Annotated in this window: 38 protein-coding genes, 5 tRNA genes, 4 rRNA genes, 1 pseudogene and 1 riboswitch (2 of these 49 only partly in view); of the genes and pseudogenes, 10 read left to right on the forward strand and 38 right to left on the reverse strand. The window is 51.7% G+C overall.

Features of this window, described 5'->3' with window-relative positions; translation table 11 throughout:
• The 18 genes and pseudogenes from KDD30_RS13865 to csrD all read right to left on the reverse strand — a co-directional run.
• A protein-coding gene (locus KDD30_RS13865; protein ID WP_211646367.1) for a hypothetical protein crosses the window boundary here: on the reverse strand, nucleotides 1-662 show its 5' end (the start). 727 nt of this gene lie to the left of the window's left edge; the window shows 662 of its 1,389 coding nt (coding positions 1-662); the start codon lies at nucleotides 660-662; the stop codon falls past the left edge of the window.
• 219 nt (nucleotides 663-881) lie between these two features.
• Nucleotides 882-4,070, reverse strand: coding sequence for a DUF6701 domain-containing protein (locus KDD30_RS13870; protein ID WP_211646368.1), 3,189 nt, complete (start codon nucleotides 4,068-4,070; stop codon nucleotides 882-884).
• 193 nt (nucleotides 4,071-4,263) lie between these two features.
• Nucleotides 4,264-4,461, reverse strand: a complete 198-nt coding sequence (locus tag KDD30_RS13875) for a hypothetical protein (RefSeq protein WP_211646369.1) — start codon at nucleotides 4,459-4,461, stop codon at nucleotides 4,264-4,266.
• Nucleotides 4,454-4,891, reverse strand: a complete 438-nt coding sequence (locus KDD30_RS13880; RefSeq protein WP_211646370.1) for a hypothetical protein — start codon at nucleotides 4,889-4,891, stop codon at nucleotides 4,454-4,456. Before KDD30_RS13880 ends, KDD30_RS13875 begins: the two co-directional genes overlap by 8 nt.
• Nucleotides 4,881-5,618 carry a PilW family protein gene (locus KDD30_RS13885; RefSeq protein ID WP_211646371.1) on the reverse strand — a complete coding sequence of 246 codons (738 nt, stop codon included), beginning with the start codon at nucleotides 5,616-5,618 and terminating at the stop codon, nucleotides 4,881-4,883. The genes KDD30_RS13880 and KDD30_RS13885 overlap by 11 nt, the downstream gene beginning before the upstream one ends.
• Nucleotides 5,618-6,229, reverse strand: coding sequence for a prepilin-type N-terminal cleavage/methylation domain-containing protein (locus KDD30_RS13890; RefSeq protein WP_211646372.1), 612 nt, complete (start codon nucleotides 6,227-6,229; stop codon nucleotides 5,618-5,620). Before KDD30_RS13890 ends, KDD30_RS13885 begins: the two co-directional genes overlap by 1 nt.
• On the reverse strand, nucleotides 6,216-6,725 hold the full coding sequence (locus KDD30_RS13895; protein WP_211646373.1) for a prepilin-type N-terminal cleavage/methylation domain-containing protein: 510 nt from the start codon (nucleotides 6,723-6,725) through the stop codon (nucleotides 6,216-6,218). Before KDD30_RS13895 ends, KDD30_RS13890 begins: the two co-directional genes overlap by 14 nt.
• 72 nt (nucleotides 6,726-6,797) lie before the next feature.
• The gene (locus KDD30_RS13900) at nucleotides 6,798-7,280 is read right to left on the reverse strand and encodes a prepilin-type N-terminal cleavage/methylation domain-containing protein (protein WP_211646374.1); all 483 of its coding nucleotides are present in this window, start codon (nucleotides 7,278-7,280) and stop codon (nucleotides 6,798-6,800) included.
• A gap of 9 nt (nucleotides 7,281-7,289) precedes the next feature.
• Nucleotides 7,290-7,892, reverse strand: a complete 603-nt coding sequence (locus tag KDD30_RS13905; protein ID WP_211646375.1) for a Tfp pilus assembly protein FimT/FimU — start codon at nucleotides 7,890-7,892, stop codon at nucleotides 7,290-7,292.
• Between the two features lie 202 nt (nucleotides 7,893-8,094).
• The gene (locus tag KDD30_RS13910; RefSeq protein ID WP_211646376.1) at nucleotides 8,095-9,315 is read right to left on the reverse strand and encodes a type II secretion system F family protein; all 1,221 of its coding nucleotides are present in this window, start codon (nucleotides 9,313-9,315) and stop codon (nucleotides 8,095-8,097) included.
• Nucleotides 9,315-11,060, reverse strand: coding sequence for a GspE/PulE family protein (locus tag KDD30_RS13915; protein WP_211646377.1), 1,746 nt, complete (start codon nucleotides 11,058-11,060; stop codon nucleotides 9,315-9,317). The genes KDD30_RS13910 and KDD30_RS13915 overlap by 1 nt, the downstream gene beginning before the upstream one ends.
• A gap of 4 nt (nucleotides 11,061-11,064) precedes the next feature.
• Nucleotides 11,065-12,258 carry a lipopolysaccharide assembly protein LapB gene (locus tag KDD30_RS13920; protein WP_211646378.1) on the reverse strand — a complete coding sequence of 398 codons (1,194 nt, stop codon included), beginning with the start codon at nucleotides 12,256-12,258 and terminating at the stop codon, nucleotides 11,065-11,067.
• A gap of 2 nt (nucleotides 12,259-12,260) precedes the next feature.
• Nucleotides 12,261-13,103, reverse strand: a complete 843-nt coding sequence (locus KDD30_RS13925) for an ExeA family protein (RefSeq protein WP_211646379.1) — start codon at nucleotides 13,101-13,103, stop codon at nucleotides 12,261-12,263.
• Between the two features lie 4 nt (nucleotides 13,104-13,107).
• Entirely contained in the window at nucleotides 13,108-14,772 is a 1,665-nt protein-coding gene (gene mshL, locus KDD30_RS13930; RefSeq protein ID WP_211650020.1) for a pilus (MSHA type) biogenesis protein MshL, read from the reverse strand.
• An 11-nt stretch (nucleotides 14,773-14,783) separates the two neighbouring features.
• Nucleotides 14,784-15,107: an MSHA biogenesis protein MshK gene (locus tag KDD30_RS13935; RefSeq protein ID WP_249199149.1), complete on the reverse strand. Its 324-nt coding sequence runs from the start codon at nucleotides 15,105-15,107 to the stop codon at nucleotides 14,784-14,786.
• Nucleotides 15,100-15,735, reverse strand: a complete 636-nt coding sequence (gene gspM / locus KDD30_RS13940) for a type II secretion system protein GspM (RefSeq protein WP_211646380.1) — start codon at nucleotides 15,733-15,735, stop codon at nucleotides 15,100-15,102. The genes KDD30_RS13935 and gspM overlap by 8 nt, the downstream gene beginning before the upstream one ends.
• On the reverse strand, nucleotides 15,732-17,192 hold the full coding sequence (locus KDD30_RS13945; RefSeq protein ID WP_211646381.1) for a PilN domain-containing protein: 1,461 nt from the start codon (nucleotides 17,190-17,192) through the stop codon (nucleotides 15,732-15,734). Before KDD30_RS13945 ends, gspM begins: the two co-directional genes overlap by 4 nt.
• Before the next feature lie 161 nt (nucleotides 17,193-17,353).
• Nucleotides 17,354-19,296: pseudogene (gene csrD, locus KDD30_RS13950) on the reverse strand (RNase E specificity factor CsrD).
• 201 nt (nucleotides 19,297-19,497) lie between these two features.
• Here csrD and KDD30_RS13955 point away from each other — a divergent pair.
• Nucleotides 19,498-20,382 (forward strand): LysR family transcriptional regulator, encoded by an 885-nt coding sequence (locus tag KDD30_RS13955; RefSeq protein WP_211646382.1) that lies wholly within the window; start codon nucleotides 19,498-19,500, stop codon nucleotides 20,380-20,382.
• A 51-nt stretch (nucleotides 20,383-20,433) separates the two neighbouring features.
• On the opposite strand, the gene KDD30_RS13960 is transcribed toward KDD30_RS13955, so the two are convergent.
• The 5 genes from KDD30_RS13960 to KDD30_RS13980 form a co-directional block, all read right to left on the reverse strand.
• Entirely contained in the window at nucleotides 20,434-22,245 is a 1,812-nt protein-coding gene (locus KDD30_RS13960) for a reverse transcriptase family protein (RefSeq protein ID WP_211646383.1), read from the reverse strand.
• A gap of 378 nt (nucleotides 22,246-22,623) precedes the next feature.
• Entirely contained in the window at nucleotides 22,624-24,264 is a 1,641-nt protein-coding gene (locus tag KDD30_RS13965) for a hypothetical protein (protein WP_211646384.1), read from the reverse strand.
• 2 nt (nucleotides 24,265-24,266) lie between these two features.
• Complete coding sequence (locus tag KDD30_RS13970; RefSeq protein WP_211646385.1) at nucleotides 24,267-27,245, reverse strand: hypothetical protein; 2,979 nt, start codon at nucleotides 27,243-27,245, stop codon at nucleotides 24,267-24,269.
• 355 nt (nucleotides 27,246-27,600) lie between these two features.
• Nucleotides 27,601-28,080 (reverse strand): GNAT family N-acetyltransferase, encoded by a 480-nt coding sequence (locus tag KDD30_RS13975; RefSeq protein ID WP_211646386.1) that lies wholly within the window; start codon nucleotides 28,078-28,080, stop codon nucleotides 27,601-27,603.
• 271 nt (nucleotides 28,081-28,351) lie between these two features.
• On the reverse strand, nucleotides 28,352-28,891 hold the full coding sequence (locus tag KDD30_RS13980; protein WP_211646387.1) for a single-stranded DNA-binding protein: 540 nt from the start codon (nucleotides 28,889-28,891) through the stop codon (nucleotides 28,352-28,354).
• Between the two features lie 251 nt (nucleotides 28,892-29,142).
• On the opposite strand from KDD30_RS13980, the gene uvrA reads away from it, so the two are divergent.
• Nucleotides 29,143-31,992: an excinuclease ABC subunit UvrA gene (uvrA, locus tag KDD30_RS13985; RefSeq protein WP_211646388.1), complete on the forward strand. Its 2,850-nt coding sequence runs from the start codon at nucleotides 29,143-29,145 to the stop codon at nucleotides 31,990-31,992.
• Between the two features lie 70 nt (nucleotides 31,993-32,062).
• Nucleotides 32,063-33,841 (forward strand): PglL family O-oligosaccharyltransferase, encoded by a 1,779-nt coding sequence (locus KDD30_RS13990; protein ID WP_211646389.1) that lies wholly within the window; start codon nucleotides 32,063-32,065, stop codon nucleotides 33,839-33,841.
• Between the two features lie 51 nt (nucleotides 33,842-33,892).
• On the opposite strand, the gene KDD30_RS13995 is transcribed toward KDD30_RS13990, so the two are convergent.
• Nucleotides 33,893-35,020 carry an alanine--glyoxylate aminotransferase family protein gene (locus KDD30_RS13995; protein ID WP_211646390.1) on the reverse strand — a complete coding sequence of 376 codons (1,128 nt, stop codon included), beginning with the start codon at nucleotides 35,018-35,020 and terminating at the stop codon, nucleotides 33,893-33,895.
• Nucleotides 35,021-35,269: 249 nt separating this feature from the next.
• A riboswitch (Lysine riboswitch) is annotated at nucleotides 35,270-35,450 on the forward strand.
• 102 nt (nucleotides 35,451-35,552) lie between these two features.
• On the opposite strand from KDD30_RS13995, the gene lysC reads away from it, so the two are divergent.
• Complete coding sequence (gene lysC, locus KDD30_RS14000) at nucleotides 35,553-36,932, forward strand: lysine-sensitive aspartokinase 3 (protein WP_256449221.1); 1,380 nt, start codon at nucleotides 35,553-35,555, stop codon at nucleotides 36,930-36,932.
• A 100-nt stretch (nucleotides 36,933-37,032) separates the two neighbouring features.
• On the opposite strand, the gene KDD30_RS14005 is transcribed toward lysC, so the two are convergent.
• A complete protein-coding gene (locus KDD30_RS14005; RefSeq protein WP_211646391.1) occupies nucleotides 37,033-38,430 on the reverse strand; it encodes a PLP-dependent aminotransferase family protein in 1,398 nt (465 codons plus the stop codon).
• Between the two features lie 278 nt (nucleotides 38,431-38,708).
• Here KDD30_RS14005 and dctP point away from each other — a divergent pair, with 278 nt between their 5' ends.
• The 5 genes from dctP to KDD30_RS14030 are packed head-to-tail and all read left to right on the forward strand — an operon-like array spanning nucleotide 38,709 to nucleotide 43,899.
• Nucleotides 38,709-39,782: a TRAP transporter substrate-binding protein DctP gene (gene dctP / locus KDD30_RS14010; protein ID WP_211646392.1), complete on the forward strand. Its 1,074-nt coding sequence runs from the start codon at nucleotides 38,709-38,711 to the stop codon at nucleotides 39,780-39,782.
• A 58-nt stretch (nucleotides 39,783-39,840) separates the two neighbouring features.
• The gene (locus tag KDD30_RS14015) at nucleotides 39,841-40,353 is read left to right on the forward strand and encodes a TRAP transporter small permease subunit (RefSeq protein WP_211646393.1); all 513 of its coding nucleotides are present in this window, start codon (nucleotides 39,841-39,843) and stop codon (nucleotides 40,351-40,353) included.
• The gene (locus KDD30_RS14020; protein ID WP_211646394.1) at nucleotides 40,350-41,672 is read left to right on the forward strand and encodes a TRAP transporter large permease subunit; all 1,323 of its coding nucleotides are present in this window, start codon (nucleotides 40,350-40,352) and stop codon (nucleotides 41,670-41,672) included. Before KDD30_RS14015 ends, KDD30_RS14020 begins: the two co-directional genes overlap by 4 nt.
• A gap of 18 nt (nucleotides 41,673-41,690) precedes the next feature.
• Entirely contained in the window at nucleotides 41,691-42,956 is a 1,266-nt protein-coding gene (locus KDD30_RS14025; protein ID WP_211646395.1) for a hydroxymethylglutaryl-CoA reductase, degradative, read from the forward strand.
• A gap of 43 nt (nucleotides 42,957-42,999) precedes the next feature.
• The gene (locus tag KDD30_RS14030) at nucleotides 43,000-43,899 is read left to right on the forward strand and encodes a hydroxymethylglutaryl-CoA lyase (protein WP_211646396.1); all 900 of its coding nucleotides are present in this window, start codon (nucleotides 43,000-43,002) and stop codon (nucleotides 43,897-43,899) included.
• A gap of 96 nt (nucleotides 43,900-43,995) precedes the next feature.
• Here KDD30_RS14030 and metH read toward each other — a convergent pair whose 3' ends face one another.
• Nucleotides 43,996-47,667, reverse strand: coding sequence for a methionine synthase (metH, locus tag KDD30_RS14035; protein ID WP_211646397.1), 3,672 nt, complete (start codon nucleotides 47,665-47,667; stop codon nucleotides 43,996-43,998).
• 199 nt (nucleotides 47,668-47,866) lie between these two features.
• Between metH and KDD30_RS14040 the strand changes: the two genes are divergently transcribed.
• On the forward strand, nucleotides 47,867-49,204 hold the full coding sequence (locus KDD30_RS14040; RefSeq protein ID WP_211646398.1) for a sodium:proton antiporter: 1,338 nt from the start codon (nucleotides 47,867-47,869) through the stop codon (nucleotides 49,202-49,204).
• Nucleotides 49,205-49,263: 59 nt separating this feature from the next.
• Here KDD30_RS14040 and metA read toward each other — a convergent pair whose 3' ends face one another.
• The 12 genes from metA to rpoA all read right to left on the reverse strand — a co-directional run.
• Nucleotides 49,264-50,208 (reverse strand): homoserine O-succinyltransferase, encoded by a 945-nt coding sequence (metA, locus tag KDD30_RS14045; RefSeq protein WP_211646399.1) that lies wholly within the window; start codon nucleotides 50,206-50,208, stop codon nucleotides 49,264-49,266.
• 214 nt (nucleotides 50,209-50,422) lie between these two features.
• Nucleotides 50,423-50,538 (reverse strand): 5S ribosomal RNA (rrf, locus tag KDD30_RS14050).
• A gap of 7 nt (nucleotides 50,539-50,545) precedes the next feature.
• A tRNA-Thr gene (locus tag KDD30_RS14055) sits at nucleotides 50,546-50,621 on the reverse strand.
• 159 nt (nucleotides 50,622-50,780) lie between these two features.
• A 5S ribosomal RNA gene (gene rrf, locus KDD30_RS14060) occupies nucleotides 50,781-50,896 on the reverse strand.
• Nucleotides 50,897-51,138: 242 nt separating this feature from the next.
• A 23S ribosomal RNA gene (locus tag KDD30_RS14065) occupies nucleotides 51,139-54,024 on the reverse strand.
• A 352-nt stretch (nucleotides 54,025-54,376) separates the two neighbouring features.
• Nucleotides 54,377-54,452, reverse strand: a tRNA-Ala gene (locus KDD30_RS14070).
• A 31-nt stretch (nucleotides 54,453-54,483) separates the two neighbouring features.
• Nucleotides 54,484-54,559: transfer RNA gene (locus tag KDD30_RS14075), tRNA-Val, on the reverse strand.
• A gap of 27 nt (nucleotides 54,560-54,586) precedes the next feature.
• A tRNA-Lys gene (locus KDD30_RS14080) sits at nucleotides 54,587-54,662 on the reverse strand.
• Between the two features lies 1 nt (nucleotide 54,663).
• Nucleotides 54,664-54,739: transfer RNA gene (locus KDD30_RS14085), tRNA-Glu, on the reverse strand.
• A 125-nt stretch (nucleotides 54,740-54,864) separates the two neighbouring features.
• Nucleotides 54,865-56,430: ribosomal RNA gene (locus KDD30_RS14090) — 16S ribosomal RNA — on the reverse strand.
• The 16S, 23S and 5S rRNA genes sit together here with 5 tRNA genes alongside, the layout of an rRNA operon.
• A 715-nt stretch (nucleotides 56,431-57,145) precedes the next feature.
• Nucleotides 57,146-57,532: a 50S ribosomal protein L17 gene (gene rplQ, locus KDD30_RS14095; RefSeq protein ID WP_211646400.1), complete on the reverse strand. Its 387-nt coding sequence runs from the start codon at nucleotides 57,530-57,532 to the stop codon at nucleotides 57,146-57,148.
• Between the two features lie 33 nt (nucleotides 57,533-57,565).
• On the reverse strand, nucleotides 57,566-57,671 hold the 3' portion of the coding sequence (rpoA, locus tag KDD30_RS14100) for a DNA-directed RNA polymerase subunit alpha (RefSeq protein WP_211646401.1). The gene runs 884 nt beyond the window's last position; 106 of the gene's 990 nt are visible here — the last part of the coding sequence; the start codon falls outside the window, past its right edge; it ends in the stop codon at nucleotides 57,566-57,568.

The raw sequence follows: 57,671 nt of genomic DNA on the forward strand, positions 1-57,671 counted from the left end.
AACGTTCGCTCAGACAAAGGGCGCCCACCATCAATTTCTGAACGTTCCAACGCAATGGAAAAGCGGTCTCGCTGTACATTCGCCACCGCCGAGGTTAACCAGAAATTTTCACCATTTCGGACCGTCTGAACCTGATGTATAATCCCGGGGATGTCACTGAAATTTTCAGTTAACCCCAATTGCCTGAAAAGAAGCGTTTCCAGTCCTTTTCTTTGATTTCCCCCATTCGGTAAACTCACTTGCGTCAGGAATCGATCGGTGGTGACCGTTCCAGCCACAAGCACACCGGTATTCCCTAAACGTTGTACGCCCTCTTCAATCACCAGGAAGTCAATTAATAACATCGGTATTTCCTGACCCGTCGCCGGTGCACGACTCCGGGGAGCAGTCTGTTGCGAAAAACGCACATAGGTATTTGTGACAGAAATAATCCGAAGAGAAGAAGGCAGATCCTGCTCATTTCTGAAAGAGACCGTGTCCATCAGGAACACGAGCGGCGGTTGAGAATAAGTCTCTGAAAAATTGATTTGGCAAATCACATTGATGCAGCTTGAACGACCGGACTGCTGGAGCACGTCGTAACGTCCAAACTCTAATGCCTGTGCGGTGTAAGATAATCCGATGAGTACAACGGCAACGAATGTGTCAAGAATCCGGCCCATAACTTGAATCCAGTACGTTGAAAAGAAGCGTGAACTTCCTGGTAAATGACGTCACTGGAATCCTGACCGGATCCGGGCTGATTGATTACGAGATGTAACGAATAGGACGACTTACAGAATGCTTTGAGTCAAATTCATCCCCCAAATCAAACATCAGCGCTGGATTCAAAGCGCTGAAGCGTGAATAACCCTGTTCTCCATCCAAAGCAGACGAAACGTTCAGCGTATCTGACCGCCGCATTGAACGGCATCATCGCCTGCTGGCGTGGGTTCATTATGGGACAGCAGACGGATTGAGATTTTCCTCCCCCGGTAAATGATGCGATCATTCCCGCGGTACAGACCAAAGGTCACGACGGCGGACGGATTCTCATCGCCCTGACCGCGCCAATCGTACAGTAACCAGGGCTGCGAAACCGCGCCGGTATGGGTCCCGGCAGATGAATCTTCAATGGCCGATTCGCCGGAAATGGCAACCGGTCTGTCTGCGACCAGTTTCTGCCAGAAGCGCACCTGCTCCCGGACGGCAGTACCGGTCGCATACAAGTCACCCGATTGGGAGTCCCCGCTGACGACCGTCTTTTCTCCATTGGAGGCTGTGAATGCGGTGCTCTGCGGATGCGTGATCCCCTGACGGAAGTACTGCTGACCATCAAAGCGGGAGTCACTGTCCTCCTGATTCACCACAAACTGACCAGCTTCCCAGTATTCCAGCATCACCGGAATATTGATCGATTCACCTTCCCGGCCCGCACTGTCTTCCAATCGCATCCGGCCGTAACGGGCATGAATATCCCCAGTCAGCGGCGCGCCCAGTTCCGGTGTTGCACCGTTCAGAGGCCGGATTGCCATGCTTTTCTCATTGAAATCACTGCACCCGCGAAATGCACAATCGTCCCGGCTGGCCACCGTGAGTCCCAGTTGTACCCGATACGGCCCATCCGGCAATGTCACTTTAGGTGTTTCCTGATGGATCAATCGCAGGAAGCTCAGATTGTTCTGATCGATCTCTTGCGTTGCCTTCGTCCAGCTCTGATAAGATTCCTGTTCTGACAGCCTGCCACTCAAGTCATTAGCCGAAACGCCTGCGGCTTCCGAGTCAATCGCCTGAAGCACTAAGGTTTCCTGATAATCATGGCTGAGCAAGCCATAGTTCATCGTGGGTGCATTTTGCGCATTTTGCGCAACAACCTTTGCACTGAACGAGAATGGCTGATCCATATAAGTAAAGACGCCATAGGCATCCTCGACCGCACTGTCTGTGATCGTGAAGTGATGCGGATAAAACCGTCCGATCTCGCCAACGCCCTGATCAACAGTCATGCCCAGATAATCCGCATCGGCCTGCAGCCACAGGCTGCCGACTTCACTCCAGCGTAAATCATCAATCACAACGCCCTGTTGCGCCTGCGCTGCTGATGCAAAATCCGTGTTTAATTGGCTGCTGCTCAGCAATCCGCTCGCTGCTTCTTCATGCAAAGGCGAGGCAGGTCTGCCGGGGATGGAAATTTGGAGTGGCGCGGGCAGCCCTGTGACCGAATAATAATTTGGCGTCGTCTGCACCGAACACCAATCAGGATGTGCATCCCGCGTTGTTTCAATATCGGAACGGCCATCCTTGGAGAAGTCCTGGACAGACGCCGCCAAATCATCGGTCCAGATCACTGGCTTGAAGGTCACGGAGAAAGCATCCCCCGCAGCGACAAAACCGGGGCCGGCTGATGCTGTGCCTGAGTGATCCGTGCGGCTTGCCGCGTGAATCTCACACAAGGCAAAAGTGTAAGGGCGGGACCAGACTGTTTGTGTGCCTTCCAATTGTGTCCAGCCCTCCAAATCAAGCTCGTCCAGCGATTGTGCTGCCCCCGTCATACTGCAACCGCCAGCCTGAGTGCAGTTCGGATCAATCAATTTGAGTTGTGCTTGCCCGGCATCTGAATAACGAAGCTGCGTGGTTGCCTGTCCTTCAGAAAAGGTCAGCACTGCATTGGATGTCTGCCAGTTGCCAGCTTTGTCCCGCAACTCAATCTGTTCGGTTCCGCTGTCTGGTAAGGTATAGGCCGTGCTCAACCGAATAGTCCGATCGCCACGATAATCTTTGGCAACCTCCGCCGAGTTGCTGGTAGAGCAGCTCATGGCAGACACAGTGGTAGCCTCTGGCTTGCCCGCTATCATTTTCAGGGCTTGATCCTGAATCCTGAGCTGAAAAGGCACGAAACTGTACTGGCCATCTGCCGTTGGATCTCCGTCAGCAACGAGTTGTCCGCCCACCTGAATCGTTTCGATCACTTCACTTTTCAGCCACAGCCGGGTGATGCCATCCTCGACAGCAAACCGCTGACTTTGACTTGCATCGATGCCGGTGCCCTCTTCAGCTTGTGTAAACCATTCAGCCTGGCCGCTCTGGGTCAGGTTGGTGGTGACATCCAGCTCGCCCTGAAAGCTGGTTGCGAGTGAACCCTCATGATTCAACACCTGAAACTCCACCGGCTGGCGTTCGCACAGTAATCCCATCGACTCTGAAGGATCCACAATAAGTTGATAATTCTGATCCGGTGGGTTGAAACACCGGCTGTTCCCGACAATGCGGGCAGTATTACTCATCTGGAGCTGACAGGCAGTTACCGCACCGATTAATTCCGTTTGGTTCGACAGTGCCACCGGACCCTGTGAATAAATTCTGCCGTTGAATGAACCAGAAGAATTGATATCAACAGAAAAGGCCGGATTAACGGCTGGTGGGCCGTCCGGATAAAAACCCGGTCGCGGGCAATCTTTCTCATTGTTATACGCATAAATAGTCAGGTTATCACTGGGGCTGGTTGTATTCACCAATCCGGCGACATTTATCCGCTCCAGAATATGGAGGACAACCTCACCTTCGATCGTCATCGTCCCCCGAACATCAGCACTTTGAATCCAATATTCACCTGCAGAAAAAGTCAGATGCCCGGCAGGTTCAATCGTCAGGCCAAAGTAGGGGTCTCCATATGAGGATGAGAAATACGTCCCGGGTACAGCACTCTCATTCCCAGTGACGACCTTATCCACAATTTCAGTCGTACCTGCTGTACTCCAGACTAACGTTCTTTTTTGTGCCATTCTGCCATTCAGGGCACAAGTCACCCCATCACACAGTGCTTTCACATTATCCGTTGGAGAGTAGGCTTCCGGGTAATCTGTATCAATAATGGCATTACTGAAGCCAACATAATGGTTATCTGTATTCGAAATCTGAGTGCCTGCATCCGAAGTAAACAGGTTATTTCGGTTTCCAGTCCAGGTCTGAACCGGACCGGGGAACAATTCACAAACATCCGGATTGACTGGTGGTTGCCCACTGTGGCATTCGGGAGAAACATTCTCGCCTTGGACGGTGAAACTGGCTGATTTAATGTCATTTAAATCCAAAAACTTCTCTTGTCTCAACACCCATTGAGCAGAATTGCTTTCCCTGAGGTAATAGTAAAGCTGACCACTTTTCTTACCTCCCTGACGATTATTTTTATTCGCTACATACACAAGACGGACAAAATACACCTCCCCGCCTGCATTTCTTCCTCAACGATCGTGGCATCAAGATTTGACTTATTATTTGTCCAAATCATCTTGGACAATTTATTCCCCCCCCTGAAGATTGCACGGCAAAAACAGATTCATTCAATGTGGCTGGATCAATTTTAAACTCAATGTATAAATCCTGATTACTGTTCAACCTACATTCGGCAGCTGCAGCACTACTGACAGTGCAGAAACCTTGTAATGCAACAAGAAAACAAAGCAGTCGCCAAAATTTACTCATTCACCAATTCCTTTGCCCAAAGTTCCTGAATCCGGGTCACGGCGTGCGGGCCGCTGCCGCATCTGGCGGTGCTGATCAGCAGATAAGTGATCGGGGCGCCTGCCTCTGGTGATGCCGTCTCCTGACAGCTCTGTACCGCACTGCACCCCAACCCGCCGGGCAGTGCGAACGATTGTCCGTCCAGCGCAGCACAACTGGCCTGATTGGATGACTCGACCGCAAACAACCGGGACATCATGTAGTCATTCGCCGAATGAGCCGTGAACCAGGCCCGGGTCGACAGTACTTCCCGGGTGGTCATGTCCTGACTCGATCCACTGACCCGCAACATGGCTGCCGCCATGGCCGACATCACCACAATAACGAAAATCGCGACGATCAACGCACTGCCGCGCTGATGCCGGAATGCTCTGACACCGCTACAAGACATTGATCACCTGCACGCTCTGACTGTAATCGGACGATTCCTGGCTGACGGGGTCCGTCAGGGTCATCTCAAAGTGAATCAGTCCGTTATCGTTTAATCCGCCGCCGGCGGCGGCCGCTTCAAAATGGTTCAGCTTATTGGTCAGCGTCACGGCTGGCCCATTCTCCACACGACGCAACAACAGATTTCCCTGCTGGCAAAAAGACACGGAGGACGAATACAAATAAAGTCGCCTGCCGGGCGAACGGTCGGTCAGCCTTGGCAACACGGTCAGCGTCGCAATGGGTTCAGCCTGCGTCGGGGACTTATTTATCTCCATCACGCGGGCAGTGCCGTTCTGGTACTCGGTGGCACTCGTATAACCCACCGCGACGCGCTGTCCGTCAACCCCCTGATTCCACTTTGCCACCGTCTGAGCATCCGGCTGAACCAGCACATTGATCTGGTCACTGACATCCGGCACCTGCCAATACGTGGCTGCGAGAGAAACCGGATAAAACGACAGACAGCCACTGCTGACTTGCACACTATTGGGGGCCGCATGACGCAGTTCCCGGGTCAGACGTTCGACAACAAACCGGGCTTCAGATTGCAGTCTTTCCCGATCGACCGTATCGGTATAGCCCTGCGCGCCCAGTTGAAGAAAAGCGCCAATTCCCAGTGAAATAAACGCCAGCACCACCAACGCCATGATCAGCTCAATCAGCGTGAACCCTTTCTGAACGTGCATCAGTAGTTGCTCCGTAACGCCATGAAGGCATAGTCGCCGTAGCGGGTCGTTTTCACCAGAACCTCAATGCGTTTCTGCGCAGTCACCCCGCTGGCGGCGCCACTCAAATCCTCTTTTTCGTAACCCACCCGCACTTCCAGCCAGATATGGCGGTAATCACTCACTTCCGCGGCGGAAACGATGACCAGATCCTGCAGAGCACCACGCCGGGACAGACTGCTGCTACCGCATTGTGCTGCACTGCCCCAGCATCCGATGAAGTCATCAACATCATCAGCCGCCGCCACATTCAGTTCGGTGCCGTTCGACTCGCCGGTATCACGGCCCAGGGCATCCGGTTCACTGCAGGTGTATCCTGATTCGCCACAACGGATCACACTGTCGTTGAATGGATCTGAGTGCTCATCAAATTTTCGGGCCAGAATTTCATTCAGCGCCCCCTGGCCGATTGCCGCCGCTCTCGCCTGATACTGCGGCACCGCAGACTGCTCCGCCTGAGGAAACAAAAAGCTCACCAGCGTCACCATGGCAATTGCCATGATCACAATGGCAAGAATGCCTTCTATCAAGGTAAAGCCGCGCTGAAAACGGCTGAGGTTACGGACAGGCATACACATAGCCCTCCCGGTTCAGACACAGGCTTGCCGATTGTGAATTGCGGGAAGTAAAAGTGACCTGGCAGTCATCTGTGCGACAGAGATAATCTCTGCGATTGGTGTTGGTCAGTTGATAAGGACGGCCCAGTAAATCAAAGCGGACAGCGCTAAGCGTCGGACTGGTGATCGTCATGCCGTCGTTCGCTGTCGTCAGCGCGCGACCAGAATACGTTGAGTCGGCACAAGCCGCCGGACCGAAGCGCTCCGGTTGTACGGTCAGCACCAGACAGTCATCCAGCACGCCCTGTGCATCTTGATTGTTCATTGCACGAAGCTGAATCTGACGGGCCAGAGAAATGGCCTGATCGCGGGCAAGGTGCGCATCAAAGCTGCTGCGGCCAAACAATCGGGACGCGGCAGTCAAGCCGAGTATGCCCAGTAAGATAATCACCAGAATCAATTCAATCAGCGAAAAACCGCGCTGTTGGCCTGTTTTGGTCTCGCGTGCCATGCTTTCACCCGAAACGCCCTAATTGATATAAAGAAAAGGGGCAGGAGCCTGCCCCTTTGAAAATTTAACAAATTATTCAACGGCGCAGCCTTCACCTTCAACCACAACGGCGGTCGCTGGCGTATTGGCATCAGTTGCTTCTGTGTAAATTACATAACAGCCTTCTGTCGTACGGCCATCAAAAGTGTAAATAATCTGATTAGCATTGAGAGCTGTTGCTGGAACATCACTGGTGTCAGCAGATGTAATTACATCCCAGTCATCATTTTCAAATGCTGCACCAATACCCGTCTGAGTTGCCTGCGGATAACCGAATACTGTTTGGACACCATCAACATTGACTGGTCCGGCATTGGTTTCTTCACCACGAACGGCTGCTTTACCATATGAAATCCCCGCTGCACCAACTATGGCGCCGCGAAGACCTTGCAGTGCAGAATTACGCGCATCATCCTGCAAGTTTAAAAAACGTGGCGCAGCTGTCACGGCAAGAATACCGAGAATCACAATCACCACCACCAGTTCAATCAGGGTAAAACCACCTTGACGTTTCATAGCTGACTCCTAAATATTTTGAATAAACTTCATATCAACCCGACCCAAAGCCGGCGTATAAGTAAAGACATGGCCGGCGGTTATTGATTTCATACCGGTCCAAAAATCTCTGGCCGAAGCCAGTTGGTAATAACGACAAAGCTGCTGACCGCTGACCACATCAGCTCTGACGAAATATTGATACCGCCCGGATGCCGCTTCGGTTTCATTCACCGTCGCTGGCGGCGGACTTTGTAAAAGATTGTCGATTAAATCCAGACAATCCTGATCAGTTAATTGCTCAAAAGCACGATATCCCTGAAGCGCCAGCGCAAAAGGATAACCGGCGCGGCTTCCCTGTTCAGCCGACGTCAGGCTGAAACGCGTGCCGTCATACTCGACCCAATTCTTTTGCTGCTGGCTGGGTTTACCATCCGCCTCCCATTGCGCCCGAGCTGAAAGAACGGCTGCGGAATAATTCCCGGCCAAGCCCTGTAATGCCGCAATCTTCGCTTCTTCCGCAATCTCGAGATAACGCGGAATCGCAACGAGAGACAGAATACTGACGACCACAATCACCATCACCAGCTCAATCAAGGTGAGGCCTGTTTGCCTGTTCGAACACTCAGTCATAATATGCCAAAAACATGACGAGCTGGTGTCAAAATAATAAATAACATTCTCGCATCATCATTTAAAAATGCCAGTGAAAATAACGGTTAACCGTCATATTTTTAAGAGTACCACCTGATTCCACGCATTATTCTCTGAGGATATATTAACAATACAATCATTAATAAATAATTCAGAGAACACACAAGGCAATATATTGCTCTTACAATCCTCCCCGCGCTAAATCCAGCAGGTTCCACATCGGCAAAAATATACCCAGCGCCAGAATCAGCACCATGCCGGCCACCACCGCGAGTAAAAAGGGTTCAATACGTGCCGTTAAGGTTTTCAGATCATAATCGACTTCCCGATCATAAAAATCTGAGACCTCATGCAATAATTCATCAACCTGTCCCGTTTCTTCCCCGACAGCAATCATCTGCAGCACCAAAGGCGTAAAAATGCCGCTTTGTCTGGCCGTTTGCGTAATACTGCTGCCGCCTTCAATTCCGCTTTTCATGTCAATCAGCCGGTTTTCCAGAAACCGGTTTTCCAATGCTTCCGCAGATAACTGAATCGCCTGATTCAAAGGTACTCCCGCCCGGATCATCAGTGCAAAAGTCCGGGAAAACCGCGACAGTTGCGCCCGATTGACAATATCGCCGACCACAGGAACTTTCAGCCGCCATCGATCCCATTTTTCATGACCTTCCGGGGTCTGCCGCCAGGCTTTCAGCGCCACCCAGACAATCACACTGCCTCCCAGTAATAAGGGCCAGTAATCCATCATAAAATCCGAGGTCCCGATCAGGATCCGGGTCGGGAGCGGCAGCTCCACCCCAAACCGTTGAAACATTGAAGCAAACTGTGGGATCACCTTGGTATTGAGCACAATGGCAGCCAGCACAATCGCGGTCAGCACAAAGGTGGGATAACGCATGGCTGACTTGATCCGCCGCCGCGTTTCCAGTTCCTGCTCGTAATATTGGGCCAGTTGCAGCAGGGCATCTTCCAGCCGACCGGTGTTTTCACCCACATGGATCATGGACACAAAGAGCTCCGAAAACACTCTGGGATGCATTTTCATCGCCTGGGACAATGCCCGGCCATTGGTCAGCTCAACCGTGACAGCATCCAAGGTTGAACGCAGCAACGGGTGGGTCGTACTTTGCTCCAACCCTTTCATCGCCCGCAGTAAAGGCACACCGGCTTTGGTCAGACTGTAGAGCTGCCGACACAAAATGACCAGTGCTTCCAGCGGCACACGCCGTTGCAGCAAACCGCTCAGGCTGAACTGACTCTGCTTCGTGCCCCGGCGAATCTCGATCGGAATGATGCCTTGTCGCATCAGTTGATCCGCAGCCGCTTCTTCAGTGGCTGCTTCCAGCCGGCCTTTTTCAAGCTGGCCCTGAGTGCTGCGTCCCCGATAGTCAAAAACCGGCATCAGTTCTGCTCCAGCACGGACGCCAGCAAGGTGTCATACTCGGCAGCCAGATAATCTCCTTCGCTCAGCATCAGGACTTCTTCCAGACTGGTGCGCCCTTCGGTCGCCAGTGCCATCGCAGATTCAATCAGCGGCTGATAGCCTTCCGTTGCCCGGGCCATCCGGGCAAAACCGACGGTGTCATTTGCACGTAAAGCATCCATCATGGCCGGTGTCATCTCCAGCAGTTCAAACACACCAATCCGGCCTTTATAGCCAGTCAAATTACAACTCTGGCAGCCTCTGCCGTGCTGAAATGAATGGATGGCATGCTCTGGAAAACGGGCTTTGAGCCATTGGACCTGCGCTGCATCCGGCATCACGGATTCTGCACAGTCCTGACAGACCCGTCGTACCAGACGCTGCGCGAGAACCGCACGCACAGCACTGGCCACCAGATAACCCGGCGCATCCATATCGATCATCCGCAGCGCACTGTCGACGGCATCGTTAGTATGGAGCGTTGATAACACCAGGTGCCCGGTCAGTGCAGACCGCAGACCAATTTCGACCGTTTCCTGATCCCGCATCTCCCCCACCAGAATGATATCCGGGTCCTGACGTAAAAAGGTGCGGAGAATGGACGAAAACGTCAGGCCAATTTTGGTATTCACCTGAACCTGGTTCACCCTCGGCAAGCGATATTCCACCGGATCTTCTGCGGTGATCAGTTTCTTGCCTGGCTTATTCAGCTCGCTCAGTGCGCCGTACAATGTCGTCGTCTTCCCCGACCCTGTTGGGCCGGTGACCAGAATCATGCCATGGGGGCGTTTCATCTGGCGGCGGAAACGGGCCAGAATATCGGCAGGCATCCCAATCTCATCCAGACTCAGGATCCCGGCAGACTGATCCAGTAAACGCATCACCACCGATTCACCATGCTGGACCGGCATGGTCGACACCCGAACATCCACGCTGTGCCCGCGCACAGTCATGTTGAAACGGCCATCCTGTGGCAGACGCTTTTCAGAAATATCCAGACCGCTCATCAGCTTCAGGCGCAACACCAGCGCAGCAGCAATGGCCGATTCATTGAGCAGGGTTTCATGCAGCACCCCATCGATCCGCTGTCGGATCCGCAGCACACTGGCATCGGGCTCAATATGAATATCCGATGCGCCCACCTGAATCGCATCTTCAAACAAAGAGTTGATTAGTTTGACGACGGTGACTTCTTCGTTGTCGTAATTCTCAACGTTAAAGCTGAAGTCGCTGTTCGCCTGATGCTCAGCATGCAACTGCTCTGCAAAGCTGGCAATTTCTTTGGTCCGGCGATAATAGCGGTCGAAGGCCGCGACCAACTGACGTTCCGGTGCAATCACCAGCTCGACCCGATACTGGTGCAACTGATTCAGAAGCGCTTCCTGTGCCGCCAGATCCGCCGGATCGCTCATCGCAACCCGAACGGTATCGCCTTTATGGCTGATGACCAGCGCACGTAAACGACGGGCATGCACTTCCGGCAGTATGCCAACCGCATCGCTGTCGACCGCGACCCGGTTCAAATCGATCAACGGAATATCGAGCTGCCGGGACAGGAAAGACAACAATTGCTGCTCGCCGAGAAACCCCAGGCTGATCAGCGTGTCTCCCAGTTTCCGGCCCGTGCTTTGCTGCTGATCCAGCGCCCGATCCAGTTGTTCCTGTTTCACGATCCCTTCTTCAACCAGCAGATCGCCCAAACGTTTCCTTAATCGGAGTTGCATGCGTTCAGCCCTCCTGCGCCTTCAGCGCGTTTAAACGCTGGCGGATAAACTGCTGCGACGGTCCGGACACCTGACCCAGTTTCAGGGCCTGTGTATAGGCTTGGATCGCTTTGCTGATCTCATGATTTCTGTCATGCGCAATGCCGAGCCCCAGCCACCAGCGGCCATCATAGGGTTCAGACTCAATCAGCTTCTGATAGCTGCTCAGTGCCAGCGCCTGCTGATTCAGTTGCTGTGCCAGTGCCCCCCGCAGGGCTAAAAATTCACTGTCGGGCTGGGCAGGCAATTTGCTCAGCACATCCAGCGCCACTTCCGGCTGAGATTCATTCGCCAGTAGTTTTGCCATCGTCAGACGTAAGTCAGGTTGATCCGGCTGTTTCACCAACCCCTGCTGCAAAGTCAGCATGGCGCGCCGGACGTCGCCGCGACCATAATAAATCGCCGACAGACGCTGCCGGGCTTCCGTCCACTGCGGCTGATACTCAAGCACCGACTTCAGCGCATCCATAGCTTTCAGACTGTCGCCTTCCGCCAAGGCTTTCATCGCTTTGTCGTAATCAATCTTCGCCAGTTGCTCCGGCGGCAAGGCCACACTTTCGATCACCAGTTCGGTGTCGTCCGGCTCTGAAACGGTCGAGCGAGATGCATCCGGGCCGTCCTGCACCGCCATCACGGCTTGCGGTGCCGATTGACTCTGAACCGGCTCAGTGGCGACTTGATTTGGCTGTTCTTTGGGTTTCACGACAGGTTTCACGGCCACCTTTGCGACCTGAGGCGGCGCTGGGGTGATCGCCGCACTCAACGTCGCAGGCTGAGACGCTGATGGTGCAGGTATCGCAACCGGCTTCACGGTACGCAACACAGTGACCTGATTCGTCGCGGTTGGTTTGGCGCTCTCCGCGGCTGTCGGTGCAGCTGTTTGCGGCATCGACGACTGCGTGGTTTGAATCGGGGCCTTTTCAGGCGCTTGCGGTTTCTCTGCCGGCGCGATCGGGGTGACCAACGACGTCTGCTGGCTGCGCTGCCCGAACCACCAGCCACTGCCGCCCGCAATCAAAGCGACGATCAGTCCCATAACCACCCACAGCGGCCATTGCGCTTTGGGCAATGGCTTAACCCGGGCAGCTTTCAATTCTGTGGCGTCCGAAGACGCGTTGTTCTGGCTCAAACTATTGAGCATCTGATTGACTTGGCTCATGCTCAACTCCATCCCCATAGCACTGGAAATTGCCAGCGCGGCTGTCGCGCCGCCTGAGTATCCGTAATCGCTGCCCGCACATCCGCTTTCTGAATCACCGCATGTCCGGCACTGCAGGCCACGATCAGGGCCTTGTGACACAGCAGGTTGATCAGCCGCGGAATCCCACCGCTGGCATGCCAGATGTCTTTTTGTCTGGCCAATGGCATCAGACCGTCCGCCCCACCGGCCTGGGTCAGCCGGTGATCGATATAAGACACCGTTTCAGCCAGATCCAAGGGACGCAACACTGCACGAAAAGTAATCCGCTGACGGAACTGTCTGAGCTTCGGGGCGGACAGTCTCACATCCAGCTCGGGCTGCCCCAGCAACACAATGTGCAGTAACTTTTCCTGCTCCGTTTCCAGATTACCCAGCAGCCGCAGTGCTTCCAAAGCGTCATCCGGCAACGCCTGCGCTTCATCCAGCAGCACGACCACAGTCCGTCCGGCACGTTTGTGTTCAATCAGCACCCGGTGCAACGATTCGGTAAGCAGCAGTTGATCGTCCTGGGGATGCAATCCCAGTTCTTTGGCCAGCGCTGCCCGAAGTTCACGGCCACTCATCGCAGGAGTGGGCAGGTAAGCCAGTTCATACTGCGACGGTAACTGCCGGACCAGCATGCGGCACACCAAAGTTTTACCGGTCCCAACTTCACCGGAAATCTGAATAAAACCTTCCCCCATCGACAAAGCTGCAAGTGTCATCTGAATGGCCTCCAGATGCGGCGGTAACGCATAAAACAGCGCCGTATCCGGCGTCAGACGAAATGGCAACTGCGTCAGGGCGAAGTGATCCTGATACATTGGATCAGCCCTGTTCCGGGAACCATTTATCGACCAGAGACCGTGAACGCTCAATTTCCTGCTGCCAGGTTTGATCGCCCACCACAGTGGGTTTGAGCAAAATCACCAGCTCGGTCTTGGTCTGCACTTTATTGATATTGCGGAACAGATACCCCAGTCCCGGAATATCCCCCAACAAAGGCACTTTGGTTTCCTGATCTTTCAGTGATGACTTCATCAGCCCGCCGATCACCACCACATCGCCGCTGCTGGCATGAATCACCGAATCGGACTCTCGCACCGAACTTCGGGCCAGTGGCAGGCTGTAAGTGCCGAAGGTATCGCCGAGGGCAATATCTTTCACTTCTTCCGTGACTTCGACGACAGTGGGATGAACGTGCAGCAATACGCCACCATCATCATCAATCTGCGGCGTCACATCGAGTGAGATCCCCGAGAAAAACGGTGTCAGAACAACTTCCGGAGAAGCCACGCCACCGTCACTGACGGCTTCACCGCCATCCACTTCGGTGACAAAATACTGATCGCCGCCGACTTTGATCACCGCTTTCTGGTTGTTTGCTGCGGTCACGCGCGGGCTGGATAACACATTCAAATCGCCCTGAGTTTCGAGAAAACTCAGCACAGCCGAGAAGTTCCCGTCAGAAATCGTGATATTGGTCTGCCCGTCCAGCAAATTCGCAATCTCATTGCCGCCCGGCAGTAAGGAGGGCCCGGTCCGGCCAAAGTTAATGCCCGTTCCGCCAATCGTCTTGGTAATATTGCTCCAGTTGATGCCCTGCTGATAGCTGTCGCTCAGTGTCACTTCCATGATCTTGGCTTCCAGCACTACCTGACGCTGCAGACGTTTTTTCGAGACGCCCAAAAATTCTCGGACTTCACGCAACTCATTTGGGAAAGCTTTCACGGTCAGCAAACTGGCCTGAGGGGACACCACAATGCTTCGGCCCTGCCCGGTACCAATCATGGCCTGCACGGCCAGTTGCAACTGATTCCAGAAATCGCTGTCTGTACGGGTTTCAATCCGGGTACCGCCTGTCGAATAGGACGAGCGCTCACTGGTGTCATTCCGGCTGCGGCTGTCCTCATCCGTATCCCGACTGCGACTGGAACGATCCGACTGATAGTTATCATCGTTATTCGGGTCACTGATGGAACCCGTGGTCAGGGACGTCAGGGAGATCCCGCGGCGTTGCAGCTGCAGATAATCAACCGGAATCACTTCCGTTCGTAATGTGGCGGGAAAAACCTGAATCATGTTGCCTTTACGCAGGATATGGTAGCCATAGATATCGGAAGCCACATCCAGCACTTCATCCAGCGTGACATCCTGCAGCGTGAGCGTCACCCGGCCACTGACCTGTGGATGAATCACCATGTTAAACGCTGTGCCATGGACCAGACTGCCAAAAAACGCCCGGGCATCGACCTGACGGGCATTCACCCGAAAGCGTCGTTCATAAGCGCTGCTGCGACCATAACCCGGCCGGTTCAGGCTGGGCATGAGATCGGCATTGACGGCCGCAGGCAGATCAGTCAGCGGTCGGCTCTGGGCCTCATTCGCGGCCTGATTCAACGCTTCCTGTACATCAACAGGCTTGTGATGCCCCATGTTCGTCGAACAGGCTGCCAGTAAAGTTGTTGTGATCCCAATGAAGAATAAGCGCATGTCAGTCCACTTCATTCGTTAATTTTGATTTGATCGTGATACAGGGCCAGTCGCCATTCCCGACCGCCACGCTGAAGCACAACGCTGTCATCTTTCACCGACTTCAGGGTGTATCCCTGTATCTGCCCGCCGGGCAGCACCAGTTGATTGTCCAGAATGACACTGCATCTCTGCTGCTCCGGGCAAACAATGCCCTGTAATTCGGGCAATCGCCGGGAAACGGTTTTCTTCTCCGCCGGTGCCTGCCAGCCCAGTGGGGCAGTCGGATCACTCTCCGCCATGACCCCGGGGCTGAGCAACATCAGCAACCCAATGACCCAAATTGTTCTAGCCACCAATAAAATCCTTACTTTCGCCCAACGTGTAGACATCCAGTGTGATATCCGACCATGGATACTCGTCCACCCGGTAATCCAGGCTGCGCCAGTAGTACTTCACTGGCAGCGCTTCGAGCTGCTGGAGGTAAGTCACCAGATCAAAATACCGGCCCCGCAACGTCAGCCTGACCGGATGGATGTAATACCCGGCATCTTCGCCGTTAATCAGTTGTGCCGGAGACAGGGATTCAAGCGAGACCAGCTTCAGCCGTTGCGAATGCTGCAGGACCTGATCCATCAGCGTGGCCATCTGCACCGGGGTCACCAGACTGGCCACCCGCTCTTTCAAGGCTTGGTCCAATTCCCGGTGACTCACTTTCAGCTGGCTGATTTTGACATCCAGCGCCTGATCCGGGTCCTGCCTGAGTTGCCGCTCGATCTGAATCAGTTCACCCGTACTGCGGATCAGTTCGTTCTGGGTGGATTGCAACTGCCGCTCCACCCCAACCAGCATTTTCTCTATCGGTTCAATCAGGAGCTGATAGCCCCCCAGCAGCAAGACCACCCAACCCGTGATCGCCACCAGCCATTGTTCTCTGCGATTGAGCTGCTCAAAGCGCTCCACTAATCTTGACCACTGATTCATGGCTGCGGCTCCTGTTCATCGCGACGCTGGGCCTGCAGTGAAAACGTCACGATATTGTCTTCATTCCGGCCCAGAGACATGACCTCAAAGCGGCGATTGGCCAGTTGCGGATGCAGACTGAAGCTTTGAATCCAGCCCGGCACCGCATTCGGAGTACGAGCGACCCCTTCCAGATCCAGCTTCCCGCCCTGAACATGGATCCGGTTCAATGAGATATCCTGGCTGGCTGCTTGTGCGAGTTGCTTCAACATGCCGGCAAATCCGGCTTGCAAACTTTGATCATGCATGGCAATCGCTTTCAGCGTCGCCTGCTTGGCCACCAGTTGCTGTTCCAGATCCCCGCTCAGTTTCACTTTCAGTTCGCTCGGCATATGACGCGACAGGGCCACTTTTGCTGCGGACAGTGCCTTTTGTTTGTCGTTCAGTAAGCTTTGTTCCTGCGTCAGTCGGGTTTGGGCGCGCACTTCCTGCCATTGCAGCCAGCCCGCAACAGAAGCAACCAGCACAGCACCCACCGCCCAGCCTGCCACCAGATTCGGCAGCGTGAGCCATCGCGACTGGGGTTTCAGACTTTCATGAAACAGATTCAGTAGTGGCGGCTGCTCAAGAGCCGCCCAAGCGATCCTTGCATCAAAAGTCGTCAGAGATTCAGGCGCCTTGGAGACAGGCACAACCGCGACATTCAGCCGCTGCCGGAGCGCTTCGGCGAGCTGGGGGTTATCCTCTTGATCGCAGCTCACCAGCACCTGTGCAATCGGTGCATCCCGTAGTTGCGCACTGAGAAAATCCAGTGAGCGCTGAAGCTCCAGAGCCAGCCCATCCATCTGTAATGACGCGGCATCATCGCCTAAAAGGGGTTGGGAAAATCCACGTAACTGACGCTGAAAGCACATGACCTGCTGTTTAAATGCGGTCAGCTGCAGCCCGGACTTCTGGCGGGCATGCAGCACCAGCTGGCTCTGATTTTCAGCAGTCAGTGCTCCCAAAACCACTTCATCTGTGGTGATAAATTCGGGATGACAGCCCAGCGACAAGCAGATTGATACCAGCTGTTGGGCGAGTTTTCGCTGAGTCACAACAACCTGAAGCCGATCTTTCAAGGGTTCATCAAAACCGTCAGCGACCAGATTGGCCGGGGGTTCTGTCACCAGATCCTTGACCAGAAATGGCAGCGCACTGGCGAATTCCTGACGTGGAATGGCGGGTTTATCGATGACCAGACTCTGATACAGACCGTGTCCGAGGACAAAACGTACAGCGCAACCGGTCAGTTGATGCTTGAGGATCAGTTGCTCAACAGCACGGGGCCAGGCATCCCGTGTGGGCACATCCTGACTGTCCGTGATCCAATCCGTACCCGATTCTGATTGGCAGACTAGTGTGAGTTTTTCTTCAAATACTGCAAAACTGACAACTTTACTGACAGTTTTTCGCTTGATGAGCTTTTTAATCAGCATGTTAATCAACCCGTTTTATTGCACTATTTTCAGGTAAAGATCACACGGAGTGATGGGGGAACTGACCTTTTGATGTCAATTGTTTGACCGATGATACCCTTAGCATTCAACTGAGTATAGAATAATCAACTTTTGTGACGGATTTTTTTGACCGCTTCACATCATCGACGCTTTCCTGCACGAATCTGAGTGAAATCCCGCTCAGACTCAAAAAATCGTCCCTGACCGCCTTTTATGCCGAGCTGCTGCAAAATGGACCACTCACGATCATTCTCGACACCGACGGCAATCACAGTCACATCACTATTGGCACAAGCCCCCAGCATACTGCGGACAAATAACTGGTTTTCCTGACGCTGATCGATATCTCGGATCAGGCTCCGGTGCAGTTTGATATAACTGACGTTGGCGTCTTTGATGTAATGCGTACTGACAATGGTCCGGCCAGCCTGATCGACGCCCAGATGACACCCCAGGCCGGTCAGCATCTTGAGGAAATGTCGAATGGCATCAATGTGACGGGACAGATTCCGCTCCGGCACTTCCACACTCAACCGCTTCAGCACATGTCGGGGGTCTGGAGCAATTCATCCCGGAACCAGCGCAGAAAGGCTTTATCCAGCATCGATTCGACGCTGATGTTCACGGCAAAATTGTCCAGTGTCGGGCCATGCTTCAGCAGATGCAGTGCCTGACGGATCACCTGCTTGTCCATCCGAACCTGGAATCCGACCTGCTCTACTGCCGGTAAAAAACGCGAAGCTTTCAGCAAAGCGCCGTTTTCATCTTTGATTCTCGCCAGCAGTTCCCGATGCAGTAAATGATGACGATCTCCCGCAAACGCCGGCTGCTGATACAACTGCAACCCGTCCTGACTGAAGACCTGCTCCAGCAAGGTCCGCCAACGAACACTGCCCCGCGTGTCTTCTCCCTGTGGATCTTTTTGGAAGACAGACCAGCTGTTCGCGCCCTGTAACTGAGCACTGCGCAGCGCCATATCCGCCTCATCCATGATGCGTCCCCGACGTTCGCCGCTGGCAAAATAAGTCATGCCGATATGGCACCAGTTATCCCGTTGCAACGGTAATGCAGGCGAGAGACGCTCAAGCGCTTTCAGTAACTGACTGGTAAACAGATTCACTTCTTTGCTCGGCTGCTGCAGCAGCATGATGGCAAATTCCGCTTCGAAATAGCGGGACAAGACGCTGTCTGGATAACGCTGAACCATATTGGACAGCACCATCCCAACATCCTGAATCAGTTCATCGGCCACAATCTTGCCCTTCGACAGCAGCAGTTCTTCCCAGTCTGCAATCCGCACCAGAATGACAGCGCCGTGGTTGTCCTGATCCTGCACCACCGACTGCAAGCGGCTGTCGAACAACACCCGGTTTGCTGAGCCGGTCAGTTGATCCAGGAAGGTGTGAGTCCGGATAAAAGTATCGAACCGGCTGCGTTCCTGCCGGGCATCTTTCAGTTCAGAAATCAGTTTATCCAGTGCCAGACTGGCCGTATCCGGCCATTCCTGTTCAGCACCAGTGGCGTGCTCATCCAGCCGTCCCGCCAGCAGCATCCGGCCCCGCTCTTCCAGCAGCTCGGAACCATGCAGCTGTCGTTTCAGCCAGTTCACCCCCCAGACCAGTCCGGCGATGATCATCATGATCGCCAGACTGATTGAAGACATCGCTCCCAAGGAATAAGTCAGTTCAGTGTAGGGCGGGATTGACTGAATCCGAACGGTATATCCGGGATTGAGCGTCAGCGGAAAGGTGGTCTGATACAGGATGTTGGGATCATCAATCTTTTGCAGGCCCTGGAACTGATACACAGATCCGGCTTCATTGCTGACATCCAGCGACACCACATTGCTGGACTTAAGCAATTTCGGTAGCCAGCGGGTCAGCGACTGAGAGCCCTGTGGATCGGCCATTTCCTGATCGATCACTTCCACCATACCGCCAAGATAATGGTGCAGATAGTCCTGCCCCAGCTTCCGGAAGCTGATAGCACCACCAATAAAAATGACAAACATGGCGCAAATGACAATAAGGGTGACAAAAGCGACCAGTCGATTGGTCAGCTTCATCCCTGAGGCTTTTCTCATTCAGTATCCAACTTTACTCAAAAACTATTTCAAAACCGCACGGCACTGTGGTCAACTTCCCCACACTCAGCTGAAAATTTTAAAACGTCTGCGACCACAAAAAAATACCACTGGACGTGAAACACGTCAGTGTGCGGTACGACAGTTTCCTGTTTTGCCATCTTCGGGCGCCGGGCAAAGACTGCATCTTATTGGAGAAACATGGACTGGATCACCTGCACCAAAAGTTTTGTCACCGTTGTGGAACAGGGTTCACTGGCACAGGCCGCGAGCACCCTGAATACCTCCAGTTCCGCATTGTCGAAACGACTGTCATGGCTGGAGAAACAATTGGGGGTGCAATTACTCAAACGGACCACCCGGAATCTGACGGTCACGGATGCAGGGAAAGTTTTCTACCGGCGCAGTGTTCATCTGCTGGATGACTGGCAACAGATTCTGGCAGAAACCACCTCGACCTATGGCGAAGTCCGCGGTGTGCTGCGGATCGGCGCGCCTCTGGCAACCGGCAGCCGGGTACTGGTGCACTATCTGGATGAATTTCTGAAAACCTATCCCAATATTCAGGTCGAACTGCATACAGTCACGCCGGGACAACTGCCGGATCTCAATCTGGACGTGTTTATCAGCCGGGAACTGACCGACTTCAATTCCACCAGCTATATCGCCACCCGGCTCTTCAGTTTTCAGGCGGGATTTTATGCCGCACCCGGTTATCTGGAAGACTGGCCTTTGATTGAAAGCCCGGAGCAACTCACCCAGCACAATTGCCTGTTATTTGGCAGTCACGGTCATGAGCAGGAACATATCTTCGAAAATAACCGCCGGCTGCGACTGCGTGGTAATTTCACCACTCAGAACCCGGAAGCGTTAGTCGCTGCGGCCGTTGCGGGCATGGGATTGATTCTGGTCGGAGAAAATACAGTGAAGCGGGAATTGAGTAATGGTTTGCTGGTGCCGGTATTACCTGAACTGAAACAGCCGCTGAACGCAGCGTATGCTTATTACCCCAAGCTCAATTACAACCACACCAAAACCAAATTATTTATTGATTTCATCAAGCAAAAAGCAGGCGCAACAGGTTGAAACAGCACCAGCCCGAGTCAGACGCACGGGCTGGCTGAACCGATTCAAGCCTTAGCCAAAAAACAGCCAATAAAGGACATAGCCGAGACTCAGAACCCAGAGTTTGGTTTTCCAGGAAGCGGTCACCAACATCCAAAGCAGCGCAAAGGGCAGCGTGAGCATCATCATGACCCACATCATCGGGCTGAATGCCGTAGGATCCGTTTCGGAATCCGTTTCTGATGTCGCCGCCGGGGTGACCACCTGAGGGGACACGCTGTCTGCTTTTGCAGCCTGACGCTGTGCTGCCTTTTGCTGCTGCGTCAACGCCAGCTCCGGCGCCGGTTTTTCATGAGGCTGCCACCAGCGGGATCTCGGCGATTCTCCGCGAGCGACTTTTAACCTGAACAGTCGTTTGTTCAGTTCACCCATTTTGCCCTTGGGCACGCTGAATCCGTACTGACGCTTCAGACGCACCACCTGCTTTTGCAGCGGGATACCTTTTTCCGGATTGACCATCGCAACGAAGTTGGCATACCCGGCCAGGCTCTGAAACAATTCGCCTTTGCCCCATTGCTTTCCAGCCGGGCCATCGAGCTCAACCTGCCGCAGCACGGCCCGAAACTGCTTCAGCGTTTTCCGCTCGACTGACAGGCCATCATTGACCACAACGCCGGTCACTTCCTGACGCTGATGACGCCGCATCACCCGGGTTTTCTCCGGATGAACCACAAAGCCTTCATCCGCAACAATCTGTTTGCATCGCCAGAGTAACGACTGCACTTTGCTGACATCATCGCTGGAAAAGGTCAGATCATCGGCGTAACGGGTATAGGTGAATCCCAATTTATCCGCCATGCCCTGTAAACGGGCATCCATTCTCCGGCACAGCAGATTACTGATTGCCGGACTACAAGGCGATCCCTGTGGCAGCACATGTTCGCCCTGCGCGACATGCCAGATTTTGCCATCCATCTCGACAGCTTGCGTCACCGGCTTGGTGGCGATCAGTGCAAAGGTGGTTGCCAGTTCCTCGCTGTACCCCAACTGGTGAAACATGCCTTTGACGCGCCGATAAGAGATGGTCGGGAAAAAATCTTTCAAATCCAGATTGATCACCACGGCTTTGCCAACATGTGGTCTGGCATTACTGACGATACTTCGCTCCGGCACAAAGCCATGTGCGGCGTCATGCACCGGAATCCGGGTGAGAACTGCATCCAGCAACCAGTACTGTGCACGCTTCATCCGAGGCATGGGCGCCGAAATGATCCGGGTACCGCCCGATTTTTTCGCGACTTCAAAATCCTGATAATGGCTGACCGGAGAAACCTCTTTGCGGTAACACAAAAAACGCAGTTCCGACATCGGGATGGCCATACTGCCCGCCACCTCTGCCACCGACTGAAAGTGCATCAGCTGATAGCGGGACAACCGCAACGGATCCGATGTTTTCCGCGCTAAGCCACCGGAAACACTTTCTCCCAGAAAGGTAAATGCCTCTCTCTGCCGCTGGTACCAGGCCAGCGCCTTTTCAAACCGGGTTTGGTTCCGGGCAATCCGGGTTTGCTCCCGTTTTTCCAGCGCAGCCTTTTTGCGGGCCTTGTGCATGGCGGCCAACGCCTTCTCCGGGTCGCTGTAGAGCCTGTCCAGTTGGGTCAGCGTCCGCAGCCGGGTTATCAGCGCTGTGCGTTTGGCCACAAAGCGTTCCGTCAGGCTGGGTTGATCTTTATCGGATTTCCAGAATCCAAGCCGGATCATTTCACGCAGGATATAGTCATCTTTGCTGGACTGACGAATCCGGTCATAAATCTGCTGACGGGTCAGTTTCGGAGACGGATCCTGCACAGTCTCCGCCGATTGGTGTTTATTTGAATCAGACATGGCGGGATACCACTGGTCGCAACTGAACAGGAGCCCATGCAGTGAAGGGCTGAATGGAAAGTCGGAAGAGAGTTGGCAGCGCAGCCGCTTCCTTCGAAGAGTTCTCAGTACTGGTGCAATCAACTCGATGCCGCACGTTACCTATGTCGCTCGTTGACTTCTGCGAAGTCAAACCGCAATAGCGATATAGGTGACTGTGCGGCCCAGTTAAGATTGGGCCAGTGACGCGTGGGTAGTCTTTCCACCAGAATGGCGATCCACCATTCGCGATGCAAGGTTCCGGAGCCGCGCTGCCATGAAACCGCATTGTATGCATCTGACGTCGCAAGGCAACCGGTAACCGGGCATTCAGTGAGCCGGATTCAGGAAATCGGTTCATCACAGCGCCCCTCCGGCACAATGAAGCCGCAACGCCAGCATGTGCTCGCAGGGCCCCTGACGCAATTGATGCTGGCGCGAGAAGGAACACTCACACTGCGCCTGAATCAGACGCTGATCCGAGTCGATGGTCAGCTGGACCTGGTGCTCCCGGCCATTGTCCATAACACTACCCGACAACTCCGCACCCCGATCGCCACGACGCATCGCTCCCGGTGACACCAAACGGGCCTGAACAAAGTTCGCCGCCTTTCGCTCTCTGTCGTTCCTGAAACGAACCGCTTCCAGATCAACCGGCGTGTTGTAGAGTTGACGGATCCGGTAAACGTCCATTTCGATGTCATAAAGCACCAGACCTAACTGACTGTACTGCGCCAGCGCCGATTTCACGACACTCAGGTCCAGATTGAGCTGGGATGCCAGACGCGGCGCGCTTTCCAGATGGCGGGCTGCCAGCAGGTCATACACCCGTTGACGGGTCAGCGCATCCACCGCTTCTCTCGGTGCCAGCAGATCAAAATTTCCGGATCTGGACCAGTCATTGGCACTCCAGCCAGACAGGCCCAGGGTGAACGACATTGGGCCGAGATGTGCCACATAAAACGAAGGGAAACCATCCCCCATCAGAAACACATCAAACGCGTCCGCCACCGGAAGCAGACGTTCAAGAATCAAGAGACGGCGCCGCCCCCAGATCCGGATCGTCTGCGGGGTTTCGCCCTGATAAATTGAGCGATCGAATTGCAGAACATCATTCCAGGGCTCCATGATCACGCGAATGGGCTGTCCCGGTTGCAGAACAAACTTCATGGCCCGTGGTCCGGTGTCTTCTTTTTTCCGTTTCAGATGCAGACACAGGTTGTGAATGTCCATCGGCTGCAGACGCAGTTTCACCATCGGCAAGGTCATCGCTGAACTCACCTGCAGAAATCCCCGCACCCAGCTTTCAGGCAGATCGATCTTTTTCTCGTCAAACCCGCCTCCACCAGACGTCTGAATCTGAAACCCTTCCGGATCAATTTTCAGAAATGTGGTGCGGTAATCCCGGATCTTCTGAAACGCCTGATATAACCCCTGCGAATAATCAATGTTTGTGGTGCCAAAGGCCTGATCGGTCACATGTTCGAAGACATCATAACGACAACTCAGTTTGCCGTAGCTGGATTCATCTTCCGAGAAGCACTCAAAAAACACCTGATCCGGGTGCACGGTGATCACCGGGTCCAGCACATACCAGGCATCCAGATCCTGCTTGTACAGGTAATCAAAATATTTTGCCTGCGCTTTGTAAAAAGGTCCCATCACCGCATCAGCCTGAGCCTTCATTACTGCCAGCTCTTCCTGAACGGATTGGCGCTCTTTTCGGTGACTCTCGGCGACTTCGCCGAATTCTGCCAGCAGCCGGGATTCCTCGCTGGTCAGCCAGCGCTGATAGTCATCGCGGTTCTTGGGCTGGAATCGCATGTCCGAGATCACCACCTGATGCAGACAGGAAATCGCCTCCCGGAAACGTCGCTTGTCTTTCAGTTCCCCGACAAAGAATGTTGGCGGGCGGGACAAGTCCGGCGCAAAGGTCATTTCCGCATGCTGACGGCCAGAGTCCACCTGAGACTGGCGGGTATAACGATAAGTGACTTCCATGGTTACTCCTTGCGTTCAGCCAGTTGGCGAACCGGACGCGGTCTGATCCGGGCGGGTAAATCCACCGCTTCGTGCGCTTGTGTTAAGTGCATCATGAGCTTGAGATAAGCCGCTTTGTCTTTATGTACAGATGTCAGCGACAACCGTGTCAGCAACGCGCAGACCATGTCGCGGATCTGAGCGGTGCTGGCTGCCTGTTCACTCAGGAACTGCAACACCCGATCTTTGGCCTGACGACCTGCATTGACCCGAGATAAAACCGACAGGAAATAGGGTCGGAGTGCCAGAATCATAGCTTCATTTCCGGCGGCATAGTCCGGCAGCAACGCACTGACAAAGTCTTCCACCAGCGGCGACGGATGCTGGCTCAAATGCAGTAAATAGTGCTGCCCGTCCGCAGCCTCAAAATAACGCTCGAGCAAGCCACGGCCAAACAACTGAACCTCGGTCTCGACGCTGTCGCACACCGCGATAATCTGTTCTGCCGGCCAGTCTTCCCGGTGCATCTGCTGTTCACAAAACGTAAAACCGAACGCTTGTGTATCCGGCCAAGGGCTTTCCAGGACCGGCAGTAATCCGTCGGGATGTGTTCGGAGTGCATCCGGGTCGCGCTCAAAATAGGCCTGCGCCAGCGCCCTGAGCCCAGCCGTCGGACTCGACAGCAGGCGGAACCATTGATCGCCGGACAGCGCACGGGCAGCTCCCGCTTCTAAATAAATGACGGCTTCAGACTGAACCAGCTCTGATCTCGCGGTTGCCAGCAACCAGAGTGCACCCTGATGATTTTGCTGAAGCGCCCGGTCAAACTGCTGTCGGAGAAATTCAGCCAGCTGCTGCTGGAGCCTCTGATCGAGTTTTCGGCGGTTCAGCAACTGCAGCACCTGTTCGAACAGATGCTCCCGTTGATTGGAGCGCGATTGCATCGACACCGTCAGGACGGCCAGAATCGCTTCCTGCGCTGGCGGGGCGCTTTGCGTGAGTAATGCCAGTAATGAGTCCAGCCGTGATGCCAAGTCATCCGGGGTCAGTTTCTTGAGCAATACAATGCTGAACGCACGGATCGCTTCCGATGACGCACTGTGAATGATGTCCAGAACATCAGGTCTGATGTCGCTGTAGCGGATCGGCATCGCGTCCAGACATTTGCAACCCAGCCAGAGTTTTGCCGGACAGCCGGACCGGAGCAAGGGCTCGACCTGTTCCAAGGTCAAGCGTGCAAACGCACTGCCGCAAGTCTGTTGCAACCAGGCAAACACACCGGGTAAATGCTGGTGCTGACTCATATCGGTGGCGAGAAAACAGGACAGGCAATCATCCAGCAGGCGATTCTGATCGAGATAAGCCAATGCGGATCGGGCCGATTCACTGCTGAGCCAGTGATGGAATGGCGCACTGTTCACGCAGAGCAAAGATGCCAGCAATGGGGTGTCACTGCGCAAGTCACGCTTCAGGCTCAGCTGCGCAAGCGCAAACTCATTCACCGCAGCCACATCGCTGCTCAGCAGCGTGAATAGATCTTCGCTCGTCAGCGGTTCACGCGCCACATCCACCGCCAGCCATGCCAGCGCAAACTGCTGCGCTGCGGGATACGGTTTGAGGGCCAGCGCAATCAGCGTGGCTCTGGGCAACGACTGACAGGCTTCGTGACTGTCAGACAAGGCACGGATCGCAAAATCTGAAACCGCCTCGCAGCGGCTATGCGTGGCAATGTTGATCAAAGATGACGGTGCCTGATCCCACAAATGCGGGAAAGCTTCGCCCCGTCCTGCAAACGAAACATCCGGGCATTCACGCCAGATCCCACGTGCATTTTTCTGATAACGGGGATCCTGCGTCCGGATGATGGCATTCAGAATCGGTGACTTCGCAACCGGCAAACCGTGTTCGGTATCGCAGTAACCCAACAGCAGCGATTCAGCCATCACGGTATAATACGCGCTGCCCATGGCGCCCAGTTGCCTGAGTGTCCGCCAGCACCGGGTCATCAGATAGTGGCGTGTTTTCTGAGAGTAAGCCAACCGGGCTTTCTCAGATGCCAGTTCCTTCTGGACATGCATCCGGCCCGCTTCCGGGGTGTAATGATACTGCCAGTCCCGGATGAAAAATGCCTTTCTGTTTTCCACCCGAAGATTCAACACCGCGTAGAAATCGGCATCCAGCCGAAATTCACTCATTTTCAGCAAATAGCGCATCCCTTTGAATGCACCGGGACACAAAGGAATATCCGGCAGCAGCGCCAGCAGGGCCTGTCGCAGAGCCGGATCAAATAAAGCCTGCAGATACGCTTGTTTCAGCAAATCATTGATCGGTTGCTCGGCAGCCGCAGACCGCGACAATGCGCAAAAAGCGCGGACCTGCTCTCGGAGCAAATCCGGCTCCAGCCGTTCGCTCTGCCCCGTGATGGCCAGATAACTCTGTTCTCGCGCTTCAGGTTCCGTCAGGGAGAGGGTCACTTCCAGCGCCAGCCCGGCCAGCACCGGATTACTGTGCCGCAGATAAGGCCGGATCATGGCGATATGCTGAGATGAGCCAATTCGGCCCAGCGTCCATAAAAGACTGTAATCATGGCGCCACACATCATGGCCCAGATAACCGGCAATAATGAATGCCATATCCGGATCTTTCTCCGGCGGCAGACGCCAGATTTGCCGGGCCCTGTGCGCCGGATTTTTCTCCAGCATAATCCGTCGCCCCAGATTCACTGGCCTGTGCTCAGTCGCGCGGGCTGTCCGATCCGGCACCACATTTCCCTGATTCACTTTCGCAACCACCACAGAATCAAACACTTTTTCGGCTCGTGCCAAATCAACAGGCTCCGGTGTTTTCTGGGTTTCTTTCAGGATGGCGCCACGGTAATAGCGACGAACCACCACGGTGTATCTGGCGGCCTGATCACGCTGCAACTCAAACAATGCGACTTCATCATGCTGTTCTGAAGCCGCATCCTGCGCGCGTAATTGTGTTTTTCTGACGAGTTTCATGTTCCGTCTCAAGGCTATCTGCAACTCGTTGACTTTATCACAGCCCAGAACACTTGCTTGGCTGAAGCACACCGACTTCACGAGAACATCACAGTTTTGTCACCGCCAGCCATACCAACTGAATCGGCTTGTGCTGTTTCAGAGACTGCATGGCGGATGAATTCATCCGCCTAATCTATTTCACTTTCTGCGTGCCATAAATATCGAATTATCCGAATTTTCCGAATTTTCTGATTTGATAACGATTGTCGTCTTGAGAATTATGTGAATGATTCAACCAGCAGAGTTTATCTCTCATTTCTTACCGATACATGATTTATACGCTTGCGATTATTGCAGAAGTCTCATGATGGCATTATGAAACATTGACCTTGAAATCAGATGGTACATCAAATATTTTTACCATCTCGATATATTTTATCCCATTTTTTTCTTGCAGCCTTCCAACTTCAGTAAAGCCACTCTTTTTATAAAATCCGATCGCATATTCAGATGAGAAAACTCGAATCATACCAGCCGAGCCTTTTGTTATTTCATTGATTAAGTTTGTTGCTATTCCTCTACCATGGTAATTGCTATTTACATACATGGTATTCAAGATCACGCCACAACGCCTCATGCCAGTCACACCGACAATTTTACCTCTATGCTCTGCAACCATATACTTCTCCAGCCCTTGATGAAATGAATTTTTCACTTTCTCATATACATCAACCTCTGATTGATTGTCTTTGATACCTGAAGTGAATATATACTCATTCATGACAGAAAATATCAAACAGGCTATACCTTTTAGATCCAGGCCAGTTACATTTCGATAGATTATTTCATTCATCTGAATTCCTTTTACAGCTATATATAAAGCATTTCCAACTTTCTATGGAGAATGATTGTCTTATTCTGTACCGACCTTTTTATTCTTCGATATATGCTTATTCAGAACCTTGAACATAAAACCTTCACAGATAAAATAGGAAATCAGAAAGATAAAATGGCAAAAAAAAAAGTTTACAGCAATCGAAATGATCACTATAAACTTCCTAAAAAATTTATCTAGGTTAGGCAATCATATGCCCCCCTCGACAAAATCCACCCTCGAGTGATCCTCAGAACGGGATATCGTCGTCAAAATCCATTGGCGGCTCATTGTACTGCGGCTGAGACTGCTGAGGTGCAGACTGCTGCTGAGGCGCGTAGTTTTGCTGTTGCTTCGGTTGCTGTTGTGGTTGCTGTGGTTGTCCCCAGCCACCCTGCTGCTGCTGACCACCCATTGGCGCGCCCTGACCGCCGCCCTGACGACCACCCAGCATTTGCATCACACCGTTGAAGCCCTGAACAACCACTTCGGTCGTGAAGCGATCCTGACCGTTTTGATCCTGCCACTTACGGGTTTGCAGCTGACCTTCAATGTAAACCTGAGACCCTTTACGCAGATACTCACCAGCCACTTCAGCCAGCTTGCCGAACAGCGCCACACGGTGCCATTCTGTTTTTTCACGCTGTTCGCCGGTGGCTTTATCACGCCAGCTGTCAGAAGTCGCGATGGTGATATTTGCGACTGCACCGCCGTTCGGCATATAACGGATTTCAGGATCTTGTCCTAAGTTACCCACCAGGATCACTTTATTTACGCCACGACTGGCCATAGTTCACTCCAGGTTTTCGCTGTTGAGGCTGCCAATCCTGACACCCTTCTCTGATTCAAAGTTTATACTTAATCGCCGAGTTTAACATGGCGCGCCCCCACAGGCATAGGGTAACATCACGCTTCCCACCGCCTGACCGGACGCACAAAAGACGATCAAAGCACTGTGTTTTTATACAGTCAAGTCTTTTAAGGCCCTCAGGGCTATGCAATAATGCAAATCTATTTATTCAAGCGCTGATAACTGCAATTATGGATAAGATCGAAGTCAGGGGTGCGCGCACCCACAATCTCAAAAATATTAACCTGACGATCCCCCGGGATAAGCTCATCGTGATCACCGGCCTGTCGGGTTCGGGCAAATCATCTCTGGCATTCGATACCCTGTATGCCGAAGGTCAGCGCCGCTATGTTGAATCTCTGTCGGCTTATGCCCGCCAGTTTCTGTCTCTGATGGAAAAACCAGATGTCGACCACATTGAAGGTCTGTCTCCGGCGATCTCCATCGAGCAGAAATCAACCTCGCACAACCCGCGCTCCACCGTGGGGACCATCACAGAAATCTACGACTACCTTCGTTTGCTGTTTGCCCGTGTCGGGGAGCCGCGCTGTCCGACACATGATGTCCCGCTCGCAGCACAGACGATCAGTCAGATGGTCGACAAAGTCCTGACCCTAGCGGAAGGCAGTAAGCTGATGCTGCTCGCACCGATCGTGAAAGAACGGAAAGGCGAGCACCTGAAGACCCTAGCCAACCTGGCGGCACAGGGCTATATCCGTGCCCGGATCGATGGTGAAGTCTGCGATCTGTCCGATCCGCCAACGCTGGAATTACACAAAAAGCACACCATTGAAGTTGTGGTGGATCGATTTAAAGTCCGGGATGATCTGCAGCAGCGTCTGGCCGAGTCTTTCGAGACAGCGCTGGAGCTGTCCGGCGGTACTGTCGTTGTCAGCCCGATGGATGAAGGCGACATGGATGAGCTGATTTTCTCAGCCAACTTTGCCTGCCCTCACTGCGGCTACAGTATGCGTGAACTGGAACCGCGCCTGTTCTCGTTCAACAACCCGGCCGGTGCCTGCGGGACCTGCGATGGCCTCGGCGTTCAGCAATATTTTGACCCATCCCGCGTGGTCCAGAATGATGAGCTCAGCCTGTCTGGCGGTGCCATTCGCGGCTGGGACAAACGCAATTACTACTATTTTCAGATGCTGAGTTCACTGGCTGAACATTACGGATTTGATGTCGAAGCTCCGTTCGGCGATCTCTCCCTGAAAATCCAGAAAGTCCTGTTGCAAGGTTCTGGCACCACGAATATTGAGTTCAAGTACATCAATGATCGGGGCGATGTGACGGTCCGGCGCCATTCGTTTGAGGGGATCCTCAACAATATGGAACGCCGTTATCGTGAAACAGAATCCAACGCAGTCCGGGAAGATCTGGCCAAGTATATTTCTACCAAGCCGTGTGCCAGTTGTCAGGGTTCCCGTCTGCGCGAAGAAGCACGCCATGTCTTTATCGACAGCACCAACCTGCCTGTGGTCAGTGAGATGAGCATCAGTCAGGCGCTTCATTTCTTTACAGAACTGAAGCTGGAAGGCCAGCGCGCGCAGATTGCAGATAAGATCCTCAAGGAAATCAATGACCGTCTGACCTTCCTGGTCAACGTCGGCCTGAATTACCTCAACCTGTCGCGCAGTGCAGAAACGCTTTCTGGCGGCGAAGCACAGCGGATCCGTCTGGCCAGCCAGATTGGTGCCGGTCTCGTCGGCGTCATGTATGTATTGGATGAGCCTTCCATCGGCCTCCACCAGCGCGATAACGAACGCCTGCTCAGTACCCTGACCCGGCTTCGGGATCTGGGCAATACCGTGCTGGTTGTCGAGCACGACGAAGATGCGATTCGCAGCGCTGATTACATCATCGATATCGGCCCGGGTGCAGGCGTGCACGGCGGTCAGGTAATTGCCGAAGGATCGCTCGACGATATTCTCCGATCACCGGATTCGCTGACAGGCCACTATCTGAGCGGCAAAATGCAGATTGAAGTCCCGACAGAACGGATCGCCATAGATCCGAAGAAAGTCGTTCATCTGAAAGGGGCCAGTGGCAACAACCTGAAAAAAGTGGATGTGTCGATCCCTGTGGGTCTGCTGACCTGCGTCACCGGGGTGTCCGGATCCGGTAAATCCACGCTGATCAACGATACCTTCTTCAAGATTGCCCATCATGCGCTGAACGGCGCCACCACCGGCCAGCCTGCACCATATGATGACATTCAGGGCCTGGATCATTTCGACAAAGTCATTGATATCGACCAGAGCCCGATTGGCCGGACACCCCGTTCAAACCCGGCCACGTATACCGGTATTTTCACCCCAATCCGCGAACTCTTCTCCGGCACACAGGAATCCCGCTCCCGGGGTTATAAACCGGGGCGGTTCAGCTTTAACGTCAAAGGCGGCCGCTGCGAAGCCTGTCAGGGCGATGGGGTAATTAAAGTGGAAATGCACTTCCTGCCGGACGTGTATGTGCCTTGCGACAGCTGTAAAGGGAAACGCTACAACCGCGAGACTCTGGAAGTGAAATACAAAGGCAAAAGCATTGATGAAGTGCTGGACATGACGGTTGAGGACGCCCGGACATTCTTTGATCCTGTGCCCGCAATCGCAAGAAAACTGCAAACCCTGATGGATGTCGGCTTATCCTATATCCGACTGGGTCAGGCGGCGACGACGTTGTCCGGCGGTGAGGCCCAGCGGGTGAAACTGGCGCGGGAACTCTCTAAGCGTGATACCGGAAAGACGCTGTATATTCTGGATGAACCAACCACAGGGTTGCATTTCCACGATATCCAGCAGCTGCTCAGCGTACTGCACCGACTGCGGGATCACGGCAATACCATCGTCGTGATCGAGCATAATCTGGATGTCATCAAAACGGCAGACTGGATCATTGATCTGGGGCCGGAAGGTGGCAGTGGCGGCGGTGAAATTATCGCGACCGGTACACCAGAGCAAGTTGCTGAAGTCGCGGGATCGCATACCGCCCGTTTCCTCAAACCACTGCTGCCCGCGTTGTCCGCGGTACAGCAGGCATAATAATAACCTTGTTGGTCAGGCTGTGTGCTCAGCCTGACTGAACTGTTGATTAGCCGAGGGATCGGACAACGTGACTGTCATTCTTTTACGGGGCACCCGACTGGCCGCTGCAACGATCAGCAAGCCGCTGACTCGGCCTTTCTTGCTGACGCTGACGTTTCTGTTTTTGCTGAACATGCATTATTTTCAGCACAATCAGGGTGGTTCAGGGCTGATGTTGCCGTTCAATGTCAGCAGCTGGATCCCATTCAGCTTCGCAATTGCTATCGGTCTGCTGGAAGTCAGCCGACAGAAAATACTGCGTTATTCCCGGCTGACGCTGGTTTTCTTTCTGTGCTGTGTGATGCTCACGCTGCCCGTTTTCTATCCCGAAGCCTCCCCGGCAGGGGCCGCGAACCGGCTCTTCGCACTCTGGGCAGGATGGCTGTTTTTTGTTGCCTTGCAGCAGTTTGCTTTCAGCCAGAAACAACGTCAGCAGATTCTGTGGCTGATTCTGAAAGCCGTCTGGCTGCAGACGGCGCTGGCCTGGTACATGTTTATCTGGATCAGCCCGGAAAACGGAATTGGCTACGATACGGTGGTCAACCGGCCTTACGGTATTTTTCAGCAACCCAATGTGATGGCCAGCTTTCTGGCAACCGGTCTGGTGCTTTCAGCCTATCTGATGGCACGCCAGCCAATGGTTCAGGGCCGCTGGACCTTTCCGCATCTGGGGTTACTCTTCACACCCGTGGCCGTGATCCCCATGCTGGTCGTCCTGAGCTCACGCACCGGCTGGATCGCCGCCGTGATTGGCACATTACTCATTCTGCCCTATCTCCTGCAATTTGCCGCCCGTGTGCAGTGGCGTCTGTGGCTGCTGATGGTCGCTTTAGGGCTCAGTCTGGCCTGGAACCTGACCGATATGCTGTCCTGGGCCCCGCAACCGGGCAGAGTCTCGCTGGAAAGTGCGCGCGCCATCATCTACCCGCAAGTGACAGAAATGTTCCAGCATGCACCGATGCGGGGCGTGGGTTACGGTAATTTTGAAGCGGCTTATCTGCTGCAGACCGCTCAATGGCATCAGGCTGATCCGTCTCAGCCCTATGGGCTGCCCGGCTTGGATCATCCCCATAATGAGCTGCTGTTCTGGGCCAGTGAAGGCGGTATTCTTCCCTTGCTGGGACTTCTGCTTGCTGCCACTGCGGTTCTGGCAAAGATCCGGCGAGCACCAGCGAACACTCAGCTGGCACTGGTCGCACTGATTTTCCCAATCACATTACATACTCAGCTTGAATACCCGTTTTATCACTCACTGGTCCACTGGGTCATTTTCATTGTCCTGCTGTACTGGATTGACGCACTGAGTGCCAAATATTTCAAACAGTCGCTGCGGTTTCACAAACCCTTTCGATTCAGTGCCATCCTGTTGCCTGCAGGTGTCAGTGCCTTCATGCTGACAACCTTGTACTCAGGTGCCATGCTCACCCGTTTCGAAACAACCGTTCCGCCGGATCAGACGGCTTTAGAAAAAGTGAATAATACCTGGAGCTGGCAACACAGGTATGAATGGGATCTGTACCAGAGCCAACTGAAAAACGGGATAGCGCAGAATCATCCGGAGCAGATCCAAAACTTTATTCGCTGGGCAGATCAAAAAGCACAGGAGATTCCCAGACCCATCCTGTATCAGTTTCTGATCATTGCCCATCAGGCGTTAGGGCAGGCCAGCATGGCAGCGCATGTCAGAGAAGAAGCCATGTTCCTGTTTCCCGGACAGGATTTCAGTGATGACGCCCTGCCCGTCCTGAAAGCGCCCAGCTTACCGGCTGCTGATCCCGATTTTGCAGCAGTGGCACAGCCAGAATAAACCGGTAACGAAAACGGCTGCCGAGGCAGCCGTTGTTTAACAGGCAAGCTGTTACTGCTTTGGCTGCAACACGTCTTCCAATGCTTTCAGACACAGCGCAATATTTTCGAGACGGGCACCATAGCCCATCAGTCCAATACGCCACGCCTTACCCGCAAGCGCTCCCAAACCCGCGCCAATTTCAAGGTTGTATTTTTCCAGCAGTGTCTGACGAACTAAACCATCATCGACGCCCTCCGGAATATAGATCGCGTTCAACTGGGGTAAGCGACTCGCTTCATCCACCACAAACCGAATGCCCATGGCTTCCAGTCCTGCCTTCAGCGCCTGATGCATGTCGGCATGACGTTGCCAGGCATTTTCCAGACCTTCATTTTGCAAGCGAACCAGCGCTTCGTGCAGTGCATACAAGCTGTTGACCGGTGCGGTATGGTGATAGCTGCGTTTCCCTTCACCACTCCAGTACGCCAGCACCAGGCTTTGATCCAGAAACCAACTCTGAATCGGCGTTTTGCGTTGCTGGATTTTTTCAATCGCACGTGGTGAGAAGGTCAGCGGCGACAGACCCGGCACACAAGACAAACATTTCTGGCTGCCGGAATACACTGCGTCCAATTGCCATTCGTCAACTTTCAGCGGCACGCCCCCCAGTGACGTCACTGCATCCACAATTGTCAGGCAATCGTGCGCACGCGCCAGCCTGGACAAGGTTTCAGCATCACTGAGTGCGCCGGTTGAGGTTTCCGCATGCACAAATGCCAGAATTTTCGCATCCGGATGCGCTTTCAGTGCCGCCTCGACCGCAGCAGGATCAACCGGTTTGCCCCAGTCTGTATCCACCAGCACCGCTTCACCGCCGCAACGCACAACATTTTCACGCATCCGCTCGCCAAAAACGCCATTTCGGCAAACAATGACTTTATCTCCTGGCTCAACCAGATTCACGAAACAGGCTTCCATCCCGGCGCTGCCCGGCGCCGAAACGGCAATCGTAAACGGGTTGGTGGTTTGAAATGCGTACTGAAGTAATTGTTTCAGCTCGTCCATCATCCCGACAAACAATGGGTCAAGATGGCCCAGTGTCGGACGGCTGAGCGCCTGTAAGACCTGAGGATAAATATCCGACGGGCCGGGTCCCATCAGGGTGCGTTGTGGCGGGTAAAAACTCTGAACTGTCATGAGGTTTCTCCATCAAAATGCGCAGTAATCCTTTTTTATCAACGCATTCAAAGTGATTGGCAACGATAGTGTTTTGGCGCTATCCCCATGGAGCATACCAGAATGCGTCCGGACAGAAACCGAGCGAAGAAATTTATGCAAAGTCTGTAACAATCCAGACACAGAAAAATGCATTCAGGCATTGACAAAGCCCCCGGCTCCTATTCAATAAGGGCAATTTTTGTTCACCCTGAAATCTCTTTTTCAGGTGAAAACGGAAGAGGCGCGTTATCCAGGTATCTATGCGGCGGGGCCCCACCCCAAAGCACCATAGAGAGGGGGAGCAACGCCGAGATACGGTAAGACAGGGGCTTGCCGTATCGGCTTTGAAGGTTGAATCCTTCTGGCTGTCACCTGCAGCATCAAGCACAGGTGGAGAGCTTCTGGTCGCAGCTGTCTTTTCATGTCTCGCCGATAGGCTCTTCTGACATCAAGTCGGAAAGATTCCCCAAATTTTGCCCCATGTTTACGCTTTGTTAAGTGGGAGATCACATTGAGCCCTGTAATTTCTTCTTCAGCGTTGAACGCTGAAATCACTGTCGCAAAATTTGGCGGTACGAGTGTGGCTGATTTCATTGCAATGAGCCGTAGTGCCAAGATTGTCATTCAAAATCCAACAACCAAGCTGGTTTTGATCAGTGCCTGTTCCGGTGTGACCAATATTCTGGTCGAATTAGCCAACGGCGTTGCCGATGCTGAACACCGCACCAGCCTGATGGAGCGCCTGCGCGCCATTCACCAGAACGTCTTGGCGGATTTACAGCAACCTGAAACCATTGAAAGCGCCGTCCACGCGCTGCTGGATCAGGTCGCAGCACTGGCGGATAAGGCTGCTGAGCATAAATCAGCTGAGCTGACCGATCAGCTGGTTGCGAATGGCGAACTGCTGTCGACCTATCTGTTTACACAAATTCTGTGCGAAATGGGTGCGGATGCCGTCCGTTACGATATTCGTGAAGTTCTGCGGACGGACAGTCGGTTTGGCAAAGCCAGCCCTGAACCAGAGTTGATTCGCCAGCTGAGTGAAGAAAGTCTTTTACCACTGCTGCAAAATCAAATTGTGGTCTCACAAGGCTTTATCGGCAGTGATGAGCTGGGCCGGACAACCACGCTGGGGCGTGGCGGCAGTGACTACAGCGCCGCACTGATGGCTGAAGCCATTGATGCAGGTACGCTGGAGATCTGGACTGATGTCCCGGGCATGTACACGACTGACCCGCGTATCGCCCCCAAAGCCACGCCAATCAAAGAAATCAGCTTCAGTGAAGCCTCTGAAATGGCAAACTTTGGTGCCAAGATCTTACATCCATCGACGCTGATCCCAGCCGTTCGTCGCCAGATCCCCGTTTTTGTCGGCTCATCGAAAGCCCCGGAACAAGGTGGCACCTGGATCCGTAAAACAGTGAGTGATGCGCCCCTGTTTCGTGCGCTGGCACTGCGCAACAACCAGACCCTGATTACCCTGACCAGCCTGAACATGTTCCATGCCTACGGCTTTCTGGCCGAGGTCTTCCGGATTCTGGCTGAACACAAGGTATCGGTTGATCTGATTTCGACTTCTGAAGTCAGCGTGTCTCTGACCATGGATCAGACTGACACAGGCGGCGGCGCGCCAACGCTTCCTCCGGGAGCTCATGCAGCGCTCAGCGAACTGTGCCGCGTTGAGATTGAACAGGAGCTGTGCCTGATCTCTCTGATCGGGAACCGCATGAGCCAGACTGCCGGTTCGGTCAGTAAGGTGTTCAACACACTGGAAGAGTATAAGCTGCGGATGATCTGCTACGGCGCCAGCCCGCACAACCTGTGTTTCCTGGTCAAAACTGAGCACGCGCTGCCGATTGCCCAGAATCTGCATCGTAAGATCTTCGAGTAATTATCCATACTGCGGAGTAAAGTCGATTTCAGCGTCTTTACTCCGCTCATTGAGCAATCAAATACAACACATCCCGACTCATAGCCATCGCTTAATCAATTCAAACACTTTTATCTGTACTGTTTAATTCAGACTGAAGAAATTCAAGTAATTTAGGATTTTGTACGTGTGCAATATTCATTCGAAGTGCCGAGCAACCTTCAGTATGATTTAATTCAAAAAGATGACTGGGGGCTAAAAATATACCTTGAGCAGATGCTTTTCGCGCCAATACTACACCATCTATACCAGATGGCAGTGGACACCAAATATAATAGCCGCCCGTTGGTGGGTATATGTTATCGAACCCAATACGACGAAGTGCTAAAACAGCTTCAGCCCCGGCTTTCGTCACTCGATCCCGAAGTCTTGTCATATGGCGTCGATATCGCCCTCGAATAATCATGTCGTGAATCATTCGTTCAATAAAACTTGAACCATTCACCACAGTTAACATTTTTATATCGGTCAACGAATGGATAAGCGTTCGACTCGCAGCAATGTAACCACATCGAAAGCTCGCTGATAATGTTTTCGAAAACGAACCTACATAAATCACACGATTGAGAGCATCGAGTGAGGCCAGATGAGGTATCGCTCTTGAAAGGATATCACCAAATGGATCATCCTCAATAATCGTCAAATTATATGTCTCTGCTACACGCAATACTGCATGCATGTTCTGTAATGACATGGATGTCCCAGTCGGATTATGCGCAATCGGTTGAACAAAAAGTAAACGAGGCCTGTGTTCACGGCACGCTTGAGTAAGCGCTTCAATATCCAGACCTTGTTGACTCCGTTGAATACCGATCAACTCAGCACCTTGTAAGCGCAACTTGCCGAACATGGGATAATATCCAGGTGTTTCAACAAGTACAGGCTCTCCTGGCTTGACAAAATGCCTCACAATCAAGTCCAACGCATGATTTGCCCCAAAGGTCATTAACACCTGATCTGGGTGAGCACTAATGGCACGTTCCATTAAAGTCCGTGAAATATCTTCTCTTAATCCAAGCAGCCCTTGTGGATTTCCATATTCAAACTCATCTCCCAACTCATGATCTGGCACAATACGTTTAAAATAACGTCTTATATCTACATTATCCATCCAGCTTGGTGGAAGACGCCCATCTCCCGCGCGAACTTCATAATATTGTTCTAGCTGTTCTCTGAGTAATGAAATTAAATCAACCGCTTCAGTAAAATGTTTTGTTTTTGTATCGAGGTGAGGCCGGTGCGCTGCTTGAACATAAAAACCAGAACCTTTTCTAGGGATCACATAACCACTTGCAACCAATTGATCATAAGCATCAATGATTGTGTTTTTAGAAACCCCGAAACTTTGAGCTGCACGCCGAATAGAAGGTAAGCAAGAACCCGCAGTCCACTGATCTTCTTCAATTTTCTGGCGAAAAATTTCACTTATTTCCTGTGCTCGGGTTGGTTTATATTTCATGAACGCCCCTTGAATTGTACCTTAATTCTTATGGGTACAGTAATAGGTACAATTCTATTGACTGTACCTTGTTTATTTTAACCCACTCCATTAACTTCAAAAAATAATTTGAAAAATATGAATGCTCATTTGCTGTTACTCAGCACTTTTGCCAAATGGCTGCTCCATTGATAACGCAGGAAATCAACATCTACATGTGAACGTAACCCTATACTATAAAATATCTATAAGTTGCTGAAATAGAACCGGTCTCAACCTCAATCACGTTGGAGAACATCATGGAAGTGCAAAAAAATTATATGGATAAAGCAAATAAACGTCGTCATTCCCTTAAATCAATCGCTGCAACTGCGATGATTTCAACGTGCGTATTTTTTTCTTCATCTACCATGGCAGATGAACTGCCTAGTGTGAATTGGCGCATGCAAGCACTTTGGGATGCCGGAACCACACCCTATGAATTTGAAAAGAAATTTGTGGCAAGAGTCGCCCAACTGACTGACAATAAATTTACAATACGATTGTTCGCCGGTGGTCAGCTTGCGCCTTCCTCTCAAGCATTTGAAGCCGTGCGGGCAGGAGCATTCCAGCTTATGAAGACATTTGACGGCTATAAAGCTGGCGCCATTCCTGCCTTGGCATTTACGAGTACCATTCCCTTTGGCTTCCCTGAATCCGATCAATATGAAGCCTGGTTTTATGAGAAAGGTGGAATAAATATTGCTCGTGAAGCCTACGCTAAAGCTGGTCTTTTTTATATTGCTCCAACCGTTTACGGGCAGGAACCCATTCACTCCAAGTTTCCAATCAATTCAATCGATGATTTAAAAAATAAAAAAGGACGCTTTGTAGGACTGGCCAGTACAGTTATGAGTGAACTTGGTGTTGCTACAACAAATTTACCGACAGCCGAAGTCTACCAGGCTTTAGAGAAGGGAATTATTGACTTTGCTGATCGGGGCGACCTTTCCGCTAATTATGAAGCTGGACTAGGTGAAGTGGCAAAATACGTTATTGTGCCTGGATTCCACCAACCCACAACAGCCACCAGCTATGTTGCCAATCAGGCTGCCTATGACAAACTGCCTGAATCTTATCAAAGTGCACTTGAAGTTGCAGCACGTGAGATTTCCGCTTCTTTAAGACAACATATCTTGGCTCAGGATGCAGTAGCATTAGAAAAATTCAAAGCGCAAGGCGTTCACGTGATTCATTTATCCTCCGAGGTTATCAATCAAGGACGACCCGCAGCGATGAAAGCATGGCGTAAAGCAGTTGGAGACGACGAGCTCGCCAACAAAGCCTTAGAGAGTCAAATTCAATTTATGAGAGAACTTGGGCTAATTCAATAACCCATCTTACATTGCCACTCAAGATATAATGAGTGGCAATTTCTCAAGAGGTTTTTCTATGTCTTTTCTTCTAGGCTATTGCCAATTGATTACGACAATCAATCGTTGGGTGGCTGGCGCAGTTTCTGTGCTTGTTTTCATTATGGTTGCCATCATCAGTTTTGAAGTCGTTTCACGATACTTCTTTCATGCTCCTACAACATGGGCGATGGAACTTTCTTCTTTAATTTTTGGCCCCTACTTCATGCTGGCTGGCCCTTATTTTTTACATACGTCGAGCCATATCAATGTCGACATTATTTACAGTAAATTATCCCCTCGATTGGCTGGGATATTTGATTGTCTGATCTATTTTATTATCGCAGTGATTTCAGTCATTTTTATTTACCAAAGTTTTCCTGTTGCACTCAATGCTTTCAGTAGTAACGAAAGTTCCTTCACAACCTGGAATCCAATCATTTGGCCTGTAAAGGCTTTGATCCCTATCTCCTTTCTACTTCTGTTCTTACAAGCACTGGCAGAAAGCATTACCGCAATGCAGCGTTCAAGAAAACAGGAGAACTGTGTATGAGTTCTACTTTAGTTCTATCTTTAATGTTTTTAGGTTTGTTAATCCTACTCTTAAGCGGTATGCCTTTGGCGTTTGTATTATCGGCTTTAGCTGTTTTTTTCACTATCACGCTTTGGGGATCGGATGCATTAGTTCTTACTGTATTACAAACCTATGATGCTATGACTTCCGATGTTTTGCTTGCTATTCCTTTATATGTATTGATGGCTAGCATACTTCAACGCTCAGGAATTATAGAATCATTATATCGGGCGATGGAGTTATGGTTTTGTCGGTTACCCGGGGGATTAGCCATTGGAACCGTTGTCATTTGCACTATCATGGCAGCCATGACAGGTATTGTTGGTGCTGCCGTAGCTGCCATGGGGATACTTGCACTGCCATCAATGCTGCAGAGGGGTTATGAGCCCAAATTAGCTCTTGGGACAATTTGTGCCGGTGGGACGTTGGGCATTTTGATCCCTCCTTCGATTATCACGATTGTCTATGCATCCACAGCACAAATTTCTGTCGGTAAAATGTTTGCTGCCGGTATTATTCCCGGGCTTGTTCTGTCCTTAGGCTATATGGCCTATATCATGATTCAAGCCATTCTAGATCCCAATAAGGCCCCAAGAGAAACTGATGTACATGTATCTTTTCAGCAGATGATTCAATCACTGAGCTCATTAGTACTTCCTGCATTGATTGTTTTTGCGGTTTTAGGAAGTATCTATGCTGGAATTGCCACTCCCACTGAAGCCGCTGCAGTTGGCGTGATTGGTGCTCTAATTTCTTCCGCTTGTCAACGTGAGCTCAATTTAAAAAATCTACGTGGTGCAGCATTTGATACACTTCGAGTGACCACCATGATCATGTGGATCACCATTGGTGCCAAAATATTTGTTTCAATATTCACTGGCACTGGTGGTGCCGATTCTTTACTTCAATTTATTCAAAACCTTGAGTTCAATCGATGGATAATTTTACTTTCAATGATGATCGTTCTAATTTTTCTCGGTTTATTTCTCGATGAAGTTGGGATTATCCTACTCTGCGTACCTGTATTTTTACCCATTATCAAAGCACTTCATTTCGATCCGCTGTGGTTTGGTGTTCTGTTTTTAATTACCGCACAAATGGCATATATAACCCCACCATTTGGTTATACACTTTTTTATATTAAAGGTGTTTTACCTAAAGAAATTCGTATGGAAACTGTTTATCGAGCTATTATCCCTTTCCTTATCATACAAGCTGCAGCATTAGTTTTATTTGTTTTATATCCCGACCTCGTGACATGGCTACCCAATCAAATCGTAGGTGTACCACACCCTTAAACACTGGAGATAATTAGTATGACAACAACATCACGTCTTCCTGGATTACATAAGCTCTCCCCTCTGGAACGCTTACACAAATTATCTGAAGCAACAGCATTAAGTCAGTCAAGCATCGAGCATCTTGCAAATATGGGGAACTTGAACACTGCCACTGCTGACTCGATGGTAGAAAATGTCATTGGCACTATGAATATTCCGCTTGGTATTGCCACCAACATGATCATTGATGGTTTGGATATTTTGATTCCCATGGCAACAGAAGAGTCTTCTGTCATCGCTGCTGTCTGTAATGCTGCCCGACAATGCCGCAATACGGGCGGATTCACAACCGCGTCCTCGGGCTCATTAATGATTGCTCAAATCCAGCTGGTCGATGTGCCAAATCCGGCATTTGCCCGTTTACAGATCCTCGAGCGACTAAACGAGATCAAAATGATCTGTGATGAAACAGACCCGGTTTTATTAAAACATGGCGGCGGCTTTCGCGATATTGAAGTCAGAACTTTAGCGAGTCGTGCATCATCAATGGTCATCACACATTTAATTGTTGATACACGCGATGCTATGGGAGCTAACGCAGTCAATTCCATGGCAGAAGCGGTAGCACCATATATTGCCCAGTGGACAGGAGGACGATGTTATTTACGTATTCTATCCAATTTAGCCGACCGTCGCTTAGCTCGGGCTCGTGCGACCTGGTCGCTTGAAGAGATTGGGGGAGCCGAAGTTCGGGACGGTATTCTGTCTGCCTTTGAGTTTGCTGATATAGATCCATACCGTGCCGCAACACATAACAAAGGAATCATGAATGGCGTGAGCGCAGTCGTGCTAGCAACAGGCAACGATACACGGGCTGTTGAAGCGGGTGCACATGCATACGCAGCTCGAAGTGGCCAATATCGCTCTCTGACTCAATGGGGAATTGATGGGGACGGTAACCTCACGGGATCAATTGAAATCCCTCTTGCCGTTGGATTAATTGGCGGTGCAACACGCTCTCACCCAACCGCTTCAATTGCACTGGAGATCATGAATATCCAAACAGCAGAGCAACTGGCCCGTACCATTGCAGCTGTTGGTCTTGCTCAGAATTTTTCTGCACTCAAAGCATTAGCGACAACAGGCATCCAAAAAGGCCACATGGCATTGCATGCAAAAAACATCGCAGTCATGGCCGGCGCTCTTGGTGATGAAATTGAGACTGTGGCTTCCCAACTCGTGGCTCAAGGTAAAATTCGAGTCGACATTGCGGAAGAAATCTTAACATCATTACGTCAATAGCCATAAAAAAACACTCGTATTGACAGCATATAAAAGGTTGATTATGGCAGTACCTCAGTACGTTAAAATCGTTGAAGTTGGTCCACGTGATGGACTGCAACATGAATCTCAAATCCTTTCGCTTGAGAATAAGTTAGCTTTCATTGAACGCCTAAGCCAAACAGGTTTATCGGTTATTGAAGCTGGGGCTTTCGTTTCTCCTCGATGGGTCCCCCAAATGGCCGATAGCCAAGCAGTTTTCAAAGCTATCGTGAAACACTCTGGCGTTTCATATCCCGTACTTGTTCCTAATATGAAAGGTTTTGAATTAGCCCAAAGTGTCGGCGTTCAAGAGATTGCAGTTTTTACCGCGGCCTCCGAAAGCTTCTCTCAAAAAAATATAAACTGCTCCATCAGCGAGAGTCTTAAACGATTCAAACCCGTAATAAAAGCAGCTCAAAGTTCAGGCATTCGCGTCAGAGGTTACGTCTCTTGTGTTTTAGGATGTCCTTACGAGGGTGATATTCGCCCTGAAGCTGTTGCTGCTGTCGCCGAAAAGCTTTACCAGATGGGGTGCTATGAAATTTCACTTGGAGACACCATAGGTACTGGTACCCCATTGAAAGCACAACAGATGGTCCATGCTGTTGCTGAACGTGTACCTGTTGAACACTTAGCCGCACATTTTCATGACACTTATGGTCAGGCGCTCGCTAATTTATTCGCTGTACTTCAGCTAGGTATTTCTACCATCGATAGTTCAGTTGCTGGACTTGGTGGCTGCCCATACGCAAAAGGTGCTTCAGGGAATGTTGCAACAGAAGATGTCATCTATATGTTGAATGGTATGGGGATAGAAACTGGCGTTGACTTAAATCAGCTTATCTATGTAACACACTGGCTGGCCCAAACATTAGAAAAAGATATAACCTCAAAGACGAGTTCCGCAGTGCTCATCAATTAATGACAACCATCTACCACACTACTTCTACATGAAATTTTAATGAAAAGTATTCAATGCGGCTTGAGCATATGCATTTATGCTCAAGCCTAATGTTGCTTAGTTTAAATTCGGCCCCAGCCATTTCTCGGCTTCTACCTCATCCCAGCCTTTGCGTGCCGCATAACTCAGCATCTGATCGCGCTGAATCTGCGCCACGGCAAAATAGCGGGATTCCGGATGAGAGAAATACCAGCCTGAAACAGCCGCCCCGGGCCACATCGCAAAGCTTTCAGTCAGCTTCATTCCCGTATTGGTTTCTGCATCCAGCAGTTTCCAGATCTCGCCCTTCTCCGTATGCTCAGGACAAGCCGGATACCCCGGTGCCGGGCGAATCCCCTGATACTTTTCACGGATCAGATCGTCATTGGCCAGGTTTTCATCCGGTGCATAGCCCCAAATTTCCTTACGAACCTGCTCGTGCATGCATTCCGCAAAGGCTTCAGCCAGACGATCAGCCACCGCCTGAATCATGATGGCATTATAATCATCGCCCTTTGCCTTGAACTGCTCGGCAATCTCATACTCACCAATTCCGCCGGTTACGGCAAAGGCACCAATCCAGTCGGCTTTACCGCTGTCCTTCGGCGCAATGTAATCGGACAGACAGTAATTCGGCCCTTTGGGTTTTTCGGTTTGCTGACGCAGACCGCGCAGTGTCGTGAACACTTCTGTCCGGGTTTCATCGGTATACACTTCAACGTCATCGCCAATGTTGTTGGCAGGAAACAGACCGCATACTCCATTCGCCTTAATGCTGCCAGTTGCCTCAATCTCGTCCAGAAGCTGATTGGCATCATCAAATAACCGCTGTGCTTCCTGACCCACCACCTCATGGCGCAGAATCGTCGGATACTTGCCACTCAGCGACCAGGTCATGAAGAATGGCGTCCAATCGATATAACGGCGCAGGGTTGCGATATCAAAATCTTTGAAAACATGGATGCCCGGTTGCTTTGGCACTGGGGGCGTATACGCCTGCCAGTCGATGGCCACCTTGTTTTCACGGGCAACTTCCAGACTCACGGGCGCGCTGCGCGGACGCTTACGGGCATGCTGCTCACGGACCACCTCGTATTCCTGATCCAGACGCTCAACGAAGGCCGGCCGTTGCGTCTCGGACAGAAGCGCCGAACAGACGCCAACGGCGCGGGATGCATTGGAAACATACACCACAGGCGCATGATAATTCTGCTCAATCTTCACCGCAGTGTGCGCTTTTGAGGTCGTCGCACCACCAATCAGGAGCGGGAGTTCAAAGCCCTGACGCTCCATTTCTTTGGCCACATGAACCATCTCATCCAGAGAAGGCGTGATCAGGCCAGACAGACCAATAATGTCGACATTCTCTTCACGGGCAACTTTCAGGATTTTGTCGCACGGAACCATGACGCCGAGATCAATGATTTCGAAGTTATTACATTGCAGAACGACACCGACAATATTCTTTCCGATATCATGAACATCCCCTTTCACCGTCGCGAGCAGGATCTTTCCGTTACTGCTGCCGGATTGCTTCTCGGCATTGATATAAGGTTCCAGATAAGCCACTGCCTGCTTCATCACGCGGGCGGATTTCACCACCTGTGGCAGGAACATTTTCCCTTCACCGAAGAGATCACCCACCACATTCATCCCCGCCATCAGCGGACCTTCAATCACTTCCAGCGGTTTGCTGGCGTTCTGGCGGGCTTCTTCCGTATCTTCGACAATGAACTCAGTGATCCCTTTCACCAATGCATGTGCCAGACGCTTCTCGACGGGCCAGCTTCGCCATTCTGCGGCAGTTTTATCTTCAACGGCTTCGCCGGTGCCCCGGTATTTTTCAGCCAGATCCAGCAGGCGCTCGGTCGAATCATCTCGTCGATTGAGCACCACATCTTCCACAGCCACCCGGAGCTCTTCCGGCAAATCATCGTAAATCGCCAGCTGACCGGCGTTCACGATGCCCATATCCATTCCATTCTTAAAGCAGTGATACAGGAACACAGCATGGATGGCTTCACGAACCGGCTCGTTTCCACGGAATGAGAACGACACGTTCGACACGCCCCCGGAGACCATGGCATGCGGCAACGTCCGCTTGATGTCGCCGACCGCTTCAATGAAGTCCACCGCGTAGTTGTTGTGCTCCTCAATTCCGGTCGCGACTGCAAAGATATTTGGGTCGAAGATAATATCTTCCGGCGGGAAGCCAACCTCATCAACCAGGACGCGATACGCATTGGTACAGATCTCTATCTTCCGCTCCCGGGTATCCGCCTGACCCACTTCATCGAAAGCCATCACAATCACCGCCGCTCCATAACGACGGATCAGTTTGGCCTGCTCAACAAACTTCTCTTTGCCTTCTTTGAGTGAGATTGAGTTGACGATCGGTTTGCCCTGCACGCATTTCAGGCCGGCTTCCAGAATTTCCCACTTCGAGGAGTCGATCATGATCGGAACACGGGAAATCTCTGGCTCAGAGGCGCACAAATTCAGAAAGCGCACCATGGCTGCTTCCGCATCCAGCATGCCCTCATCCATATTGATGTCGATGATCTGCGCGCCGGCTTCAACCTGCTGACGGGCAACTTCCAGTGCTTCGTCGTACAATTCCTCTTTAATCAGACGACGAAAACGAGCCGAACCTGTCACATTGGTCCGCTCACCCACGTTCACAAACAAGGTCTCTTTTTCTATCGTCAGTGGCTCCAGCCCTGATAAGCGGCAAGCCACAGACAGTTCAGGAAGTTGCCGGGGTTTGACGTTTGCAGTCACCCGCGCCATTTCACGGATATGTTCCGGCGTTGTGCCACAGCAGCCACCAACCAGATTGAGAAAGCCCGATTCAGCCCACTCCCGGATATGCTCAGCCATCTCAGCGGCTTCAAGATCGTATTCACCAAATGCATTCGGCAGGCCAGCGTTGGGGTGTGCTGAAACGGCACACTCAGAGATCCGGGACAACTCCTCCACATACTGTCGCAATTCATCCGGCCCCAGTGCACAGTTCAGACCAAAGGAGATCGGCTTCACGTGCCGCAGGGAGTTATAAAAGGCTTCCGTTGTCTGGCCAGACAGTGTCCGGCCAGATGCATCGGTGATCGTACCGGAAATCATCACTGGCAAGGTTTGCCCAAGCTCTTCGAAGACACTATCTACGGCAAATGCGCAGGCTTTGGCATTCAGCGTGTCGAATATCGTCTCGATCAGGATGAGGTCCGAACCACCCCGGATTAGGGCTCGGGTAGATTCGGCGTAAGCAGTCACTAACTGATCAAAGGTGACATTGCGGAAGCTAGGGTCATTGACGTCTGGCGAAATTGAGCAGGTCCGGTTGGTCGGACCGAGCACACCCGCCACAAAACGAGGTTTATCCGGTGTTTTTGCCGTCCACTCATCCGCAACCTGACGCGCCAGTCTGGCCGCTTCGAAATTAATCTCGGCACTCAGACTTTCCATGTCATAGTCGGCCATCGCAATGGTGGTGGCATTAAAAGTATTGGTCTCCAGGATATCGGCACCGGCTTCCAGATAGGCCGCATGAATGTCCCGAATCAGTTGCGGTTGCGTCAGCACCAGCAGGTCATTATTGCCTTTCAGATCGGAGTGCCAATCTGAAAAACGTTCCCCGCGATAATCCTCTTCTTCCAGCTTATAGCTTTGGATCATGGTGCCCATGCCACCATCGATGATCAGGATCTGTTCTTTCAACCGCTGTTGTATTCTATCCGTTCCCTTCGACACTGCTTACTTCCTTACACTTAAACTTATCAGCTGTTGACATCCTATCACAGCCTGATTGGAAATCTAGACGTCTATACATCGTTTGCGAAAACTAATTCTTCAAGGATAAGCTCAAAGTTTTTATGGCTATCACGAGCTTGAGCATTTATATTTTGTCACAATTTTTGCGTTACACTTTTTCAACAGATGAGGACCAAGGATGTCGGTATACAGTACCCTCTGTTTTCTCGCCGCTGCTGCGATGGCTATTGCCTTTATTAACCACAAAATAGGCAAGATGCAAACCACAATTGCTATCACAGCAGGTGCCATTGTTTTATCACTCGGGATTGTGATCGCAGGCCACAATGGCTGGTTTCATCTGGAAGAAATTGCTGCTGAGCAACTGGGGCAAATCGATTTCGAGAGCTTCCTGCTCAAAGGGATCCTTGGCTTTCTGCTGTTTGCCGGGGGATTGGGGATCAAACTGCCGCATCTTGAAGATCAGAAATGGGAGATTGCCATTCTGGCCTTGGGAGCCACCCTCTTTTCGACATTCTTTATCGGGGGCGCACTGTGGTGGATTTGTCAGACACTGGGCATCCAGTTTGACCTGATCTACTGCCTGCTGTTTGGGGCACTGATTTCACCAACAGACCCGATCGCCGTCCTGGCGATTGTGAAAAAGTTACACGCCCCCCGCCGTATTTCAACCCAGATTGAGGGCGAGTCACTGTTCAATGATGGCTTCGGTCTGGTCATTTTTGTCACACTCTTCACCATTGCGTTTGGTGATGAAGCGCCAACCATTCTGGGCGTCGGTCATCTGTTCCTGCAGGAAGCCATCGGTGGCATCACTTACGGTTTCGTGCTGGGTCTGCTGTTCCACTATTTGATTAGTTCCACCGATGATCACTCCATGGAACTACTGTTAACGCTGGGCATCCCAACGGCAGGATATGCGTTTGCAGATATCATTCATGTTTCTGGGCCACTTGCGATGGTGGTGTCTGGCATTATGATCGGGAACTGGACCCGCTATATTGGTTTTTCCAAAGAAAGTGAGGACCACCTGGATCACTTCTGGGAACTTGTTGACGAATTCCTCAATGGTGTCCTATTCCTGCTGATCGGGATGAGTATGCTGTCGTTCAGTTTTCACGAAGAGGACTGGACGCTGATGGTCATCGCTGTGCCACTGGTGCTGCTGGCGCGTTTTCTGAGCGTCAAACTGTCTTACATCGGCTTTAAACGGTTCCGGAAATACAACCCGGAATCGGTGAAGATCCTCACCTGGGGTGGCCTGCGTGGCGGTCTGGCTCTCGCGATGGCCATGGCGATTCCCGCGGGCGTCATTGTGATCCCGGAGAAAAACATCGACGTAAAGGAGCTGATTCTGGTCATGACATACTCCGTGGTGGTGTTCTCTATCCTGATCCAGGGTTCGACAATTACGCCAATGATTGAGAAAGCCAAAGCCTGGGAAGCCAAACACAATCAAAAAGAAGCTGGCAGTAAACAAGCCAGCACTCAGACCGAGACAGACCCGAGGTCCTGAAATCCCCCAAATAAAAAAAGACCTGCAATGTGCAGGTCTTTTTTTATTTCTCGCGAATATCAATCGTCATCTTTGGTAAATTTGTCTTCCGAGAAGTGGTCTAAATCGTAAGGTGTCTGCTGATAAACACAGTAGTTCAACCAATTTGAAAATAACAGATGACCATGACTGCGCCAGCTTGCTGAAGGTTCATGATCCGGATTGTCATCACGGTAGTAATTCACCGGAATGTTCGGCTCCATCCCTTCCCCTAAGTCACGCATGTATTCATGATGCAGTGTCTTGGCATCATATTCAGGATGACCCGTCACGAAGACACTTCGCTTATCTTTGGTTGTCGCCAGATAAACCCCGGCTTGCTCAGATGTTGCCAGAATATCCAAATCGGTATGCTGAGTCAGAAAGTCTGCAGAGAAATCCGCATATCTTGAATGCGGCGCTAGGAAGGTATCATCAAATCCACGCAGCAGCGGATGATGCGGGTGATGTGTGGTATGTGTATAGATACCCGATAGTTTTTCTTTCCGGGTCCGCTTTGGCAGGTCATACATTAACTTCAACCCTGCCTGCGCCGCCCAGCAAACATACATGGTCGACGTGACATGCCCTTTGGCCCAATTCAAAATGGCCTGAATTTCCTCCCAGTAAAGCACATCCTCAAACTGAACCAGACCAAGTGGCGCTCCCGTGACAATCAGTCCGTCGAAATTACGGTTCTTCACCATCTCAAACTGGCGATAAAAGGTATCTAAGTGCTCAGTCGGTGTATTCTTGGTTGGGCGATTATCAATACGAAGCAACTCGACATCAACCTGAAGGGGGCTATTTGATAACAAACGAAGAAACTGAGTTTCAGTTTCAATTTTCTTCGGCATCAGATTCAGCAGCAACACCTTCAGCGGACGAATTTCCTGACTGGCAGCCCGTTTTTCGGACATCACAAAGATATTTTCACCACGTAAAATATCAGTTGCCGGTAATTGATCAGGAATTTTGATGGGCATATTCTCACTCCGCTAAGATGTTTAGACGTCCAGATACCCAAAAGTTATAGAAAATCACGCATGACTGCAAGCAATACCGCATTAAAAGAATTATAGATAAGCGCACTGATATTGAAAAAATCTAATAGAAAGAGAAAGTACAATTGAAGTCGTGAGGGATTAAAGAATCGCAGATATGAAAAAACCCAGCCGAAGGCTGGGTTTAAAAGAGGGTGTTTAGCGATGTCCTACTCTCACATGGGGAGACCCCACACTACCATCGGCGCTGCTGCGTTTCACGTCTGAGTTCGGCATGGGATCAGGTGGGTCCACAGCGCTATGGTCGCTAAACAAATTGTGGTGCTAGTACCCAGATTTGAACTGGGGGCCTCACCCTTACCAAGGGTGCGCTCTACCAACTGAGCTATACCAGCAAAATCTATCGAAACAAAGTCTTACGCTTCACTGCTTTGCTTGAGTCATTTGTCGCTGTGCGATGACGATTTTGATGCGAGAAGCGCAGTGTACATTCAGTACATGAGCATCGCAGCACTCAAAAGCGGCAAGCTACAGTAGACAAATTGGAAATAAAAACCTGGCGATGTCCTACTCTCACATGGGGAGACCCCACACTACCATCGGCGCTGCTGCGTTTCACGTCTGAGTTCGGCATGGGATCAGGTGGGTCCACAGCGCTATGGTCGCCAGGCAAAATCGGTGTGATCATCCCGCTGGTGAGAATCAATCCTGACGGCATTGCCTGCCTCCTTCACTCAGTTATGTACTCATGTACACGCCTTCGTTCAGTGCGTGGGCGGCTTTGTCAGCCTTGATTCTTCCTGCGCTACCCTGGGCACGCAGTTCGGGACAATCTCTGGAAAACTGTCTAGTGTTCTCAGCACATCATTCAAGTGCTTATGGAGTCCGTACTTCAAACCCTTTGGGTGTTGTATGGTTAAGCCTCACGGGCAATTAGTACAGGTTAGCTGAGCGCCTCACAACGCTTACACACCCTGCCTATCAACGTTCTAGTCTCGAACAGCCCTTCAGGAGACTTAAAGTCTCAGGGATGACTCATCTCAGGGCCAGCTTCCCGCTTAGATGCTTTCAGCGGTTATCTGTTCCGAACTTAGCTACCGGGCAATGCGTCTGGCGACACAACCCGAACACCAGCGGTTCGTTCACTCCGGTCCTCTCGTACTAGGAGCAACTCCCTTCAATCATCCAGCGCCCACGGCAGATAGGGACCGAACTGTCTCACGACGTTCTAAACCCAGCTCGCGTACCACTTTAAATGGCGAACAGCCATACCCTTGGGACCGACTTCAGCCCCAGGATGTGATGAGCCGACATCGAGGTGCCAAACACCGCCGTCGATATGAACTCTTGGGCGGTATCAGCCTGTTATCCCCGGAGTACCTTTTATCCGTTGAGCGATGGCCCTTCCATTCAGAACCACCGGATCACTATGACCTGCTTTCGCACCTGCTCGAACCGTCATTCTCGCAGTTAAGCGGGCTTATGCCATTGCACTAACCTCACGATGTCCGACCGTGATTAGCCCACCTTCGTGCTCCTCCGTTACGCTTTGGGAGGAGACCGCCCCAGTCAAACTACCCACCAGGCACTGTCCGCACCCCGGATAACGGGGCGACGTTAGAACATCAACACGACAAGGGTGGTATTTCAAGGACGGCTCCACAGATACTGGCGTACCTGCTTCGAAGCCTCCCACCTATCCTACACATGTAGGGTCAATGTTCAGTGCCAAGCTGTAGTAAAGGTTCACGGGGTCTTTCCGTCTAGCCGCGGGGACGCAGCATCTTCACTGCGATTTCAATTTCACTGAGTCTCGGGTGGAGACAGCGTGGCCATCATTACGCCATTCGTGCAGGTCGGAACTTACCCGACAAGGAATTTCGCTACCTTAGGACCGTTATAGTTACGGCCGCCGTTTACCGGGGCTTCGATCAAGAGCTTCTCCGAAGATAACCCCATCAATTAACCTTCCGGCACCGGGCAGGCGTCACACCGTATACGTCATCTTTCGATTTTGCACAGTGCTGTGTTTTTAATAAACAGTTGCAGCCACCTGGTATCTGCGACTGCCAGCAGCTCCAAGAGCAAGTCTCTTCACCGCCGGCAGCGTACCTTCTCCCGAAGTTACGGTACCATTTTGCCTAGTTCCTTCACCCGAGTTCTCTCAAGCGCCTTGGTATTCTCTACCCGACCACCTGTGTCGGTTTGGGGTACGATTCCTTACTATCTGAAGCTTAGAGGCTTTTCCCGGAAGCATGGCATCAATGACTTCACCACCGTAGTGGCTCGACATCGGGTCTCAGCCTTAAAGATGGTCCGGATTTGCCTAAACCATCAGCCTACACCCTTGAACCGGGACAACCGTCGCCCGGCCCACCTAGCCTTCTCCGTCCCCCCATCGCAATAGTAAGCAGTACGGGAATATTAACCCGTTTCCCATCGACTACGCCTTTCGGCCTCGCCTTAGGGGTCGACTCACCCTGCCCCGATTAACGTTGGACAGGAACCCTTGGTCTTCCGGCGTGGAGGTTTTTCACCCCCATTGTCGTTACTCATGTCAGCATTCGCACTTCTGATACGTCCAGCATGCCTTACAGCACACCTTCAGCCGCTTACAGAACGCTCCCCTACCCAATACGATAAATCGCATTGCCGCAGCTTCGGTGTATCACTTAGCCCCGTTAAATCTTCCGCGCAGGCCGACTCGACCAGTGAGCTATTACGCTTTCTTTAAATGATGGCTGCTTCTAAGCCAACATCCTGGCTGTCTGAGCCTTCCCACATCGTTTCCCACTTAGTGATACTTTGGGACCTTAGCTGGCGGTCTGGGTTGTTTCCCTCTCCACGACGGACGTTAGCACCCGCCGTGTGTCTCCCGGATAGTACTTACTGGTATTCGGAGTTTGCAAAGGGTTGGTAAGTCGGGATGACCCCCTAGCCTTAACAGTGCTCTACCCCCAGTAGTATTCGTCCGAGGCGCTACCTAAATAGCTTTCGGGGAGAACCAGCTATCTCCAGGTTTGATTGGCCTTTCACCCCTAGCCACAAGTCATCCGCTAATTTTTCAACATTAGTCGGTTCGGTCCTCCAGTAAGTGTTACCTCACCTTCAACCTGCCCATGGCTAGATCACCTGGTTTCGGGTCTAATCCCAGCAACTGTACGCCCAGTTAAGACTCGGTTTCCCTACGGCTCCCCTAGATGGTTAACCTTGCTACTGAAATTAAGTCGCTGACCCATTATACAAAAGGTACGCAGTCACCCCGAAGGGCTCCTACTGCTTGTACGTACACGGTTTCAGGTTCTATTTCACTCCCCTCACAGGGGTTCTTTTCGCCTTTCCCTCACGGTACTGGTTCACTATCGGTCAGTCAGGAGTATTTAGCCTTGGAGGATGGTCCCCCCATCTTCAGACAAGATAACACGTGTCCCGTCCTACTCGTTTTCACGTTTAAGGTATCGTCGGTTACGGGGCTGTCACCCTGTATCGCGGCACTTTCCAGAGCCTTCACCTGACACAAAAAACGCTTAAGGGCTAATCCGGTTTCGCTCGCCGCTACTGCCGGAATCTCGGTTGATTTCTCTTCCTCGGGGTACTTAGATGTTTCAGTTCCCCCGGTTCGCCTCACCAGGCTATGTATTTACCTGATGATAACTGCTTATGCAGCTGGGTTTCCCCATTCGGAAATCGGTGACTCAAGTGGCTCTTACTGCCTCATCACCGCTTATCGCAAGTTAGTACGTCCTTCATCGCCTCTGACTGCCCAGGCATCCACCGTGTACGCTTAGTCACTTAACCATACAACCCCAAAGGGTCTGTATCGCAAACAACCAAGGTTTGATTTGTTTCGCCGGACTCACTTTGTGTTCACTTTTGAAAGTGAAGACAAAAAATACAAGACACTTGAATGTGTATTGCTTGAGAACTCTGTTTCTTTCGAAACAGTTTGATTCAATCGTCATATCGATTGAATTACTAGTCAGCTTTCCAGATTGTTAAAGAGCATTGTGAATTATCAACGATAACCACTTTTTAAAGATTCTTAAGGAAAAACCTTGAAAGAGTGGACCCAATGATTCTGAGACAAGGCGTGAGGTTCCGACGTTTAGGTTGCTAAACGAGGAATCGCACAACGCGGTATCAGAGAAATTGGTGGAGCTAAGCAGGATCGAACTGCTGACCTCCTGCGTGCAAGGCAGGCGCTCTCCCAGCTGAGCTATAGCCCCATTGTTCTGGGTGTCTTTCCAAAGGAAAGAATGGTGGGCGATACCGGGCTCGAACCAGTGACCCCCTCCTTGTAAGGGAGGTGCTCTCCCAACTGAGCTAATCGCCCACTGTGTTTTACATTCCGTGGCTGGAATGGTGGGTCGTGCAGGATTCGAACCTGCGACCAATTGATTAAAAGTCAACTGCTCTACCAACTGAGCTAACGACCCGTGGCGTCCCGTAGGGGAGTCGAACCCCTGTTACCGCCGTGAAAGGGCGGTGTCCTAGGCCTCTAGACGAACGGGACTAAAATTTTTGTCAGCGAAACATATTTCGCTCACTCATACTGATGCTGTTGGGCAGCACCAGTGGCTCTTTACATTTCGACCAGGCAATCTGTGTGGACACTGCGTCAACAACGCAGTCTTTAGGTAAGGAGGTGATCCAGCCCCAGGTTCCCCTAGGGCTACCTTGTTACGACTTCACCCCAGTCATGAACCACACCGTGGTAAACGCCCTCCCGAAGGTTAAGCTATCTACTTCTGGTGCAGCCCACTCCCATGGTGTGACGGGCGGTGTGTACAAGGCCCGGGAACGTATTCACCGTGGCATTCTGATCCACGATTACTAGCGATTCCGACTTCATGGAGTCGAGTTGCAGACTCCAATCCGGACTACGACGTACTTTGTGGGATTCGCTCACTATCGCTAGTTGGCCGCCCTCTGTATACGCCATTGTAGCACGTGTGTAGCCCTACTCGTAAGGGCCATGATGACTTGACGTCGTCCCCACCTTCCTCCGGTTTATCACCGGCAGTCTCCCTGGAGTTCCCACCCGAAGTGCTGGCAAACAAGGATAAGGGTTGCGCTCGTTGCGGGACTTAACCCAACATTTCACAACACGAGCTGACGACAGCCATGCAGCACCTGTCTCAGAGTTCCCGAAGGCACCAATCCATCTCTGGAAAGTTCTCTGGATGTCAAGAGTAGGTAAGGTTCTTCGCGTTGCATCGAATTAAACCACATGCTCCACCGCTTGTGCGGGCCCCCGTCAATTCATTTGAGTTTTAATCTTGCGACCGTACTCCCCAGGCGGTCTACTTAACGCGTTAGCTCCGAAAGCCAGTGTTCAAGACACCAACCTCCAAGTAGACATCGTTTACGGCGTGGACTACCAGGGTATCTAATCCTGTTTGCTCCCCACGCTTTCGCATCTGAGCGTCAGTCTTTGTCCAGGGGGCCGCCTTCGCCACCGGTATTCCTTCAGATCTCTACGCATTTCACCGCTACACCTGAAATTCTACCCCCCTCTACAAGACTCTAGCATGCCAGTTCCAAATGCGATTCCGAGGTTGAGCCCCGGGCTTTCACATCTGGCTTAACACGCCGCCTGCATGCGCTTTACGCCCAGTAATTCCGATTAACGCTCGCACCCTCCGTATTACCGCGGCTGCTGGCACGGAGTTAGCCGGTGCTTCTTCTGCAGCTAACGTCAAAGATGGTATCTATTAAACACCACCTCTTCCTCACTGCTGAAAGTGCTTTACAACCCGAAGGCCTTCTTCACACACGCGGCATGGCTGCATCAGGGTTTCCCCCATTGTGCAATATTCCCCACTGCTGCCTCCCGTAGGAGTCTGGACCGTGTCTCAGTTCCAGTGTGGCTGATCATCCTCTCAGACCAGCTAGGGATCGTCGCCTAGGTGAGCCGTTACCCCACCTACTAGCTAATCCCACCTGGGCCAATCCTGACGCGCGAGGCCCGAAGGTCCCCCGCTTTGCTCCCATCTCGTAAAAGAAAGGAGATTATGCGGTATTAGCCATCGTTTCCAATGGTTATCCCCCACATCAGGGCATGTTCCCAGGCATTACTCACCCGTCCGCCGCTCGCCGCCCATCAACGCACCCGAAAGATTGTTGATGTCGCTGCCGCTCGACTTGCATGTGTTAGGCCTGCCGCCAGCGTTCAATCTGAGCCATGATCAAACTCTTCAATTAGAATTTTGTTGCCTCTCCGAAGAGAAGCGGCTCAGTGATTACTGATGTTTCAACCGAAGTTGAAACGAATTGACTGTGCCGGTAACTCTTTCAAGAAAGTGCTACCAATTGGTCACTCAGCTCACTGATAAAATCTTTTGACTGTATCATTGTCGAGTGCCCACACAGATTGCATGGTCAAATTGTTAAAGAACTTTGCCAGACTCGCGACTTGCTCATCGTGGACAGGGCGGCCATTCTAACTAATCGAAACTTAGTGTCAAACACTTTTTATCAATTTGTTTTACCGCCTTCTGACTCAGATTTCACCGCTTTTTTGCTGTGTCTCCGTGTCAGTGAGGCGGCATTATAGAGACTTCCAAGATAGTGGCAAGCATAAAAAACAAAAAAAAACGCAAGAGAGCAAAAAACAGCCGCAACCCATTTAATACGAACAACGAATCAGCGTTATCAGCATATATTCATGAAGAAAAGACTGGCTTAATCATCGTGTCATACGAAAGATCACTTCAACTAGCCTCACAGCACGCTCCCCAGATGAAATTACGAAATGAAAAGACTCATCGCTAGGATGCGCTGGATATAAAAATGTGGACCAGAATATAAAGGATATAGAGGATATAGAGGATCATGGCACAGAATATGGTCTGCTCAACCCCTTAGAAATAAAAAAGCCGGGTACAAAGACCCGGCATTTTCAATCGTACGCTATTGCTTATTCAGCAGCAGCTTCTTCCTGAACTTCAGGACGGTCTACCAGCTCAATGTAAGCCATTGGGGCTTTATCACCAGCACGGAAACCGCATTTCATGATGCGAGTGTAACCGCCTGGGCGTTGAGCAAAACGTGGACCTAGTTCGTTAAACAGTTTCGCTACAACTTCGTTATCACGAGTGCGAGCGAATGCCAGACGACGGTTAGCTACACTGTCAGTCTTAGCTAGGGTAATCAAAGGCTCAATTACGCGACGCAGCTCTTTTGCCTTAGGCAGGGTAGTCTTGATAAGCTCGTGACGTACCAGAGAGCTAGCCATGTTGCTGAACATCGCTTTGCGATGACTGCTGTTGCGGTTGAGTTGACGACCACTCTTACGATGGCGCATGACCTAATCCTTCTAACTAGATATCAGTAACTATTAATCTTCAGCGATAGAAGCTGGCGGCCAGTTTTCCAGGCGCATACCCAGAGACAGACCACGTGAAGCCAGCACGTCTTTGATTTCTGTCAAAGACTTCTTACCA

The organism is Photobacterium sp. GJ3 (genome assembly GCF_018199995.1).
GTDB lineage: Bacteria > Pseudomonadota > Gammaproteobacteria > Enterobacterales > Vibrionaceae > Photobacterium.

Bases quoted from the DNA above. Each gene is read 5' to 3' on its own strand.
- KDD30_RS13915 (WP_211646377.1), bottom strand. From the start codon at position 11,060: ATGCAACTCCGATTAAGGAAACGTTTGGGCGATCTGCTGGTTGAAGAA.
- KDD30_RS13965 (WP_211646384.1), bottom strand. From the start codon at position 24,264: ATGGAAGTCACTTATCGTTATACCCGCCAGTCTCAGGTGGACTCTGGC.
- KDD30_RS13905 (WP_211646375.1), bottom strand. From the start codon at position 7,892: ATGACTGAGTGTTCGAACAGGCAAACAGGCCTCACCTTGATTGAGCTG.
- rplQ (WP_211646400.1), bottom strand. From the start codon at position 57,532: ATGCGCCATCGTAAGAGTGGTCGTCAACTCAACCGCAACAGCAGTCAT.
- gspM (WP_211646380.1), bottom strand. From the start codon at position 15,735: ATGAATCAGTGGTCAAGATTAGTGGAGCGCTTTGAGCAGCTCAATCGC.
- KDD30_RS13920 (WP_211646378.1), bottom strand. From the start codon at position 12,258: ATGAGCCAAGTCAATCAGATGCTCAATAGTTTGAGCCAGAACAACGCG.
- KDD30_RS13925 (WP_211646379.1), bottom strand. From the start codon at position 13,103: ATGTATCAGGATCACTTCGCCCTGACGCAGTTGCCATTTCGTCTGACG.
- KDD30_RS13900 (WP_211646374.1), bottom strand. From the start codon at position 7,280: ATGAAACGTCAAGGTGGTTTTACCCTGATTGAACTGGTGGTGGTGATT.
- KDD30_RS14030 (WP_211646396.1), top strand. From the start codon at position 43,000: ATGGCAGTACCTCAGTACGTTAAAATCGTTGAAGTTGGTCCACGTGAT.
- KDD30_RS13945 (WP_211646381.1), bottom strand. From the start codon at position 17,192: ATGCTGATTAAAAAGCTCATCAAGCGAAAAACTGTCAGTAAAGTTGTC.
- KDD30_RS13970 (WP_211646385.1), bottom strand. From the start codon at position 27,245: ATGAAACTCGTCAGAAAAACACAATTACGCGCGCAGGATGCGGCTTCA.
- KDD30_RS13995 (WP_211646390.1), bottom strand. From the start codon at position 35,020: ATGACAGTTCAGAGTTTTTACCCGCCACAACGCACCCTGATGGGACCC.
- uvrA (WP_211646388.1), top strand. From the start codon at position 29,143: ATGGATAAGATCGAAGTCAGGGGTGCGCGCACCCACAATCTCAAAAAT.
- KDD30_RS13890 (WP_211646372.1), bottom strand. From the start codon at position 6,229: ATGCCTGTCCGTAACCTCAGCCGTTTTCAGCGCGGCTTTACCTTGATA.
- KDD30_RS14005 (WP_211646391.1), bottom strand. From the start codon at position 38,430: ATGAAATATAAACCAACCCGAGCACAGGAAATAAGTGAAATTTTTCGC.
- KDD30_RS14040 (WP_211646398.1), top strand. From the start codon at position 47,867: ATGTCGGTATACAGTACCCTCTGTTTTCTCGCCGCTGCTGCGATGGCT.
- KDD30_RS13955 (WP_211646382.1), top strand. From the start codon at position 19,498: ATGGACTGGATCACCTGCACCAAAAGTTTTGTCACCGTTGTGGAACAG.
- KDD30_RS13875 (WP_211646369.1), bottom strand. From the start codon at position 4,461: ATGAGTAAATTTTGGCGACTGCTTTGTTTTCTTGTTGCATTACAAGGT.
- metA (WP_211646399.1), bottom strand. From the start codon at position 50,208: ATGCCCATCAAAATTCCTGATCAATTACCGGCAACTGATATTTTACGT.
- dctP (WP_211646392.1), top strand. From the start codon at position 38,709: ATGGAAGTGCAAAAAAATTATATGGATAAAGCAAATAAACGTCGTCAT.
- KDD30_RS13910 (WP_211646376.1), bottom strand. From the start codon at position 9,315: ATGCCGGTTTTTGACTATCGGGGACGCAGCACTCAGGGCCAGCTTGAA.
- KDD30_RS13885 (WP_211646371.1), bottom strand. From the start codon at position 5,618: ATGCACGTTCAGAAAGGGTTCACGCTGATTGAGCTGATCATGGCGTTG.
- KDD30_RS13980 (WP_211646387.1), bottom strand. From the start codon at position 28,891: ATGGCCAGTCGTGGCGTAAATAAAGTGATCCTGGTGGGTAACTTAGGA.
- KDD30_RS13895 (WP_211646373.1), bottom strand. From the start codon at position 6,725: ATGGCACGCGAGACCAAAACAGGCCAACAGCGCGGTTTTTCGCTGATT.
- KDD30_RS14015 (WP_211646393.1), top strand. From the start codon at position 39,841: ATGTCTTTTCTTCTAGGCTATTGCCAATTGATTACGACAATCAATCGT.
- KDD30_RS13880 (WP_211646370.1), bottom strand. From the start codon at position 4,891: ATGTCTTGTAGCGGTGTCAGAGCATTCCGGCATCAGCGCGGCAGTGCG.
- KDD30_RS13960 (WP_211646383.1), bottom strand. From the start codon at position 22,245: ATGTCTGATTCAAATAAACACCAATCGGCGGAGACTGTGCAGGATCCG.
- KDD30_RS14025 (WP_211646395.1), top strand. From the start codon at position 41,691: ATGACAACAACATCACGTCTTCCTGGATTACATAAGCTCTCCCCTCTG.
- KDD30_RS13975 (WP_211646386.1), bottom strand. From the start codon at position 28,080: ATGAATGAAATAATCTATCGAAATGTAACTGGCCTGGATCTAAAAGGT.
- mshL (WP_211650020.1), bottom strand. From the start codon at position 14,772: ATGCGCTTATTCTTCATTGGGATCACAACAACTTTACTGGCAGCCTGT.
- KDD30_RS14020 (WP_211646394.1), top strand. From the start codon at position 40,350: ATGAGTTCTACTTTAGTTCTATCTTTAATGTTTTTAGGTTTGTTAATC.